The 45451-nt window shown below is 75.0% G+C and carries 36 protein-coding genes; 21 read left to right on the top strand and 15 right to left on the bottom strand.

What is annotated here, in order from left to right; translation table 11 throughout:
• Nucleotides 1-140: 140 nt before the first annotated feature.
• Nucleotides 141-761 (top strand): class I SAM-dependent methyltransferase, encoded by a 621-nt coding sequence (locus tag AB0N04_RS09455; RefSeq protein WP_360220000.1) that lies wholly within the window; start codon nt 141-143, stop codon nt 759-761.
• A gap of 78 nt (nt 762-839) precedes the next feature.
• Here AB0N04_RS09455 and AB0N04_RS09450 read toward each other — a convergent pair whose 3' ends face one another.
• Nucleotides 840-1139: a hypothetical protein gene (locus tag AB0N04_RS09450; RefSeq protein WP_360220003.1), complete on the bottom strand. Its 300-nt coding sequence runs from the start codon at nt 1137-1139 to the stop codon at nt 840-842.
• Between the two features lie 106 nt (nt 1140-1245).
• Nucleotides 1246-1872 (bottom strand): TetR/AcrR family transcriptional regulator, encoded by a 627-nt coding sequence (locus AB0N04_RS09445; RefSeq protein ID WP_360220006.1) that lies wholly within the window; start codon nt 1870-1872, stop codon nt 1246-1248.
• 129 nt (nt 1873-2001) lie between these two features.
• On the opposite strand from AB0N04_RS09445, the gene AB0N04_RS09440 reads away from it, so the two are divergent.
• Nucleotides 2002-4209: an MMPL family transporter gene (locus AB0N04_RS09440; protein WP_360220009.1), complete on the top strand. Its 2208-nt coding sequence runs from the start codon at nt 2002-2004 to the stop codon at nt 4207-4209.
• A 95-nt stretch (nt 4210-4304) separates the two neighbouring features.
• A complete protein-coding gene (locus AB0N04_RS09435) occupies nt 4305-5171 on the top strand; it encodes a hypothetical protein (RefSeq protein WP_360220012.1) in 867 nt (288 codons plus the stop codon).
• 60 nt (nt 5172-5231) lie between these two features.
• Here the strand turns inward: AB0N04_RS09435 and AB0N04_RS09430 are convergent, their stop codons facing one another.
• On the bottom strand, nt 5232-6128 hold the full coding sequence (locus AB0N04_RS09430) for a nuclease (RefSeq protein ID WP_360220015.1): 897 nt from the start codon (nt 6126-6128) through the stop codon (nt 5232-5234).
• Nucleotides 6129-6243: 115 nt separating this feature from the next.
• Nucleotides 6244-7413: an alpha/beta hydrolase-fold protein gene (locus tag AB0N04_RS09425; protein ID WP_360220018.1), complete on the bottom strand. Its 1170-nt coding sequence runs from the start codon at nt 7411-7413 to the stop codon at nt 6244-6246.
• Between the two features lie 230 nt (nt 7414-7643).
• Here AB0N04_RS09425 and AB0N04_RS09420 point away from each other — a divergent pair, with 230 nt between their 5' ends.
• From AB0N04_RS09420 to AB0N04_RS09410, 3 genes are all read left to right on the top strand, one after another.
• Nucleotides 7644-9269, top strand: coding sequence for a sulfatase-like hydrolase/transferase (locus AB0N04_RS09420; protein WP_360220021.1), 1626 nt, complete (start codon nt 7644-7646; stop codon nt 9267-9269).
• 17 nt (nt 9270-9286) lie between these two features.
• Complete coding sequence (locus tag AB0N04_RS09415; RefSeq protein ID WP_360220024.1) at nt 9287-9694, top strand: SHOCT domain-containing protein; 408 nt, start codon at nt 9287-9289, stop codon at nt 9692-9694.
• 226 nt (nt 9695-9920) lie between these two features.
• Complete coding sequence (locus AB0N04_RS09410; protein WP_360220027.1) at nt 9921-11153, top strand: SpoIIE family protein phosphatase; 1233 nt, start codon at nt 9921-9923, stop codon at nt 11151-11153.
• Nucleotides 11154-11232: 79 nt separating this feature from the next.
• Here the strand turns inward: AB0N04_RS09410 and AB0N04_RS09405 are convergent, their stop codons facing one another.
• Both AB0N04_RS09405 and AB0N04_RS09400 read right to left on the bottom strand, forming a co-directional pair.
• On the bottom strand, nt 11233-12051 hold the full coding sequence (locus AB0N04_RS09405) for a universal stress protein (RefSeq protein WP_360220030.1): 819 nt from the start codon (nt 12049-12051) through the stop codon (nt 11233-11235).
• 101 nt (nt 12052-12152) lie between these two features.
• The gene (locus AB0N04_RS09400) at nt 12153-13820 is read right to left on the bottom strand and encodes an FAD-dependent monooxygenase (protein ID WP_360220033.1); all 1668 of its coding nucleotides are present in this window, start codon (nt 13818-13820) and stop codon (nt 12153-12155) included.
• Between the two features lie 328 nt (nt 13821-14148).
• Here AB0N04_RS09400 and AB0N04_RS09395 point away from each other — a divergent pair, with 328 nt between their 5' ends.
• A complete protein-coding gene (locus AB0N04_RS09395) occupies nt 14149-14826 on the top strand; it encodes a Tat pathway signal sequence domain protein (protein WP_360220036.1) in 678 nt (225 codons plus the stop codon).
• A gap of 83 nt (nt 14827-14909) precedes the next feature.
• On the opposite strand, the gene AB0N04_RS09390 is transcribed toward AB0N04_RS09395, so the two are convergent.
• The 3 genes from AB0N04_RS09390 to AB0N04_RS09380 all read right to left on the bottom strand — a co-directional run bounded on the left by AB0N04_RS09390 (nt 14910) and on the right by AB0N04_RS09380 (nt 19142).
• Entirely contained in the window at nt 14910-16142 is a 1233-nt protein-coding gene (locus AB0N04_RS09390) for a hypothetical protein (RefSeq protein WP_360220038.1), read from the bottom strand.
• A 196-nt stretch (nt 16143-16338) separates the two neighbouring features.
• Nucleotides 16339-18903, bottom strand: a complete 2565-nt coding sequence (gene lanL / locus AB0N04_RS09385) for a class IV lanthionine synthetase LanL (protein ID WP_360220041.1) — start codon at nt 18901-18903, stop codon at nt 16339-16341.
• A 71-nt stretch (nt 18904-18974) separates the two neighbouring features.
• Nucleotides 18975-19142: an SflA family class IV lanthipeptide gene (locus tag AB0N04_RS09380; protein ID WP_360220044.1), complete on the bottom strand. Its 168-nt coding sequence runs from the start codon at nt 19140-19142 to the stop codon at nt 18975-18977.
• Nucleotides 19143-19994: 852 nt separating this feature from the next.
• Here AB0N04_RS09380 and AB0N04_RS09375 point away from each other — a divergent pair.
• From AB0N04_RS09375 to AB0N04_RS09325, 11 genes are all read left to right on the top strand, one after another.
• Nucleotides 19995-20981, top strand: coding sequence for a polyprenyl synthetase family protein (locus tag AB0N04_RS09375; protein WP_360220046.1), 987 nt, complete (start codon nt 19995-19997; stop codon nt 20979-20981).
• A gap of 48 nt (nt 20982-21029) precedes the next feature.
• A complete protein-coding gene (locus AB0N04_RS09370) occupies nt 21030-21908 on the top strand; it encodes a methyltransferase domain-containing protein (RefSeq protein ID WP_360220048.1) in 879 nt (292 codons plus the stop codon).
• Between the two features lie 324 nt (nt 21909-22232).
• Nucleotides 22233-23405 (top strand): cytochrome P450, encoded by a 1173-nt coding sequence (locus tag AB0N04_RS09365; protein WP_360220051.1) that lies wholly within the window; start codon nt 22233-22235, stop codon nt 23403-23405.
• Nucleotides 23402-24331 (top strand): UbiA family prenyltransferase, encoded by a 930-nt coding sequence (locus AB0N04_RS09360; protein WP_360220054.1) that lies wholly within the window; start codon nt 23402-23404, stop codon nt 24329-24331. Before AB0N04_RS09365 ends, AB0N04_RS09360 begins: the two co-directional genes overlap by 4 nt.
• Before the next feature lie 14 nt (nt 24332-24345).
• Complete coding sequence (locus tag AB0N04_RS09355) at nt 24346-25188, top strand: arylamine N-acetyltransferase (RefSeq protein ID WP_360220057.1); 843 nt, start codon at nt 24346-24348, stop codon at nt 25186-25188.
• 93 nt (nt 25189-25281) lie between these two features.
• Nucleotides 25282-26292 (top strand): diiron oxygenase, encoded by a 1011-nt coding sequence (locus AB0N04_RS09350; protein WP_360220060.1) that lies wholly within the window; start codon nt 25282-25284, stop codon nt 26290-26292.
• Between the two features lie 62 nt (nt 26293-26354).
• The gene (gene pabB / locus AB0N04_RS09345) at nt 26355-28469 is read left to right on the top strand and encodes an aminodeoxychorismate synthase component I (protein ID WP_363363843.1); all 2115 of its coding nucleotides are present in this window, start codon (nt 26355-26357) and stop codon (nt 28467-28469) included.
• A 554-nt stretch (nt 28470-29023) separates the two neighbouring features.
• Complete coding sequence (locus tag AB0N04_RS09340; RefSeq protein WP_360220066.1) at nt 29024-29689, top strand: response regulator transcription factor; 666 nt, start codon at nt 29024-29026, stop codon at nt 29687-29689.
• Nucleotides 29686-31017 (top strand): HAMP domain-containing sensor histidine kinase, encoded by a 1332-nt coding sequence (locus tag AB0N04_RS09335; protein WP_360220069.1) that lies wholly within the window; start codon nt 29686-29688, stop codon nt 31015-31017. Before AB0N04_RS09340 ends, AB0N04_RS09335 begins: the two co-directional genes overlap by 4 nt.
• Before the next feature lie 149 nt (nt 31018-31166).
• Nucleotides 31167-32843 (top strand): alpha/beta hydrolase, encoded by a 1677-nt coding sequence (locus AB0N04_RS09330; RefSeq protein ID WP_360220072.1) that lies wholly within the window; start codon nt 31167-31169, stop codon nt 32841-32843.
• Between the two features lie 127 nt (nt 32844-32970).
• Nucleotides 32971-33339 (top strand): YciI family protein, encoded by a 369-nt coding sequence (locus AB0N04_RS09325; RefSeq protein ID WP_360220075.1) that lies wholly within the window; start codon nt 32971-32973, stop codon nt 33337-33339.
• A 79-nt stretch (nt 33340-33418) separates the two neighbouring features.
• Here the strand turns inward: AB0N04_RS09325 and AB0N04_RS09320 are convergent, their stop codons facing one another.
• The 4 genes from AB0N04_RS09320 to AB0N04_RS09305 form a co-directional block, all read right to left on the bottom strand.
• Nucleotides 33419-34096: a response regulator transcription factor gene (locus tag AB0N04_RS09320; RefSeq protein ID WP_360220078.1), complete on the bottom strand. Its 678-nt coding sequence runs from the start codon at nt 34094-34096 to the stop codon at nt 33419-33421.
• The gene (locus AB0N04_RS09315) at nt 34093-35376 is read right to left on the bottom strand and encodes a sensor histidine kinase (RefSeq protein WP_360220081.1); all 1284 of its coding nucleotides are present in this window, start codon (nt 35374-35376) and stop codon (nt 34093-34095) included. The genes AB0N04_RS09320 and AB0N04_RS09315 overlap by 4 nt, the downstream gene beginning before the upstream one ends.
• A gap of 151 nt (nt 35377-35527) precedes the next feature.
• A complete protein-coding gene (locus tag AB0N04_RS09310) occupies nt 35528-36376 on the bottom strand; it encodes an ABC transporter permease (protein ID WP_360216229.1) in 849 nt (282 codons plus the stop codon).
• Nucleotides 36373-37353: an ATP-binding cassette domain-containing protein gene (locus AB0N04_RS09305; protein ID WP_360216226.1), complete on the bottom strand. Its 981-nt coding sequence runs from the start codon at nt 37351-37353 to the stop codon at nt 36373-36375. Before AB0N04_RS09305 ends, AB0N04_RS09310 begins: the two co-directional genes overlap by 4 nt.
• A 321-nt stretch (nt 37354-37674) precedes the next feature.
• On the opposite strand from AB0N04_RS09305, the gene AB0N04_RS09300 reads away from it, so the two are divergent.
• On the top strand, nt 37675-39489 hold the full coding sequence (locus AB0N04_RS09300) for an alkaline phosphatase family protein (RefSeq protein ID WP_360216223.1): 1815 nt from the start codon (nt 37675-37677) through the stop codon (nt 39487-39489).
• Nucleotides 39490-39640: 151 nt separating this feature from the next.
• Here the strand turns inward: AB0N04_RS09300 and gap are convergent, their stop codons facing one another.
• Together gap and AB0N04_RS09290 are read right to left on the bottom strand one after the other, a co-directional pair.
• Nucleotides 39641-40639: a type I glyceraldehyde-3-phosphate dehydrogenase gene (gene gap, locus AB0N04_RS09295; protein WP_360216220.1), complete on the bottom strand. Its 999-nt coding sequence runs from the start codon at nt 40637-40639 to the stop codon at nt 39641-39643.
• A 201-nt stretch (nt 40640-40840) separates the two neighbouring features.
• On the bottom strand, nt 40841-41797 hold the full coding sequence (locus AB0N04_RS09290) for a helix-turn-helix domain-containing protein (RefSeq protein ID WP_360216217.1): 957 nt from the start codon (nt 41795-41797) through the stop codon (nt 40841-40843).
• Between the two features lie 320 nt (nt 41798-42117).
• Here AB0N04_RS09290 and AB0N04_RS09285 point away from each other — a divergent pair, with 320 nt between their 5' ends.
• Together AB0N04_RS09285 and AB0N04_RS09280 are read left to right on the top strand one after the other, a co-directional pair.
• Nucleotides 42118-44139: a protein kinase gene (locus tag AB0N04_RS09285; protein ID WP_360216214.1), complete on the top strand. Its 2022-nt coding sequence runs from the start codon at nt 42118-42120 to the stop codon at nt 44137-44139.
• A 59-nt stretch (nt 44140-44198) separates the two neighbouring features.
• On the top strand, nt 44199-45143 hold the full coding sequence (locus AB0N04_RS09280; RefSeq protein WP_360216211.1) for a hypothetical protein: 945 nt from the start codon (nt 44199-44201) through the stop codon (nt 45141-45143).
• The last annotated feature ends 308 nt before the right edge of the window (nt 45144-45451 follow it).

The following is a 45451-nucleotide window of genomic DNA, read 5'->3' as shown; positions in this document are numbered from 1 at the left end:
GGCCGGCGGCGGGCGGGCGCCCCCCCCCCCCCGGGGGGGGGGGGGCCCCCCCGGCGGAACGCGGCGGCCCCCGGCGCGGTCGCACCTGGGCCCCGGCCGCGGTGCGGTGCCAGACTGGTGATGAGCGACGGGAGGTCGCCATGGGGCTCTACAACGACCAGATCGTCCCGCGGATCATCAACGTGGCCTGCGGCATGAAGGAGGCCGACCGGCTCCGGAGCCGGGTCTGTGCGGGGCTGGGAGGCGAGGTCGTCGAGATCGGCTTCGGTTCCGGGCTCAACGTCCCCTTCTATCCCGAGGCCGTCACCAGGGTGGACGCCGTCGAACCCTCCGACGTCGGCTGGAAGCTCGCCGGCAAGCGTCTCGCGCAGACGGACGTCACCGTGCGCCGGGCCGCCCTCGACGGCCAGTCACTGCCCTTCCCGGACGACAGCTACGACGCTGCCGTCTCCACCTGGACCCTGTGCACCATCCCGGACGCCGCCGGCGCCCTGCGCGAGATCCGGCGGGTGCTCCGGCCGGGCGGGACGCTGCACTTCGTCGAGCACGGGCTGGCGCCGGACGCGGACGTGCGCCGGTGGCAGCGCCGCCTCGACCCCCTGCAGCAGCGGCTGTTCGGGGGGTGTCACCTCACCCGGAGGATCGCCGACCTGCTGATCGGCGCGGGCTTCACCATCACCGAACTCGACGTCTTCTACGAGAAGGGCGCGCCGAAGGCCATGGGCGCCGACTCCCTCGGCATTGCGGTCTCCCCGGCCTGAGGCGGCAGGTCGCCGGTCCGAGGCGGACCGCCCCGCCGGGCCGCCCGGGGCCGCCCGGCCTGAGGCGGCCCGACCGGGTCAGGCCGCTCCGCTCACGCCGGGCGCGACGAAGCGCCGGTGGAGGGGGGAGAAGCTGGTCTCGGGCTCGCCCGTGATGCCCGCCTGCCGGACCGCGGCCGCGAGGCGTTCGGCGAAGAAGCGCTCGAAGTCGGCGCGCGAGGTCCACACGTCCACGACGTGCAGCGCGCCCGACTCGAACCAGGCCACGTGCATCAGGGCGCCCTCGGGGGTGCGTTCCTCCCAGCCCACCGCCTCGCGCGTGGCGTCGTACTGCTCGGGTGTGACCCCGGCCCACCGCATCGACATGACCTCGGCCATCGTGGACACCTCGTTCCCGTCGATCCGTGCGTACCTCCAGCACACCGCACACCACCACCGGCTGCATCCGCAGCCCGGTTCGTTCCGCGGGCCCGTCCCTCCCGGGTCAGGACGGGGGATGCGGCCGGTCGGCGACGGTGAGGAGGGCGTGGACGGTGGCGGCCATGGTGTGGCGGGCCCGGTCGGGGGTGAGGCCGGTGCTGCGCCAGTGGTGCCAGGCGCTCCAGGTGGTCACCGCGTCCAGGCCGTTGAGGAGGTCGGTGCGGGCCGGCTCGGGCAGCGGGTCGAGTTCCGTGGCGAAGACCTGGGTGAGCCGCAGGCGGGCGAAGTCCAGCATCTGCTGGACGGCCTCCTGGATCCGCGGGGAGGGGTTCTCCAGGCGCATGATCGCGAGCCGGGCCGGGGTGACGCCCTCCAGGATGCGGGCGCGCTGCTCGGTGAGGGTGGCCACCCGTGGCGCGCGCGGTCCGTCCGTGGGCAGCGGGCCGATCTGGGCGGCGAGTTGTTCCAGGCGCCGGTTGACGGCGACCTCGGCCAGCTCGGCCATGTCGGAGAAGTGGTGGAAGACCAGTCGGCGGGAGACGCCGGCCCGCTCGGCCACCTTGTCGGCGGGGAAGAGCGCCTGGTTCTCGTCGAGCAGTGACAGCACCGCGTCGGCGATCCGCTCGCGGGTCTGCCGCCCGCGTTCCGTGCGTCCGTCGGCCCCGGGTGCGGCGGCTCGGCTCGGCTTCACGCGGCTCCTCCACCCTCGCGTTGACATTTTTGCACCGTGAGTGCAAGTGTACGCGTTGCACGCTGAGTGCAATGAGTTTGGCGGGGGTTCCGCACACCCCGCCGCCGTACGAAGGGCGGTTCGCCGCAGATGTTCACCGGTGTCGGGCGCTGGTGCGCCCGCAGACCCAAGCGCGTGGTCGCCGCCTGGCTGCTCCTCCTCGCCGCCGCCCTCGCGGCGCTCGCCGTCTTCGGCCGCGTCACCAGCGAGGCCGTCAACATCCCCGGCAGCGACAGCCAGACCGCGCGCGACCTCGGTGACCGGGCCTTCCCCGGCTCGGCCTCGGGCAAGCAGCCCGTCCTGCTGCACACCGCACCCGGCGCCGCCCCGCTCACCGCCGCCGACACCACCGCCGCCGTCCGCACCGCCGCCACCGCGATCGCCGCGGTGCCGCACGTCGTCGCCGTCACCACGCCCTACGACCCGGCCGGCACCGGGGCCCTCAGCGCCGACGGCCACACCGGCTACCTCTCGGTCGACCTCGACGTCACCGGCCGCGAGGTCACCCCCGACACCACCCGCGCGGTGCTCGCCGCAGCGGCCCCCGCCACCGCCGCGGGCATCGAGGTCACCCCCGGCGGCTACCTGGCCGCGGCCGTCGACAAGGGGAGCACCGGCCGCAGCGAGGCCATCGGCCTCGGGGCCGCCCTGGTCGTCCTCGCCCTCACCCTCGGCAGCCTGGTCGCCGCCGGACTGCCGCTGATCGCGGGGGTGATCGGCCTCGGCATCGCCCTGCCCGTGCTCGGCCTGGTCGGCCACCTGATGGACGTGCCCGAGGCCGGCGAGACCATCGCCGCCATGATCGGCCTGGGCGTCGGCATCGACTACACCCTCTTCGGCCTCACCCGCTTCCGGGAGCTGCGCGCCGCGGGCGTCGGCATCGAGGAGGCCGCGGTGCGCACCACCGCCGGCTCCGGCAAGTCCGTCGCCTTCGCCGGCAGCGCCGTCGTCGCCGCCCTCGCCGGCCTCGCGCTGGGCGGACTCCCGCTGCTGTACGCCCTGGCCCTCGCCCCCGCGATCGCCGTGGTCACGGCCCTGGGCGTCAACCTCACGCTGCTCCCGGCGCTGCTCGTCCTGCTCGGCGCCCGGCTGACGCCCCGGCCGGCGGCGCCCGCCGAGCCCGGGCGCCCGCGCGGCTGGGGCCGGATCGCGGCCCTGGTCGCGGCCAGGCCGTGGCCGCTGCTGCTGGCCGGTCTCGCCCTGCTCGGAGCCCTCGCAGCCCCGGCGGTCCACCTCCACCTCGGGCAGCTCGACGGCAGCAGCAAGGCGGGCGGCACCATGAGCCGCACCGCGTACGACCGGATGGCCGCGGCCTTCGGCCCGGGCGCCAACGGCGTGCTCCAGGTCGTCGACGTCCTCCCCACCCCGGCGCAGACCGCCGGGGGAGCGGGCGACCCGCGCCTCGCCGCCGTGACGGCCGCGCTGCGCGGCGCGCAGGGCGTCGCCGTCGTCGGTCCGCCCGCGGTGGCCGCCGACGGACGCACCGTCCGCTGGCAGGTCACCCCGACCACCGCCCCGACCGACCCCGACACCACCGCGCTGGTCCACCGGCTGCGCTCCGAGGTGCTCCCCGCGGCCACCGCCGGCAGCGGTCAACAGCTCCACGTCGGCGGCACCCCGGCTGCCCAGGCCGACCTCAACGCGCGGATCTCGCAGCGGATGCCGCTCGTCGTCGGCTTCGTGCTGACCGTTGCGGGCCTGCTCCTGCTGCTCGCCTTCCGCTCGCCGGTCGTCGCGCTGAAGGCCGCCGTGATGAACCTGGTCTCGGTCGCCGCCGCGTACGGGGTGCTCACCGCGGTGTTCCAGGACGGTCGGGGCGCCCGACTGATCGGGCTGGAGGGCGCGGTGCCCGTCCCCGGCTACGTGCCGCTGCTGATGTTCGCGGTGCTCTTCGGGCTCTCCATGGACTACGAGGTCTTCCTGCTCAGCGCCGTGCGCGAGGCGTACCTGCGGCAGGGGGACAACCGCCGCGCCGTGGTGGAGGGCCTCTCCCGGACCGGACGGATCATCAGTTCGGCGGCCCTGATCATGGTCGCGGTGTTCCTCAGCTACCTGCTCTCCGACGACCCGGTGGTCAAGATGTTCGGCATCGGCCTGGCCACCGCCGTCGCCCTGGACGCCACCGTGGTCCGCGGCCTGCTGGTGCCCTCGACCATGGTCCTGCTCGGCGACGGCAACTGGTGGCTGCCCGCCTGGCTCGACCGGCTGCTCCCGCACGTCGACATCGAGGGCGACGGCCACCTCGAGCACCCCGCCCCGGCGGAGGCTCCCGTCGACCCCGCCCCCGCCGTCCGCTGACGCCCGCGGCCCCCCGGCTCCCAACCCCCGACCCCCAACCCCCGACCCCAGTCCCGAACCCGTTCCGGAACCGACCCGATCAGGAGCACCACCCCATGCACGCACGACTCCGCCGCGGCCTGCCCGCACTGATGGCCGCCGGCCTGACTGCCGGAGTGCCCCTCCTCACCGCACCCCCCGCGCACGCCGGGACGGACTGCGGGCGGGGGCCGGTCCAGTACTCCGTCGACGGCGGTGCGCACTGGACGGCCGACGCGTCGATGCCGGCGGCCTCCGGCACCGTCCAGGTCCGGCTGGCGGGCGTGCCGACCGCGGGTTGCGACTACCACGTCTCGCTGGGCTCGTACGCGACCGAGGGCGCGACCTGGGCCACCTCCGGAGCGCACACCCTGCTCGGCTGGGCGACCACCACGCTCACCCGTGACCACTACCGCGCGACGCTCGACATCGGCGACCGACTTCCGCCGTGCTACGGGGAGTTGGCCCTCCATGCGGGAGGCGAGAAGTACGACGGCGCCGACGGCGACCACCCGCTGCCGCACTACCCGGACGAGCCGTACTCCGGCTTGCTGATCGCCTCGTGGAACGGCGGAACGGCCTGCCCGCCCAAGCCCACCGGCGGCCCGACGACCGCTGCCCCGGCGCCGACCGTCACCCCGGCGCCGACCGTACCCACCGCGACCCCGGTACCGACGACCGCGCCGACCGCCGGCCCGACCGCCACACCGACCTCGCCCGCAACCGCCACCGCGACCCCGACCCCGACCGCCACCACGACCCGGGCGGCGCCGTCGGTGACCTCCCCGCACCCGTCCCAGCCCCCGGCCACGCCCGCCGCCGCGCTGGCCTCGACCGGAGCCGACGACGGCTCCCTCGCCGTCACCGCGGTCGCCGCCGCCGCGCTGCTCGCCGCCGGCGGTGCGGCGCTGCACGCCGCCCGCCGCCGCTCCGCCCGCCGCTGACGACACGTCGACGGGCCCGCGAGCCGGGGGGCTCGCGGGCCCGGACGGGGATTCCGGCGGCTACTTCTCGCTGAAGACCAGGTCCTCGATCGGGCGGGTCATCCGGAGCGTTCCGTCGGTGACCTCGACCACGTGCTGGAGACCGATGACGCGCTTCTTCCGGTCCTCGGGGAGGGTGAACTCGTCGCCCCCGCCGGCCAGGAAGGCGGACAGGCCGCCCAGGCCCGGGCCGAAGACGCGGACGTAGTCGGCGAGTCGGCGGAACAGCTTGGGCAGCAGGACGAGGTCCTCGGTGATCGAGTCGAGGTTCTCGATCTTCGCGCCGGTGGTGGTCACGTCGTTCAGCCAGACGCTGTGGGGGGCCTTGGCCGCCCGCGCCTGCTGCGCGGTGGTGGTCAGGTCGGCCCGGAGGTCCTCGGGGAGGTTCGCGTAGAAGGTGGGGTAGACCAGCCCGAGCGAGAGCAGGTGGTGGTTGGCGGTCGCGTGCAGCATGTCGACGGTGACGTCGAGGTGGGAGCCGCTCCGCGCGGGCTTGGCGGCGGCGCCGACCTTCGGCGCGTCGCCCCGGCCGAGCAGGGCGACGCAGCGGCCGAAGAGGTCGGCGCCGCCGGTGAGGAGGTAGCCGGGGGCGGCCGCGGGCGTGGAGGAGGTGACCTTCTCGTCGTCGTCCTGCACGACCTGGCTGAAGCCCAGCCAGCTCAGCAGCTCGTCGCGGGCAGCGTGCGCGCCGAGCCCGAGCGGCTGGTGCACGAAGTCGCCGACGCCCTGGTAGTGGGTCTCCAGGGCGTCGATCCCGTCCAGCCGGATGGAGACGCCGCCGTTCTCGTCGCGCTTGACGCGGTGCAGGCCGGGCAGGTCGCACCAGAACGCCGGGTCGTAGGGCACGAAGTGGACGGTGTCGCCGTCGGGGCGGTCCCCGACGATCCGGTACGAGCCGGTGATGAGCAGCATGGACATGTGTGCCTCCCGAGTCCGATCGGGTGCTCATTGTTCCTCTTTGTCCGAACCATCGGTGGGAGCCCGGGCCGGTGGCCTCGCCGAGGAATCGTCAGGGACCGCGACGGACGGACCGTCAGCGGGGCGGGATGATCCCGGTCAGCCAGGTGAAGGTCGGGACGACCAGCGGCTTCCAGGTCGAGGTCAGGTGCGGGCCGGTGGTCTCGAACGGGGTGACGCTGGTCGGGCTCTTCGCCGCCCGCTGCAGGGCGGTGGCGTCCTCCAGCCCGTCGCCGCGCCGGCCGGTGACGTAGAGCGCGACGTTCGGCGGAGTGGCGGCGTGGGTGAGGATGTGCAGCGGGTTGTCGGCCTCGCGCAGCTTCGGGTCCTTGGCGGTCAGCGAACTCGGCTCGCCGGCCGGGTCGTTGTAGCCGGACATGCTGATCGCGGCCCGGTACCGGTTCGGGTGGGCGAGCGCGAGGCGCAGGGCGCAGTGGGCGCCGGCCGAGTAGCCGGACAGGGCCCAGCGGTCCGCGGTGGTGTCGGCCCGGAAGTTGTCCACGATCATCTGGGGCACGTCCCGCGCGAGCCAGGTCTCGGCGTTCACCTTGCCCGGGACGTCGGCGCAGCCGGTGTCGTTGCCGGCGAGGAGGGAGACCCGCGGTGAGACCAGGATGAACGGCGTCACCTGGCCGGACTTCATGAGCGGTTCGAGCTGCTTGGTGGCGTCCATGGTGTCGCCGAACCAGGCGCTGGAGGAGCCGGGGTAGCCGACGAGCAGTTCGACCACCGGGAAGGTCCGGTCCTTGTAGGCGGGGTCGTCGTACTGCGGCGGGGTCCAGACCAGGACCTCGCCGTCGACTCCGGAGAGCCGGCCCTTGAGGTCGGCCTGCTTCACGCTCCTCGGCACGGCGTCGGAGTCGGGTGCGTGGAAGGCCTGCGGGACCTTCGGGGCGGGGCTGCCGGAGGCCCCGGGGGCCGCGGCGCGGTCGCCGGCCAGGCCCTCGTCCTTGGGGGGTACGGGCACCGCCCGCACGTGGCTGGCGGTGCCCAGCAGGTCGCCCCAGCTGTCGTAGAGCTGGTTCTGGTCGTTGACGACCACGAAGACCATGGCCACGGCGGTGACCTGGCAGAGCAGCACGGTGCCGAGGTAGGAGAGCGCGCGCAGCGGCGTGCGCCGCCCCTGTGCCGTCCGTCCCGGTCCGAGGAGGGCACCTCTGCCCAGCCACTGCGCCATCGCCAGCGCGATCGAGGCCGCGAACAGGGCGATGGTGAGGAGGAGGAAGGGGGTGCCAGTGAGGTTCATGCGTTCGTGCCCGGTTCCTGTGCCGTCCGGGCCCGTGTGCCCGGTCTCGTGGGAGACGGTGGGAACGGCCGTTCGGTTGCCGGTTCCTGTGAGTTTCCTGGGAGGGGGTGACCCCGCGGGACCGGCCCGGAGCAGGCCCGGGGTCGCCCGGACAGCCCACCCCGGGGTGCCGGGCGGCGCGCGGTGCGCAGCAATGGTGCGAGACGCGCTATCCCGAGGGACAGGTGGTCATGACACGTCGCCCGAACATCCTGCTGATCGTGACCGACGAGGAACGGGCCGCGATACCCCGGCCGCCGGGCTTCACGCTGCCCGCGCGGGCCCGGCTCGCCGAGCGGGGCACGACCTTCGAGCGCTACTACACCGCCTCGGCGATGTGCAGCTCCGCCCGGTCCGTGCTCTACACCGGTCAGCACCTGCCGCTCACCGAGATCTACGACAACGACAACATGCCGTACATCCGCCCGCTCGACCCCGGGCTGGGCACCCTCGGCACGATGCTGCGCGGGGCCGGCTACCACTGCACCTACCAGGGCAAGTGGCACCTCTCCAACGCGTACCGGACGCCGGAGCGCCCCGGACCGACCACGGACGCCCTGGAACCCTACGGCTTCAGCGAGTTCAACGACTGGGGGGACATCGACGGCGGCGCCTGGGCCGGGCTCAAGCTCGACCCGGTGATCGCCGGCCAGGCGGTGAAGTGGCTGCGCAACCGGGCCCCGGCGGTGGCGCCGGACCAGCCGTGGTTCATGGCCGTCAACTTCGTCAACCCGCACGACATCATGAGCTTCGACTACGGGGGCCGGCCCGCGATCGACATGCCGCCCGAACTGGCCCGCGCCTGCGTGCTCAAGGCCGCGGCCGACATCCCGCTGTACCGCAAGCGCTGGGAGTTCGACCTGCCGGCCACGCTGCGCGACGACCTGAGCGGCGCGGCGCCCGCGGTGGCCGAGTACGCGCGCATGCTCGACACCGTCTTCGGCCCGGTGGCCGGCGACCGGCACTGGTACGACGGCCTGAACTTCTACCTCAACGCGATCCGCGACGTCGACCGCAGCATCGAGCACGTCCTCGACGCGCTGGACGCCTCCGGGCAGGCCGACCACACCGTCGTCGTCCTCACCGCCGACCACGGCGAGATGGCCGGCTCGCACGGCCTGCGGCAGAAGGGCCCGCTCCTGTACGACGAGAACCTCCACGTCCCGTTCGTCCTGAGCCACCCCGACTCCGCCGGCGGGGCGCGAACCCAGGCGCTCGCCTCCGCGGTCGACCTCGCGCCGACGCTGCTGGACTTCGCCGGCGTCGACCCCGCCGAGGCCGCCACCCGCCACCCCGCGCTCAAGGGGCACTCGCTGGCCCCGGCCCTCGACGGCGGCAGCGTCCGTGAGGGCGTGCTGGCCGCCATCGAATCGGTGCTGGCCCTGGACGCGGACTTCTGGTTCGAGTTCGCCGACCCGCGGGCCCCGCAGCGGATCCAGGCCGGCGAGCTCCGCCCCGACTGGAGCAAGCGCGGCTTCCTGCGCGGCTACGTCGACCACCGGTACACCTTCGGCCGGTACTTCTCCCCGCTCGACCCCAACCGGCCGGCCGACCCGGAGTCCCTGTACGCGCGGAACGACGTGGTGCTCTACGACCGGGCCGCGGACCCCGGCGAGACGCGCAACCTCGCCGCCGACCCGGCGCACCGCGAGCTGGTCGCGCAGTACAGCACCCGGCTGGAGGACCTCATCACCGCCGAGATCGGCACCGACACCCGGGCCTGGGTCACCGAACGGCCGCGGCTGCTCGGCTGGCCCACCTGGCACGGCGACACCGACCAGCCCGCGGCCGCCCCGGCGGCCGCCGCCTCCCACTGAGAAAGCAGGACACCGCCATGCACACCCACGTGAACCTCGCCGCCGACTACCCGGTGCTCGACATCTTCTGGACCACCTGCCTGATCTTCATCTGGATCCTCTGGTTCATGCTGCTCTTCCGGGTCTTCGGGGACCTCTTCCGGGACGACTCGCTGAGCGGCTGGGCCAAGGCCGCCTGGGCGATCTTCGTCCTGATCCTTCCGTTCCTGGGCGTCTTCGTGTACCTGATCGCCCGGGGCAAGAGCATGGGCCAGCGCGAACTCACCGAGGCGAAGGAACGCGAGGAGCAGTTCCGCACCTACGTGCGGGACACCGCGAGCGCCCCCTCCACCACCGACGAGCTGGCCAAGCTCGCCGAGCTGCACAGCAGCGGCAAGCTCACGGAGGAGGAGTACGCGGCGGCCAAGGCCAAGCTCCTCGGGTGAGCGGCCGGCCTCCCCGGGTGAGCGCCTCCGCGCTCCCGCCCCGCGCGGCCGTGGGCCCTCACCTCCCCGGGAGCAGGGACCCCGGATCGCGGCGCGTCGGTCGCCGCCGCAGGATGGAGGGAAGCGGGCCGGGATCGCCGGCCCGCGGACGGCCCCGCGGGGCCGTGGTCCGGCACCCGTCCGTCGACGGCGTGCCGGGCGGCAGGGCAGGCGCAGGGAGCACGGCATGAGCGCGAGCGATCCGGCCATCGACTACCGGGCGGTGTTCCACGCCCTGCCCGGCATGGTGGCGCTGCTGACGCCCGAGCTGGTGTACGCGGACGCCAACGAGGACTTCGTGCGCAACTCCGGCCGCTCGCTCGCCGAGCTGGTCGGCCGCAACGTCTTCGAGGTCTTCCCCGACAACCCGAACGACCCCGCGGCGACGGGGGCCAGGAACCTCGCGGCCTCCCTCGGCCGGGTGCTGGCCGAGGGGGAGCGGGACACCATGGCGCTGCAGCGCTACGACGTGGAGTCCCGGGAGCTTCCCGGGGAGTGGCAGGAACGCTACTGGAGCCCGATCAACGCCCCGGTCCTCGACGCGCAGGGCCGCGTCGTGCTCGTGGTGCACCGGGTGGAGGAGGTCACCGAGCTGATCCGCGCCCGGTCCCGGTCGGCGGGCGACCGCTCCCGGGTCCTGGAGGCGGAGCTGTACACCCGCTCCCGCGAGCTGCAGCAGGTCATCGAGCGGCTGCGGCTGGCACACGCCCGGGAACGGGAGGTCGCCCTCGCCCTGCAGGAGGCGATGCTGCCGGCGCCGCGCCTGGTGGGCGACCACCAAGTCGCGGTGCGCTACCAGCCGGCGGTCGGTGCGCTGAACGTCTGCGGGGACTGGTACGACCTCGTCGAGCTGCCGGGCGACCGGATGGCGGTGGCCGTGGGCGACGTGGTGGGGCACGGCCTGGACGCCGCGGGGGTGATGGGCCAGCTGCGCAGCGCGCTGAGCGCCGCCTCCCGGGTCTCCCAGGGGCCGGGCCAGGCACTGGAGGTGCTCGGGCTGTACGCGCGGTCGGTGGAGGGCGCCGAGTCGACCTCCGCGGTGTCCGTGCACATCGACTGGACCACCCACCGGCTGGCCTACAGCAGCGCCGGGCACCTGCCGCCGGCCCTGGCCCGGGCGGACGGCACGGTGGTCTTCCTGGACGCGGCCACCGACCCGCCGCTCGGCGCGCGCCCCGAGCACCTGCCCCGCCCCCAGGCCGAGCAGGCCTTCGAGGCGGGCGACACCCTGGTGCTCTACACCGACGGCCTGATCGAGCGCCGCCACGAGGACATCGACACCGGTCTCGGGCGCCTCGCCGACTCCCTCACCGGGCACCGGAAGGACGGGCCGGAGGAGCTCGCCGACGCGCTCCTGCTGGACCTGCTGCCCGCGGCCGGTGCCACGGACGACACCGCGCTGGTCGTCATCCGGCTGTAGCGGTCAGTGGCTGTAGCGGGCAGTGGCCCGCCTCTCCGGACGTCCCCCCTCTCCGGACGTCCCCGGGCGGGCGCGGGCCTCACACCGGGACGACCGCCACCGGGCACCGCGCGTACTGGACGACCGCCTGACTGGTGGAGCCGAGCCGGCCGAACGGGCCGCTCGGCTCGCCCCGGCGCCCCACCACGACGAGCGCGTGCCCGGCCGAGGCCGACACCAGCTCCTTCGCCGAGCCGGACCGCACCGCCGTGGCGGTGACGGCGACGTCCGGGAAACGCTCCCGCCACCCCGCCAGGGCCTCGGCGAGCAGCCGCTCGTGCTCCGCCTCGATGTGCCCCTCCTCGTAGACCGGCGGGACCTCGTGGCCCGGGCCGAGCACCAGCGGGTAGCTCCAGGCGTGGACCACGGTCAGCGGCAGCGACTGCCGCCGGGCCGTCTCGAAGGCGTACGCGAGGACCGGGCCCTCCTCGTCCTTGCCCTCGACGCCGACCACCACCCCGCCGTCGCCCCCGGTGGCCGCGTCCTGGTGGACCACGACGACCGGGCAGGCCGCGTGGGCGGCCGCGTGCAGGCTCGTCGAGCCGACGAGCAGCCGGGGGAAGCCGCCCGCGCCCCGGGCGCCGAGCACCAGGAGCGCCGCGTCCGCCGCGGCCGTGAGCAGCGCCTCGCGCGGCGCGCCGTCGACCAGCTCGGCCGCGACGGTGACCTCGGGGTGGTCGGCGGCGACCCGCGTCCACTCCCGGTCGAGCCGCTGGGCCTCGACGGGCCCGGCCGCCCCGGACCGCGCGTGGACCAGTCGCAGGTCCGCCCGGCGGCGCGAGGCCTCGTCCGCCGCCCAGTCCACCGCGGCCCGGTTCGGCTCCGACGGGTCCACGCCCACCACGACAGCTCGGTTCATCGCCGGCACCTCCGTACCGCGTCGTCCGGTCCCGCTCCCAGGCTAAGCCGACGTCCGGCGGAGCACCCGCCCGGTCGCACGGGGACGCCACCCGTCCGGCCTCACCGTGGCCGGAAGACGCGGCCGAGGTGCTCGGCCAGGCCTCCGGCGGTCGGCGGGGTGAGGCGGGCGCCCAGGTAGCCGTCCGGGCGCACCACGAAGGCGGTGGGTCCGCGCAGCCCGTAGGCGCGGGCGAACTCGCCCCGGCCGTCGCGGTAGGCGGGAAGGCGGAGTCCGTCGGTGGGCCGCTCGTCGGGGAGGATCGCCAGGGCCGTGATCTGGTGGCCCGTCAGTTCTCCTGCGGTGTCGGTGAGTTCGTCGAATCCGTCGCTCGGCGCGTCCTCCGTCGTGGCCAGCAGGAGGACGTGGTCGCGGTCGCGCAGGAGGTCGTACAGGCGCTGCGGGTAGCGGGCGATCGGACCGGTCAGGCCCCCGCAGTCCGGGGCGCGGTCGCCGGCCCGCGGGGCGGCTCCGCCACCGTCCCCGTCCCGGTCGCCGTTCCCGTCCGCGGGGCCCACGATCGGGCTCTCCCGGTACCCGACGAGCAGTTGGGCCTCGCGCAGGAGCACGGTCTCCGGGTCCACCGGCTCGGCCGGGAGACCCTCGGTGGCGTGCCGCACGGTGCGGCCGACGACCTCCTCGCCGACCGGGCGGCGTTCGGCGTCGTAGCTCGCGACCAGGTCCGGGTGTGCGCTCCCGTCGACCGCCAGGGCGAGTTTCCAGGCGAGGTTGTAGGCGTCCTGGATGCCGGTGTTCATGCCCTGGGCGCCCGTCGGCGGGTGGATGTGCGCGGCGTCCCCGGCGACGAGGACCCGGCCGTCGCCGTACCGGTCCACCAGCCGGTGGCTGATCCGGAAGACGGAGGACCAGCGCATCGCGGAGGCCGTGGTCGGCCGGGGTGAGAGCCGGTCCAGCACGGCCTGGATGTCGGCCAGGGCCGGGCCGTCGCCGCCCTCCAGCCCGTGCGCCACCGCGGCCCGGCCGGAGCCGGTCCCGGTGGAGCGCCGGGCGGCCGACAGGTCGGGGGGCACCTTCATCGACACCCGGTACCGCTTGTGCCCGGGCAGCGGGATGCAGACCAGGAGGTCGGTGGAGCCGTCGGCCGCGCGGCGGGTCGTGCGCACGCCGTAGCCGGGCGGCAGGTCCCAGTCGACCTCGACGTCGGCGAGCATGTACTCCTCGGGGAAGGCGCCCCCCTCGAAGGAGAGTCCGAGACCCTTGCGGACGGTGCTGTGGGCTCCGTCGCACCCCACCAGGAAGCGCGAACGGACCTCCTGCTCCCGGCCGTCGGCGCCGACCAGCCGGCTGGTCACACCGTCGGCGTCCTGGACGAAGGAGACGAGTTCGGTGCCGCGCTCGATGCGGCCCCCGTGGCGGGCGAGGAACTCCTCGAGGATCCGCTCGGTCTCGTACTGCGGCAGCGCGGCGAAGCCGTACGGCACCTCCGGCGGCAGCGCGAGCTCGATGCGCTGCTGCTCGGCGCCGTCGACGAAGACCAGCTGCCCGCGCATCGGGACGGCGGCGTCGACGGCCGCGCGCACCAGGCCGCTGCGGTCCCAGAGCTCCAGCGTGCGCGGTTGGACGCCCACCGCCTTGGCGTAGGGCATTCGCTCGGGGAGCCGGTCCACGATCCGGCAGTCGACCCCTCGGCGCCGCAGCTCCACGGCGGCGGTGAGTCCGACCGGCCCGGCGCCGGCGATGAGGACGTCCACGACGTCGGTTCCCGCCATCGAAACCTCCCCGGGGGTGCGTCGGGCGCCCCTGGTCGCGTGCTCCTCCCATCGTCGCGGGCCGGGCCGTCCGTGGCCACCGCACGGTGGGTGGCGCGCGGTGGGTGGCGTACCCGGTGCACGGTGCCCGCGGGTCACTCGGCGTGTGCGCCGGGCCCGTCGAGGCGGCCGGTCTCTTGTTGACGAAAAGTCAGCAAGTTCGACCGACTGTCTTGACGGTGCACGTACACGGCCCTACAACGTAGTGAGCGCCCCGGGCCCCCACCGCCCGGAGAGCCGTGAAAGGTCGTCTTCTCGATCCCCCCATCACCGAGAAAGAGGCTTTCCCATGCGCATCCGCACCCGTTTCGCCGCGCCCACCGCCGCCGCCGTCGCCGTCCTCGCCCTGACCGCGCCGGGAGCCGGGGCCGCCGCCGCAGGCGCTCCCGGGCCCGTCGCCGCCTCGTCGGTGCTGACCGCCGGCGGGGCCGCCGTCGCCGCGGGCGACGCGCTCGCCGCGCCGCTCGCCGCCGGCAGCCGTGCCACCTTCTACTCGACCGCGACCAGCACCACCGGCGTCACCTGCGCCACCTCCCAGCTCTCGGCCAGCGTCCAGGGCAACCCGGCCTCGCCCGGCACCGCGACCGCGTCCCTGACCGGGCTGGTCTTCGGCTCCTGTACGAGCAACGTCACCGGCGTCACCTCGGTCCGCAGCCTGACGGTCGGCGGGTTCCCCTTCGGCGTCGCCCTGAGCGACGCACCCGGCCTGCCGGTCACCCTTACCGGGCCGATCCAGGCCACCGCCGTGCTCAACACCTGGTTCGGCACCATCACCTGCAGCTACCAGCTCAGCGGCGCCTTCACCGGGAACGCCGACAACGCGGCCCACAGCCTGGCCTTCCGCACCGAGCACTTCGCCAAGAGCGGCGGATCCTCGCTCTGCCCCGGTGACGGTTACTTCTCCGCCGCCTACGGCCCCGTCACCGACACCAGCCTGCCCGGCAGCCCGGCGATCGACGTCAACTGACCGCGCGCCCGGCCGGCGGACCGCGGAGATCAGGGCTCCCGCGGTGCCCGGCCGGGCCGGCCCCCCTTCGGTGAGCCTGCGGGTCAGGGCCCGTCCGGCAGGCGGTCGAGGAGCCAGTCGCACAGCTCCCCGGTGATCGTGGTGTGCCCGGTGTTCTCCGAGGAGCAGACGAACTCGTCGAAGTCGCTCCCGCCCGGGGCGAGCGCGCCGATGTCGGCGTAGAGGTCCTGGTTGTCGTCGAGGTCGCGGATCGACACGGCGCTGACGGCGGGCACGAAGCAGACGTGCTCGTGGCGCAGGTCCACCGCGGCGCCGAACTTCCGCAGGGCGTCGGCGAGGATCCCGTAGGAGCGCAGGGTGCCGCCGGGGGCGCCGTCCAGCTCCGGGAAGCCGTCGGTGGCGACGGTCCGCTCGGCCCGGGGGAAGCGGCGCCTCAGCTCGGCGACCACGGTGCCCTCGCCCTGCGCCTGGGCGCGGAAGGTGGTGCCGGGGTAGATCCGGTGCAGGGTCATCGCCACCTCGCCGGGGGTGACGTCCAGGCCGGTGCCGTCGCCCCGGCCGTTGGCGAGCGCGATCCTCCGGGGGATCCGCGGCCAGCCGCCGACCCGCTCCGACTCCGCCAGGAAGGCCGTGCGTTCGGGGGCCACCCCGATCCGGCCGGTCCTCGGGTCGTAGTGGCGCCAGAGCATCTGCCGGGCGGCCGGACTGTCCATCTGCCGGGCGAACCTGTTGAACGCGGCGGGCACCGGGATGAAGTGGGCGAAGGCCTGCAGTCCGAGCGGCACGACGGCGCCGCGGTGCGGGCTGTCGTAGGAGAAGTACAGGGCCGTCCGGTGGTCCACGCCCTCGTGCTCCAGGCGGGCGAGCGCGTGGCGGGTGACGAGGCCGCCCATGCTGAAGCCGCCCACCGTCAGCGCGCCGTCGCCGAGCGACTCGGCGCAGGCGCGGCGGATGCAGGCGGCCGCGGCCCGGGCGTTGTCGAGGAGGGAGGCGGAGCGCTCCTCGAATCCGAGCAGGACGACGTCCCGGCCGCTGCGGCGCAGCCGGGAGAGGAGCGGGTAGTCGCGGTCGAGGCCCGCGTAGAGCCACCTGAGGTCGCTGCGGCCGAGGTTGAAGCCGTCCGCCATGATCACGGGCCGGGTCAGGACGCTGCGGCCCTCGGCGTGGAAGACGTGGGCGAAGCCGTCGGGGAGGAGCCACTCGTCGTCGGGCGGGGGCACCGGGTGGGGGACCGGGGCCGGGGCCCCGCCGGTGAGCGGCGCCGCCACGGTGACGTCGCCGACGCCCTGCTCCGCCTGCTCGTCCTGGTCGGACACGGTGCCTCCTGCACGGCCGCGCGGGCCGCGGCAGGCCGCGGGGCGCGGGCTGGGGGCCGCGTCCCACGCGGATGCCAGGAGCATCATTGGGCGGCGGCGCCGTGCGGACCGGCTCCCGCGCGAACCGTTAGCCCCAAAGGCGCAGTCGTGCGCCCGGAGGCCAGGGCCCCGGGCCACACCGGTGAGGGCGGGACCGTCAGCCGATCAGGCCGAGGCGCGGGCCGCCCCGTGCGTGCAGGCGGCGCAGGAACGCGAGCACGCCGGCGGAGCCGCCGGCCCAGGTGGCGCTGGCCCCGGTCAGTCCGGCGTCCGGGAAGACCGGGCGGGACGGCGGGCCGCCGGAGCGGCTCAGGATGATCGCGGTGACGGTCTCGGCGGCGGTCCAGAACTCCTCCGCCGTCCGGTCGTCGCAGGCCAGGGCGACGTCGACCATCAGCTCGCCGACGCCGGCCAGCCCGCAGCACTGGTTGACCAGGGGCATCCGGGGGGCCACGGCCGCACAGGTGCGGGCGGCCTGCCGGGCGAGCGCCAGGTGGCCGGGTTCGCCGAGCCGGTCGGCGGACCGGACGAGCACCGAACCGATCCCGGCCAGGCCGCGGCACCAGGAGCCGTAGCGGCGGGTCGCCCCCGGGGCGGTCGCGGCGGCGATGAGGCCGGGGACGGCGGCCGCGAGGTCCGCGCAGGCCCGGCGGGCCCGGTGGAGGGCGGCGGGGTCGCCGGTCGCGGCGGCGTGTTCCAGCAGGAAGTACGCGACGCCCGCGTCGCCGTGCGCGAGCCCCTGGCGCAGGGCGGCGCTGCCGGGGGTGTCGGCGCCCGCGGGGGTCAGCCGGGCCCGGCCGGACGCCAGCATCCGGTCGCATTCGGTGGCGACGGCGAGGTGCCGTGCGGCGAGCCGGTCGTCGCCGGCGGCACGGGCGTGCCGGGCGAGCAGCAGGCGGCCGGTGCCGATGCCGGCGACGCCCTCGATCTGGTCCGCCTCGGGGAGTCCGCCGTCCGGTCCGTGGGTGGGCAGCGGCGGGTGGGGTTCGGGGTGGCCCGCGGCGCCGGCCCGGCCGGTCGTGCCTGCCGCGCCCGCCTCGGCGAGGAAGAGCGCCACGCCGGTGCGGCCCGAGTAGAAGGCGGGGGACAGGCTCCGGGACTGCCCGGCCGTCCAGCGCGCCAGGGCGTCGACGGCCGCGCGCACGCCGGGCCGGTGCAGGTGCCGGAGGAGTTCCAGGCCGAGGCCGGAGGCTCCGCCGTACACGTCGACCGGGGTGGGGACGGCCGCCCGCGCGGCGAGCTCCGGGTCCGCGATCCGGTGGGCCTCCTCGACGCAGTAGGCCGTCGTGTGCGCGAGGACCTCCTCCAGCAGGCCCGCGTCGAAGGGGAGTCGGCCGGGGCCGCCGGCCGCCCGGGGGGCCGCGGGCGCTGCGCGCCGGAGCCGGTCGGCGCCGGCGGTGCGCACGGCCGGGTCGAGGCTGGTCAACTCACCGATCACCGAGCGGATCCACCGGTGGCCGTCGCCGGGCAGCAGCCAGGCCAGGCCGGCCAGGGTGCGCTCCCGGTTGACGGCGGGGTCCCGGTCGACGACCACCGGGTCCATGCCGGTGGCCGCGAAGCAGAGGGTGGTGCCCAGGGCGTAGTAGTCGTCGGCGGGCTCGGCCGGCCCGGTCCGGCGGCGGACCGGGCCGCTGTAGCCGGGGGTCGCGCCGTCCGGGCCGCTGCCGTGGAGGGCACTGATCCCGAAGTCGACCAGGTGGCAGCGGCCGGCGGCGTCGAGCACGACGTTGTCGGGCTTGAGGTCGCGGAACACCACGCCGCGGGCGTGGACGGCGTCGAGGAGTCGCAACAGCCGCTCGGCCAGGTCGGTGAGCGTGCGCGACGGCCCGGTGCCGGCCACCCGGTAGGGGCCGTGCTCGTTGACCTCCCGGCGCAGGTCCCGGTCGCCGCAGCTGGTCGTCACCAGGAACTCGTCGCTGCGGTGGCGGAAGTAGTCGAGCGCGCGCGGCACCCCGTCGACGGCGTCGAGCGCGGCCAGCACCGCGCGTTCGTTGCGCAGCCGGTCGCGGGTGTCCGCCCCGGACTCGTCCTCGGCGACGAAGGCCCGGGCCTGCTTGACCACCACCGGAAGCCCGGTGGTGCGGTCCTCGGCGCGGTAGACGTTGCCCTGCGGTTTGCGGGAGATGCCGCCGGTGACGCGGTAGCGGCCGCCGGCGAAACCGGCAGCCGGCTTCCCGACCTCGCCGGAGGCTAAGGCGGAGGCGGGGGCCGCGTCGGCGGAGGCGGCCGGGACGGAGGCGGGGGCCGCGGGCCCGGACCGGTCCGCGAAGGGGTCCTCGGCCCAGGGCGGGCACCGGTACGAGCCGCCCGCGAGGCCGTCGTAGGCCCGCCCGTCCGGTCCGACCATGACCGATTCGAGGCGGCCGCTGCGACCGGTCCGGTAGTCGCCGGTGAAGGGCCCGTAGCGGTAGTAGACGGGGGAGTCCGGGTCGACGCGCCGGTCGCTGACGATCTGCGGGCCCTCCCGGCCGCGCAGGACGGCGACGAGCTCGTCGGCGAGCGCGACGACGGTGCCGGGCGCCGGGTAGACCGTGATCGCCTTCCCCACCACGCCCGCGCTCGCGGTACCGGAGTTGATCTCGCGCAGGGTCTCCGGGCTCCGGGCCCACTTCGCGTGGCAGACGTGGCGGGCCAGCACCGGCAGGACGAGGCCGGTCACGGCCTCGAGGTCGCCGGGCCGGGCGGAGACGTGCAGTTTCCAGCCGTGGTCCATCGCCGGCATCCGCGGATCGTTCAGGTACGACCAGGTGTCATCGGACCATCCGCTTCGGCCGGCGATGGACTCGGCCACCGTCAGGAGTTGAAGTCGCAGGCGAAGCGGGTGGTCGCGGTCACCCACGGGTCGGCGAGACACGCCGTGGCGTCGTGGTCGGCGTTGTGGTCGTCCTCGAACACGATGGCCTCGTCGTCGAGGACCAGCGGACCGGCATCGCGGATCTCTTCGATCATGGCTGCGGGCATGTGACGCCTCCAGGTCTTGTCGTGCGTCCTGCGGAGGCGCGGGTTGCGCCTGCCGCGGACCGCCGGGCCCGATGGGGGCCGGAGTCCTGATCCACGAAGGTAGGTAGGAATGATTGGTCTGACAAGGGGTCAGAACCCGTGAACTTCACAGGCCTGCCACATCCGTGGAGGAACGGTGCGTTCGACTCCGGGTCGGCGCGGGCCCGGGGCGGCCGGTAGGGCCGGCGCACCCGCCGGAGGCCCGGGGCGGTGCCCGGACGGTCCGCGCGACACGCCGCGGGCCCGCCGACCGACACGCCGCGGGCCCGCCGACCGGCACGCCGCGGGCGGCCGCCCGGCCGATCCGCAGGTCACGGGCCGTCGCCGGCCTGCTCCCGCCCCGCTCTGAACCCCGCGGCGGCCCCGGCCCGTTGGAATGGGAATTGAATTGCGGCCGCCGAGATTTTCTCCCCGGTATTGAACCGGATGGCGGTCGCAATCCGTTGGAATGGGATCGGAATTGCGCCCTCACGGCCGGGGTGTGCGGCCCCGAACGGCATCGTTGACATGACCGGGCTGATCGCCCAGACTGAATTCCGGAATCGCCGCCGGACCTCCGGATAGCCATCGATTTCGGATCGGGTGAATACGGGGAAAGTGCGCCGATGGCCAATGGTGAGTTTGTGGCTCAGCGGACCAGGGCAGGGGGTGAAAAGGATTGATGGCACACAGGCAGAACGTTCGGCACATTGACGGTCGTCCAGCGGCCCGATTCGCGGACGTCAGGTGCTCTGATCGCGCGACCGGAGGGAAATCGCAATGAGCACGAACGCCACCTCGCCCGCCGGCTTATCGACGATCCCGTCGCCGGCGGTGGTGCGATCCACGGTATTACCCGTCATCCGGCGGCAGGTCTCCACGCTGGAACCGTCCCTGGCCCGCGTCTGCGGCTACCACCTCGGCTTCGTCGACGAACACGGTGAGCCCGGCGGCGGCGGGGGCGGCAAGATGACCCGCGCCGCCCTCATGGCGGCGGTGGCGGGCGGCGTCGGCCTGCGGCCGGAGGACGTGCAGGCCCAGGCCGCCGCGGTGGAGCTGCTGCACAGCGCGACGCTGCTCCACGACGACATCGCCGACGGGGACGAGCTGCGCCGCGGCCGCCCGGCCGCGTGGAAGGCCTTCGGCACCGGCCTGGCCATCCACGCCGGGAACGCCCTGCAGGCGCTCGCCCTGCGGATGGTCGTGGACGACCCCGGCCCCGGCAGCACGGAGATCGCCCGCTCGTTCGCCGAGGCCACCGGGCTGGTCCACGCGGGCCAGGCCCGTGAACTGACCGTCCGGCCCGGCGCGGGCACCGCCGGCCTCGCGGTGTACGAGCAGGTCGTGCTGGAGAAGGCCTCGGCCCTGCTGGAGTGGTCGCTGCGGACGCCCGCAGTGCGGGCGGGACGGCCGGAGCAGAGCCTCGCCGCCCTGCGCGACGCGGGCCGGCACCTGGGCATCGCCCTGCAGGTCGCCAACGACGTCGAGGACGTCTGGGGCGATCCCGCGGTGACCGGCAAGCCCATCCGCGGGGACATCGCGCGGCGCAACCCGACCTTCCCCGTGTTGGCCGCCCTGTCCGAGGCGAGCCCGGCCGGTGACCGGCTGAGTCGCCTGTGGCACACCGACGGCGCCACCGCGGAGCACCTGCAGGCCATGGCCGACCTCATCGAGGAGGCCGGCGGCCGCGGCGCGGCGGAGCAGCTGTCCCGCCACCACCTGGAGTCGGCCCTGGAACACCTCGGGCGGGCCGGGCTCTCCCCGGCCGCGACCGCCGAGCTGACCACCCTGTTCGACCGCATCGTCAATCGCGCAGTCTGACCGGCGCCGCCCTGAAGCGGCGGCACATGCGAAATCGGAGAATTCATCATGACCACTGTCAACGAGAACTCGGCCCCCGCTGTCGTGCGCTCCGAATTCGAGCGCCGGGCACAGGCCCACTACGAGACCAAGACCCAGGACCCGATCAACCTCCTGCTGGGCAAGGACGACGGTCTCTACCACCACCACTACGCCGTCGGCGGATTCGACAAGTCCGTGCTGGAGGTTCCCGAGCCCGAGCGGGAGGCCGCCATTCTCGGGGAAATGGCCCGGATGGAGAACGAGCAGGTCGAACTCGTCCTGCGCGGGCTGGCCCCGCTCTCCTCCGACGCCAGGGTGATGGACGGCGGATCGGGTCGTGGCGGTACGTCCTTCCTCGTCAACCGGCGTTTCGGGTGCGAGGTGGTCGGGGTGAACTTCTGCGCCCACCACATCGAGTTCGCCGAGCGCCTCGCCGTCGAGAAGCACGACTGTGCCGACAAGGTCTCCTTCCGGTACGCCAACATGTGCGACACCGGCCTTCCCGAAAACTCGTTCGACGCGGTCTACACCAACGAGACCACCATGTACGTCGACCCGGCGGAGGCCTTCGCGGAGTTCGCCCGGGTGCTGCGCCCCGGTGGCCGGTACGTCTGCGTCACCTGGTGCGCCAACGACGCGGTGTCGACCGACAGCAAGGCCGTGCGGCTCATCGACGAGCACTACGACTGCCACATCAACACCCGCAGCGCCTACTTCAACGCGCTCGCCGCCAACCACCTGGTGCCCTCGCAGGTCTGGGACCTCACCGAGGAGGCCATCCCGTACTGGGAGCTGCGCTCGCACTCCGGCCTGCGCACCGGTGTGGAGCAGCCGTTCCTCGACGCGCACCGGAGCAACGAGCTCAACTACATCGTCGTCGTCGCCGAGTACGCGCCGCCGGCGTAGCGGCAGCCGTCCCCGGACGCGCGCAGGTGCGGCGGACCCACCGCGCGTGACGGCCCCGCACGGCCCCACCACGCGTGACGGCTCCGCACCGGCCCCGACGCGACCGCGTCGCTCCGCGGGCCCGACACCGGCGCGCGCCCGCCGCGGCCCCGGCCCCTGGTGGCCGGGGCCGCGGCTCCGGTCGCCGGCACCACGGGCCGGCCGCGACCGGCGGCACCCGGTGCCGGCTCCGACTCCGCCCCGGCTCCGACTCCGCCCCGGCCCCGACTCCGCCCCGGCTCCGGCGGGAGCCGTCACGAGGCCACGACGACATGGAGGTTGTCAGTGAACACCCCTGCTCAATTGCCCTTCGAGCAGACCCATCTGCTGCACGTCGCGCCAGGCCTGCGCGCGCTCCAGTCCCGCGGCGCGGTCCACCGGGTCCGCACCGCCGAGGGGGACGAGGCCTGGCTGGTCACCGGTCACGCCCAGGTGCGGCAGCTGCTGGACGACGACCGGCTCGGCCGCTCCCACCCCGACCCGGAGATCGCGGCCCAGGACAGCGGGTCCGTGCTCCTCGCCAACCTGCTGGGCGACTTCGCCACCGACCACACCCGGCTGCGGGCGGTGCTGGAGCCGCCCTTCGCCCCGGAGCGCATGCAGGTGCTGCGGTCCCACGTCGAGACGCTGACCGAGCGCCTGCTCGACGAGCTGGCCGAGCAGGCGCCCTCCGCGGACCTGCGGCTGGCACTGGCCCTGCCGCTGCCGATCCAGGTGATGTGCGCGTGGCTCGGCGTGCCCCACGAGGACAAGGACCGCTTCGGCGCCTGGACCCAGGACGCCGCCAACGTCCAGGACCGGGACCGCTCCCAGCAGGGGCTGGCCCAGCTGTTCGGCTACTGCCGGAACCTGGTGGCGGAGAAGCGGAAGAACCCCGGCGACGACGTGATCTCCGCGCTGTGCGTGGCCGAGGGCCTCGACGACCGCGAGGTCATCGGGCTGTCCGCGCTGCTGCTGTTCGGCGGTTACGAGACCACGGTGGCCCGGATCGGCACCGGCGCACTGCTGCTGCTCACCAACCCCGAGCAGCGGCAGAGGCTGCTGGACGACCCCGGCCTCGTCCCGGGCGCGGTGGACGAGATCCTGCGGATGTCGATGCCCAACCCGCACAACGGCGGCATGCCGCGCTTCGCGCGGACGGACCTGGAGGTCGACGGCACGACCATCCGGGCCGGCGAGCTGGTGCTGCTGAACATCATCGCGGCCAACCACGACCGGACGGTCTTCGCCGACCCGGAGCGGGTCGACGTCGCCCGGCCGACCGCGGCCAGCCTCACCTTCGGCCACGGCATGTACCACTGCGTCGGTGCGCCGCTGGCCCGGATGCAGCTGCAGGTGGCGCTCGCCCGGCTCATCGAGCGGTTCCCGACCATGCGCCTGGCCGTCGACGTGGCGGAGCTGAGGCTGCGTCACGACACGCTGACCGGCGGGCTGGTCTCGCTCCCGGTGACGTGGTGACCAGCGCCCCGGCGGCGGTGCGCCCCGCCAGAGCCCCGGGCCTCTGCGCGCGCCTGGTCGGGAGGAGTCCCGAGCCGCTGCGCGCCTACCTCCTCCTGATGCGTCTGCACGCACCCACCGGTGTCGTGCTGTACCTGCTGCCCGGGCTGTGGAGCCTCTCCCTCGCCTCCGGGCGGCGGCCGGACCTCCTGGCGGTGGCACTCCTCGCGGTCGCGGCCGTCCTGGTGCGCGGTGCGAGCTGCGCGGTCAACGACGTCGTCGACCGGGACATCGACGCCAAGGTCGCCCGCACGGCGTCGCGTCCGGTCGCGGCGGGGACGATCGGCGTCGGCAGGGCGCTGCTGTTCTCCGCCGCGCAGGCCGCGGCCTCGCTGGCCGTCCTGGCGCTGGTGAACGGCGCCACGGCCCTGGTCGTGGCGGCCTCCTACCCGCTGCTCGTCGCGTACCCCTACACGAAGCGCGTGTTCCCGTGGCCCTCGGCCTGGCTGGCGCTGGTGATCAACGCCTACGTGCTGGCCGGGTGGACGGCGGTGACCGGGCGGCTCGACTTCCCGCCGGCCGTGTTCGGCCTCTACGCCTGCGGGTTCTTCTGGACCCTGTTCCACGACACGGTCTACTCCCACCAGGACAAGGAGTACGACCGGAGCATCGGCGTCAGGTCCTCCGCCCTGATGTTCGGCGAGTCCAGCAAGGCCTGGCTGGCCGTCTTCATCGCGCTGAGCGTCGCCGGCGCGCTCTGGGCCGGAGCCGAGGCGGGGACGGGCTGGGCCTACCACGTGCTCGTCGTGCTCGCCGGGCTGCTGCTGGCCCACCAGGTCGTCCGGGTGGACCTGGACGATCCGGCGTCCTGCTGGGACACCTTCGTCACCAACCGCTACTTCGGCTGGATCGTCCTCGCGGCGACGATCGCCGGACAGTTCACCTGACCGGGGGGATACGCATGACGGATTCGATGTGGCAGGGCGCCGGCGTCGACCTGGACGCCTACCTGGCCCGCGTGGGGTACCGGGCCGACGTGGCCCCCGACCTCGCCACGCTGCGCGGCCTGCACGCCGCGCACGTCGAGGCGATCGCCTTCGAGAACCTCGACGTGCTGCTCGGGCGGCCGGTGCCGCTGGACCTGGACAGCGTCCAGGAGAAGATCGTGCGGCGCGGCCGCGGCGGCCTCTGCATGGAACAGGTCGTCCTGGCGGCGGCGGTGCTGGACCGGATCGGGTTCACCTTCTCGGCGCTCGCGACGAGGTCCCGGATCCGCACCGGGCACAAGACCGGCCCCGCCGTCCACGTCGCCCTGTGCGTCGAGCTGGACGGCGAACGCTGGCTCCACGACGTGAGCTTCGGCGGCTACGGGCTGTACGAGCCGATCCGCCTCGTCGACACCTCGACGCTGGACGGCGACTGGCCGTTCGACCTGGTGCGGGAGCCGAACGGCGAGCACGTCCTGCGGTTCCTGCGGCCCGAGGGCCCGTCGGAGCTCTACGGCTTCACCACGGACGCGCGCTACCCGGCGGACTTCGAGGTGCTCAACCACTTCTGTCTCAGCCACCCGCGCTCACCGTTCAACAAGCGGCTGATCCTCCAGCGCACGCGGCCCGCGGTGCGGCACGTCCTCATCGGCAGCACCCTCACGGAGCTGCGGCCCGGCAAGCCGGCGACCTCCCGCGAGCTGGACCAGGACGAGCTGCTCGCCGCTCCCGCGGAGGTCTTCGGACTCACCCTGGACCCGGCCGACGTGCAGTCCCTCAAGGTGCTGGAGGGCCCGGCGGCGGCCGGCCGCCCCTGACCCGGACCGAGCGGAGCCCCCTGACCCGGACCGAGCGTCCCTCCGGCCCGTCCGCGGGCCGGGGGCGCGATCTTAAGGACCACCATGGATGAGATGCCGAACGACGCGGAATCCGGAGCGTTCTCCCTGGCGGAACGGCTGCGGTCGCTCCCGGGGCACGATCCGGAGGACGCGGTGGAGAACGCCGTCCTCAGCAGGCTCGCCGACAACTGGGACCGCCGCGCCACCGTCCGGCGGCGGGGCGAGACCCTGGACGACGTGTTCGAGCCCGACCGGCCGGACTTCCCGGTGGCGCTGCTGCCCTTCCGGGACCACCCCACCTACCTCGGGCTCGACGACGAGCTCAAGTCCCGGATCCTGGCGTGGGGTTGGGTGGCGTTCAACAAGAACGTCATGGACATCGAGCAGTGCGTCGTCAACCCCGGGTTCGCCCTGATCGCCAAGGGCGCCTTCGCGACGGGCCTGGACGACGCCATGGTCCTCGCGGTGACGCAGGCCATGGTCGACGAGCAGTACCACACGCTGATGCACCTGAACGCCAGCGCCGTGACGCGCCGCCGGCGCGGCTGGCGGATGCCCGAGTCCGCGCTCCCGCTCGGCCACAAGACGCGCCGGCACGCCCACCGGCTCGCCACCGCCGGGACACCCCGGAAGCAGGCACTGGTCTCGCTCGCCTTCACCACGGTCGCGGAGATCTCGATCAACGCCCACCTGGACCTGATCGCCGAGGACCACGAGATCCAGCCGGTCAACCGCCTGACGGCCGTCCTGCACAACCGTGACGAGTACTGCCACGCCTCGATCACGGACACCGTCGTCCAGGAGGTGTGGAAGCGCCTGGACGCCGGGGAGCGCGACTACTTCCTGACCGCGATGGCCGACGGGATGGAGGCCTTCGCCGCCCACGACTTCACCACCTGGGCGAGGGTCCTGGACCTGCTCGGGGTGGAGGGACGGGAAGGGATGCTCCGGGACGTCAGGAGCGCCGCCGGCGCCGGCCGGCTGCTCCAGGACTTCAGCGGGCTGCGCACCCTGTGCGAGGAGCTGGACGTCCTCGACTCCGTCCCCTTCGACTTCTCGACGGTGCGGACCGGGGCCCCGTAGGGCCCGTCCGGAACGACCGCGCGCCCCCTCTTCCGCCTCCGACGATCACCTGGTGTCAGCCCATGCGCGTCCTGCTCATCGACAACTACGATTCCTACACCTACAACCTGTACCAGCTCCTCGCGGAGGTGTACGGCATCGCGCCCGTCGTCGTACGGAACGACGCCTCCGCGTGGGACCACCTCGATCCGGACGGCTTCGACGCCGCGGTCATCTCGCCCGGGCCCGGCCACCCGGCCGTCCCCCGTGACTTCGGGCGCTCCCGCGACGTCCTGGAGCACACCCGGCTGCCGGTGCTGGGCGTCTGCCTCGGGCACCAGGGGATGGGACTCCTCTCGGCCGCGCGGGTCGTCCCGGCCCCGCAGCCCCGGCACGGGTACCTGTCCACGATCCGGCACAGCGGCGACGGTCTCTTCGCCGGCATCCCGCAGGACTTCACGGCCGTGCGCTACCACTCGCTGAGCATCGCCGAACCCGCGCCCGACCACCTGCGGATCACCGCGCGCGCCGAGGACGGCGTGGTCATGGGCCTGGCCCACCGGGACCGGCCCTGGTGGGGGGTGCAGTTCCACCCCGAGTCGATCTGCACGGAGTACGGGGCCCGCCTCGTGGCGAACTTCCGCGACCTGGCGCTCGGCCGGGCCGCCGCCACCGCCGTCGGCGCAGCCCCTGCCCCCGCCGTCGGCGCGGCCACCCGCGCCGTCGACCCGCCCGCGCGCGTCGCGCCGACGGCCGCGCCCGCCGCCCGACTCCGGGTGCAGGTCGGCGTCCTGGAACGGGCCGTCGACACCGAGGCCGCCTTCCTGGCCCTGTACGGCGCCGGCGAACGCGCCTTCTGGCTCGACAGCTCGCACGTCGAACCCGGCCTGGCCCGGTTCTCCTTCCTCGGCTCCGCCGACGCGCCCGGGGCCGAGCTGCTCAGCTACCGGGTGGAGGACGGCCACGTCCGGGTGGAACCCGCGGGAGGCGCCCCCCGCACCGAGAGCGGCACCATCTTCGACGCCCTCGACCGGCGCACCGGCCGCGTCGTCGACGGCGCCGAGGAGCTGCCCTTCGACTTCGCCGGTGGCTACGTCGGCTACTTCGGCTACGAGTTGAAGGCCGACCTCGGTGCCGAACGCGCCCACCGGGCGGCCACCCCGGACGCGGTGTGGCTGCAGGCCGACCGCTTCGTCGCCGTGGACCACGCCGAGGACCGGACCTACGTCGTCGCTGTCCACGGCCCGCAGGAGTCGGCCGCCGCCCGGGAGTGGATCGGCACCGCCGCCGCCGCCCTGGGCGCCCTGCCCGCGGCGCAGCCGGACGCGACCCCGCGGCCCCGCGCCGAGGACCACGACGCGTCGAGGCGGCTGGTCCGCCCGCGCACCCGGTACCTGGCCGACATCCGCGAGTGCGACCGGCGGCTGAGGGAGGGCGTGAGCTACGAGATCTGCCTCACCAACAAGCTCCGGCTGCCCGCGCCGGCCAACGACCTCGCCTACTACCGGCGCCTGCGCCGGCTCAACCCCGCGCCGTACGCCGCGTTCCTGCGCCTCGGCGAGGTCACCGTCCTCAGCTCCTCACCCGAGCGGTTCCTCAAGGTGGACGCCGCCCGCACGGTGGAGACCAAGCCGATCAAGGGCACGGCGCCCCGCCACCCGGACCCGCGCACCGACGACGAGCGGCGCCGCTCCCTGCAGATGGACCCCAAGACGCGCGCCGAGAACCTGATGATCGTGGACCTGCTCCGCAACGACCTCGGGCGGATCTGCGAGATCGGCAGCGTCGACGTCCCGGCGCTGATGGTGACGGAGTCGTACGCCACCGTGCACCAGCTGGTCTCCACCGTCACCGGGGAGCTGCGCGGAGGTACCTCCGCCGTGGACGCCGTCCGGGCCTGCTTCCCCGGCGGATCCATGACCGGAGCGCCGAAGCTGCGCACCATGGAGATCATCGACGCCCTGGAGGGGGAGGCCCGCGGGGTCTACTCCGGCGCCCTCGGGTTCCTCGGGTACACCGGGACCACCGACCTCAGCATCACCATCCGCACCGCCGTCAGCCACGACGGCGAGCTGACGATCGGTGCGGGCGGCGCCATCGTGCTCGACTCCGACCCCGTCGCGGAGTACGAGGAGATGCTGCTCAAGGCCGAGGCGACCCTGCGGGCCCTGCCGAAGGCGAGGGTCCCCGGCTCCTGACCGCCGGGCCCGGGACACGGGCGGCCCGGCGGGGACCGGAGCGGGACGCAGCCGCGCCGTCTCAGCAAATCCTCAGGCCCCGACGGCGAGGCTCACGGCATGCAGCAGCAACGGGCGCGACGGCGACGGCGTGGAACGGGCGGCACGGCACGGGGCGCTCCGCCGGCGCTCCGACGGGCGGCCGCCGCCGTCCTGGCGGTGGCCGCGCTGCTGGCGGTGGCGGTCGCGGCCAGGACGGTGGCCGCCGAACCGAGGCCGCGGAAGACCTTCTGCCGGCACCTCGCGGAGTCGGCGCACTGGCGGTCGGCGATGCCCCGGTGCCGCCGCGCCCCCGGGCCGCCGCCCGGGCGGTCTGCGCGGGCCTCATCGAATCCTCAGGATCGGGCTGGGATGCTCGTGGACGTCGACGGCGGCGCCCTCCTGATCCCCCACGGAGAGGGCGCCGCCTCGGCGTTCCCCGTCGGCGCCCCGGCTACCGGCGCGGGGCGGTGGTGAGCGCGGAGCGGGGACGGCCGCCGGCGGCTCCGCCCCAGGTCACGGCTATCCTGACCGGCATGCGAGTGCTGGTGGTGGAGGACGACGAGGACCTGCGGTTCGCCGTGGCCGCAGCCCTGCGCGGCAGCGGCCTGGCCGTCGACGAGGCCGCGGACCTGCCCGCCGCCGACGAGGCGCTGTTCGTCACCGCCTACGACTGCGTCGTCCTCGACCGGATGCTTCCGGCCGGCGACTCCGCGGACTACGTGCGCCGGATGCGGGCCGACGGCCGGACGGTACCGGTGCTCTTCCTGACCGCCCGGGACACCGTCGCCGACCGGGTCGAGGGCTTCGCGACCGGCGGGGACGACTACCTGGTCAAGCCCTTCGCCGTGCCCGAACTGGTGGCGCGGGTACGGAACCTGTGCCGGCGCACCGCCGTCGCCCGCCCGCCCGTGGTCCGCTGCGGGGACCTGGAGATCGACACGGCCCGCCGCACGGTGCACCGCGCCGGCGTGCTGCTCTCGCTCACCACCAAGGAGTTCGCCGTCCTGGAGACCCTCGCCACCCGGCCCGGCCAGGCGGTGCGGCGCACGGACCTCGTCGAGCGGTGCTGGGACGAGCTGACCGAGCCCAACTCCAACGTGGTCGAGGTGCTGATCTCCCAGCTGCGCCGCAAGCTCGGCGACCCGCCCGTGATCCACACCGCGCGGGGCGTCGGGTACCGGCTGGAGGCGGAGGCGTGAGACCGGACCGGGCCGGCGGCGCTCCGGTCCGGCGCCGCCGGCTCCGCCCCGGCCCGGCCGACCGGCCGCCGCCGACCCCGGCCGGCCGGATCCGCCGGCTGCGGCGGCGCATCGCCCTGCTCTTCGCCCTCGTCAGCGCGCTCGGCCTGATCGGGATGACGGTCATCGCCGTGCACGCGGACGACTCCTCCTGGCGCTCGCAGGTCGACGCCGATCTCAAGCTCCGGACCAGCGAGTTCGCCGCCGACCTGCACTACGACGAGCAGGGCGCCGTGGAGTACCCCGACCCCAGGGAGGGCACGTACGACTGCCCGCCGGTGACGGTGTTCACCGGCTCCGGCGGGAACCTGACCCCGGCGGCCTCCCCGCACCGGCCCTGCCTCACGGTGCCCGCCGCCGCCCTCCAGGCGGCCGCCACCGGGGCCGGCCGCGAGGGGGACCTCGTGCTGACCACCGTCACGGCCCCGGACGGTCACCCGCTGCGGCTGTCCGCCCAGCCGTTCGGCGGCCCCGCGGTGGAGGCCGCGGACGTCGTCGTGGTCACCGCCGTCGACGTCGCCAAGAACGTCGAGGACCACGACCGGATGACCCTGCTGCTCACCGCCGTCTGCGCCGTCCTGGTGGCCGTCTCAGCACTCGCCGGGCGCTGGCTCGCCGGGCGGGCCGTTCGGCCGGCGCTGGCCGCGATCGAGCAGCAGGAGGCGTTCTTCGCGGACGCCGCCCACGACCTGCGCACCCCCGTCGCCTCGCTGCGGCTGCTCGCCGAGACCGGCCTGCGCGGCGAGGCAGAGAGCACCGAGATCATGCGCCGCACGCTGCGCCAGTCCACCCGGATGAGCGAGCTGGTCGACGACCTGCTCACCCGGGCCCGGCTGATGGCCGGCGCCGTCCCGCTGGACCGCGAGCCGCTGCGGCTCGACCAGCTCGTCGACGCCGTCGTCGCCGACACCCCGGCGGACGGTCACCGGGTGGCCGTCCGGGCCGAGCCGGTGGTCGTGCTCGCCGACGCCGGACTGCTGCGCCGCGCCGTCGCCAACCTGCTGGGCAACGCGCTCGCCCACGGCCACGCCCCGGGCGAGCCGGCCGACGTCGAGATCACCGTCGGCGCGGGCGGCACCGTCGCCGTCGACGACGCGGGGCCGGGCATCCCGCCCGAGCTGGCGAAGTCGCTGTTCGAACGCTTCCGCAGCGGCGCCGGGTCGAGCGGGCTGGGCCTGTCCATCGCCGCCTGGGTGGCGCATGCCCACGGCGGTTCGCTCACCGTGGCGCGCGGCGCCCGGGGCGGGGCCCGGTTCCTGCTGCACGTCCCCGTCCAGAAGCGGCCCTGAGCCCGGGCACCGTGCGCCGTCGGGCCCGTGCGCCCGGGGGCCGGTCCGTGGTGCGTCCGGGCGGCGGCCGTCCTCACCAGAACCTCAGGTCACCTCGGCCATGCTCCTGTCCCGTACCGAGAACCCGCGACAGGACGGACGACAGAACAGTGCACGGATCCGACCGGCGCCCCCGCACCCCGGAGCCTCCGACGACCGCCGTCCGCCTCGGCGCCCTGGCCGTGGCCCTGACCGCGCTGGCCGCCACCGCGCTCGTCGGCTGCGAACCGGCCCCGCCCGGTGCGCCGGGCGCGGCCGTCGCCGCGGTCCAGCCGCCGCCCGCCGCCGATCCGGCCGACCAGCCCGCGCTCTGGGCCTTCTACCGGCAGAAGCCGACCTGGACGGCCTGCGGCGACCTGCAGTGCGCCACCCTGAGCGTCCCGATGGACTACGCCCGGCCGCAGGACGGCAGGACCTTCACCCTGCCGCTGATCCGCGCCGTCGCCACCGACCCGGCCCGGCGCACCGGCTCACTGGTCTTCAACCCCGGCGGCCCCGGCGGCTCGGGCGTGCAGCACCTGAGCTCGGGCGGGCTGGACTCCTTCGGCACGGCGGCCCGGGCGCACTTCGACATCGTCGGTTTCGACCCCCGCGGCGTCGCCGGCAGCCGGCCCGCCGTGGACTGCACCGGCCCCGACGACGCGCCCGACCAGGGCCAGGGAACCGCGGACGCGCCCGCCGTGCCGCTCTACCCGCGCACCGACGCCGAACGCCGGGCCGCGCTCGCGGACGCCGACCGCAGCACCGCGGCCTGCGCCTCCCGCAGCGGCCCGATCCTGCCGCACGTCGGCACCCTGGACGCCGCCCGGGACCTCGACGTGCTCCGGGCGGCCCTCGGCGACGAGCGGCTGACCTACCTCGGCTGGTCCTACGGCACCTACCTGGGCACCGTCTACGCCGAGCAGTTCCCGCGCCGGGTCCGCGCCCTGGTGCTCGACGGCGCCGTTGACCCGTCCCTGGACTGGCGGCAGCGGATCCTCAGCCAGGGCCGGGGGTTCCGCAAGGCCGTCGACGACTACGCCGAGAACTGCTCGGTGGTCGTGAAGAAGGCCTGCCCCGAGGCGACGCCGGACGGCATCCGCCGACTGGTCGAGGAGCTGTACGCCAAGGCGGCCGGCCACGCCCTGCGCGTCAAGGGCGGCTCCGAACCCCTCGACGAGTCCGTCCTGCTGGCCGCCGTCACCCTGTCGATGTACTCGCCCGAGTCCCAGTGGCAGGAGCTCTCCGAGGCGCTGACCGCCGCCCGCGCGGGCGACGGAGCCAAGCTCGCCGCGATCGCCGGGCAGGACGCCCCGGCGGAGGACGGGGGCACCGACGGCGCCGGGGACGTCGTGGCCGCAGGCGGGGCCGGAGAGCCGGCGGGGGAGCAGCCCCGCGACAACGGCGCCGACGTCCTGAGCGCCGTCAACTGCCTCGACGTGCCCCACCCCACCGACCCCCGGGCGTACTGGGACCTCCTCGACGAGGCCTACCGCGACTCCGGCGTCTACGGTGCCTCCGTGGTGCTCGCCGACCTCGGCTGCCGCACCTGGCCGGCCGGTTCGCAGCAGCCGCACCGGGTCTCGGCCGAGGGACTGCCGCCGGTCCTGGTCGTCGGCACCACCGGCGACGCCCCGACCCCCTACGCGGAGGCGCAGAGCCTCGCCGCCCAACTGCCCGGCGGCATGCTGCTCACCAACCGGGGCCTGGGCCACACCGCCTACGGGCGCGGCAACCAGTGCGTCACCGACGCCGTGGACGGCTACCTCGTGGACCTCAGGCCGGTCCCCGCCGGGACTGCCTGCTGACGGCCCGCCCGGCTCACCCGGCCGGTGCGCCGGCCGGTTCGCCGGGCCCGCCGGAGCGTCACCCGGCCCGACCTCCGCCCGCCCCGACCGCCGGACGCGACGGGCGCCGTGGTGGGACCATCGGGGGATGAAGTACCTGGTCCTGATGTACGCAGACCCGGCGGCGACCGAGGCGATGACCGACCGGCAGCGGGCCGAGGTGTTCCAGCGGCACGGCGACCTCCACCGCGACCTGGAGGGCACCGGCGAGATGCTCAACGGCGCGGGGCTCGCCCATCCGCGGGACACCACCACCCTCCGGTGGCAGCAGGACGGCGCCCCGGTCGCGGCGGACGGCCCGTTCACGGCGGGGCAGCTGCAGCTGACGGCCTACCACGTGCTCGAGTGCGCGAGCCCGGAGCGGGCCCGGGAGATCGCGGAACGCGTCCTGGACTTCCACGTGGTGGCGGTCGAGGTGCGACCCGTGCACGACGCGTTCGGGATGACCGGGGACTGAGCCCGTCGGCGACGCCGGCCCGGGCACGGTGGGCGCGTGGGTCACCTCGACGAGCGGCATTCCCACACCTCGGGCCCGGTCAGAGCGGCGGGTTGGGACGGGTCAGGCCGAGGTCGTAGGCGAAGATCACGGCCTGGACGCGGTCCCGGGCCCCGATCTTGGCGAGCACCCGGCTGACGTGGGTCTTGACCGTGGACTCCGCGAGCACCAGGCGCTCGGCGATCTCGCCGTTGCTCCAGCCCCGGGCGACGGCGACGAGGATCTCCCGTTCGCGGTCGGTCAGGGCGTCCAGCCGGGCGTCGTCGGCCGGGCCGGCCCCCGCCGGGCGGACCGGCAGGTGGTGGGCGTAGGCGTCGAGCAGCCGGCGGGTGACGGCGGGTGCGACGACGGCGTCGCCGCCGGCCACCGCGCGGATGCCCGCGAGCAGTTCCTCGGGGCGGGCGTCCTTGAGGAGGAAGCCGCTGGCACCGGCGCGCAGCGCGGCATGGGCGTACTCGTCGAGGTCGAAGGTGGTGAGGACGAGGATCCGCGAGCGGCCGCCCGCGGCGACGATCTGACGGGTGGCCTCGATGCCGTCCATGCCGGGCATCCGGATGTCCATGAGGACGACGTCGGGCCGCAGGTCGGCGGTCAGCCGGACGGCCTCGGCGCCGTGGGCGGCCTCGCCGACGACCTGGGTGTCCGGCTGGCTCTCCAACAGCATGCGGAAGCCGTACCGCTGCAGCGGCTGGTCGTCCACGATGAGGACGGTGGTCACGTCGGGCCGCCTGTCGGGTCGGGGGTGAGGTCGAGCACGGCCTCCACGGTCCATCCTGCACCAGGGCCGGGCCCGGCGGTGACGGTGCCGCCGTAGAGGGCGGCGCGTTCGCGCATGCCCGCGAGCCCGTGGCCCTCGGTGCCCGGGCGCGTGGGCGGGGCCGCGTCGCCGGGCGGCCCGTCGTCCCGGACCCTGATCCGCAGCCGGCCCGACTCGGCGCTCACCGACACGTGTGCCCTGGTGTCCGGGCCGGCGTGCCGCAGCGTGTTGGTGAGGGCCTCCTGGACGATCCGGTAGGCCATCAACTGGACACCGCGGTCCAGGTGTTCCAGCTCGCCGGCCGCGGTGTACACGATGCGGGGCCCGGCCGCGCGGGTGCGCGCGCACAGCCCGTCGATGTCGGCGATGCCCGGCTGCGGGGTGAACTCGGCGCCCCGCTCGCCCTGGTCGCGGAGCACGCCGAGCATGCGCCGCAGCTCGCCCAGCGCCTGCCGGCTGGTCTCGCCGATCAGCAGCAGCGCCTCGCGGCCCCGCTCCGGGGAGGCCTGGGCCGCGTACGCGCCGCCGTCGGCCAGGGTGACGATCACGGACAGGTTGTGGCCGATGATGTCGTGCATCTCGCGGGCCACCTTGGTGCGCTCGGTGGCCGCGGCGAGTCGGCTGCGCTGGTCGCGTTCGATCTCCAGCCGCGCGGCGCGCTCGCGCAGCCCGGCGAGCTGGGCGCGCCGGATGCGTACGGCGATGCCGAGGGCGACGGCGGCCGTCGCCGCACTGAACAGGAAGAACAGGGCGTCCCCGAGGGAGACGCCGGAGGACAGCTCGACGGCGACGAGGACCAGCGCGCCGGCCGTCGCGCCACAGGCCCAGGCCAGCTTCCGCAGGCTGCCGTGCAGGGCGAGGCTGTAGAGGGCGACGAACAGGGCGGCGTCCGCGCGCAGCGCCGCGCCGAGCGACCACTGCAGCACGAACACGGCCATGATCGCCGCGAAGGAGGCGGCGGGCCGGCGCCGGCGCCACAGCAGCGGCAGGACCAGCCCGATCTGGAGGGCCAGCACGGCCGGCAGGGGCAGGTGGGTGAAGACGATCCGGTGCTCGTGCGGGCCGTCGCCGTCGCCGTGGAACGGGCCCGCGCCGCCGCCGCGGACGAGGTCGGGCACGCAGAACAGGACGAAGGCCACCGCGACCACGGCGGTGTCCAGGACCCACGGATGGTCGCGGTCCGCCAGCCGGACGCGCTGGCCGAACCGGCCCAGCGGGCCGAACAGCGGGTGGGCCGACAGGGGGTCGGCGACCGGCGCCGGGGCGCCGGCGTGGAGGTGGCTCACGGGTGTCACCTGTCCATCGTGGCGTGGGGCCCGCCCTCCGACTGCGGGGGGCGGGCCCTGGGCCGGTGCGGCGGCGGGGGCTCCCGCCGCCGCACCGCGGGGGAGTTCACGCGTCGCTGCGCACCAGGCGGACGGCGGCGCCGGCCAGGGCGAGCACCGTCCAGCCGAGGAAGACGAGCAGTCCGGCGGTCGGCGAGAGGGTGGTCGAGTCGTGGTGCAGGGCGAACATCGCCTCGCCGGCGTGGCTGGGCAGGTAGGGGCTGAGGTGGCTCTGCCAGGAGGTCGGCAGCAGCGAGGTCAGACCCGGGACCAGCATCAGCGAGGCGACCAGGACGGCGATGCCGCCCGCCACCGACCGCAGCAGCGCGCCCAGGGCGACCCCGATCACCCCGACCAGGGCGAGGTAGAACCCCGCGCCGAAGAGGCCGCGGACCACACCCGGGTCGGAGATCGTCATCGCCGCGCGGGTGCTCGCCAGGATGCCGCTGTCGGCGAGGAAGACGGCGAACACGCCCGCGGTGCCGAGCAGCAGGGCGATCACGCCGAACACCGCGGCCTTGGACCACAGCACCGGCAGGCGGCGCGGCACGGCGGCCAGGGTCGAGCGGATCATGCCGGTGGAGTACTCGCCGGCGGCGACCAGCACGCCCAGCACGCCGAGCGCCAGCTGCGCGAAGTTGGTGCCGAACAGCGACAGGCTCAGGGCGCTCGCCGAGGCGAAGTCCCGGTCCATCGGGCGGCCGGAGGTGATCCTCGACTTGAACTGGACGGCGGCGATCAGCCCGAAGCCGACGAGGAACAGCAGGGCCAGGCCGAGGGTGATCCAGGTGGAGCGCAGCGACCACAGCTTCGCCCACTCGGAGCGCAGCACCCGGGCGGCCGTCACCCGGTGGACGGGGCGTGCGGGGCGCGCGCCGGCGGGTGCGGAGGTCTTGCTCGGTGCGATGGTGCTCATGCCGCACTCCTCGCGGTCTCGGCGCCGGCCTCGTCGCCGGCGGTGGTGCCGGTGCCGGCGGTGCGGCCGGTGGTGGAGCCGTGGTACTCCACGGCGTCCCTGGTCAGGTCCATGAAGGCCTCCTCGAGGGAGACCGTGCGGGGCGTCAGTTCGAACAGGGCGATGCCGTGCTCGGCGGCGGTGAGGCCGATCTCGCGGGCCGTGCGGCCGGTGACGAGGAGCTCCTCGGTGCCCGAGCGGCCGGTCACCTCGACGCCGGGCCCGGCCAGGGCCGAGCGCAGCCGGGCCGGGTCGGCGCTGGCGACCTTGACGGCGTCCCCGCCGGCCTGGCGGACCAGCTCCTGCACGGTGGTGTCGGCCAGCAGCCGCCCGCGCCCGACGATGATCAGGTGGTCGGCGACGAGGGCGACCTCGCTCATCAGGTGGGAGGAGACGAAGACGGTGCGGCCCTCGGCGGCGAGGGAGGTGAGGAGGTTGCGGATCCAGAGCACGCCCTCCGGGTCGAGGCCGTTGACCGGCTCGTCCAGCATCACCGTCGCCGGGTCGCCGAGCAGGGCGGAGGCGATGCCGAGCCGCTGGCCCATGCCGAGCGAGAACGCCCCGGCGCGCTTGCGCGCCACCGAGGTGAGGCCGGTCAGCTCGACGACCTCCTCGACCCGGCGGCGGGGGATGCCGTGGGTGTGGGCCTGCGCCATCAGGTGGTTGAACGCCGAGCGCCCGGGGTGGATCGACCGGGCCTCCAGCAGGGCGCCGACCTCCTGCAGCGGCGCGGCGTGCTCGGCGTAGCGGCGGCCGTTGACGCGCACCGAACCGCTGGTCGGCGCGTCCAGTCCGACGATCATCCGCATCGTGGTGGACTTGCCCGCGCCGTTGGGCCCGAGGAAGCCCGTCACCGTGCCCGGCCGGACGGTGAAGTCCAGCCGGTCGACGGCCGTCTTCTCGCCGTACCGCTTCGTCAGCTGGTGCGCCTCGATCATCGCTCACCCCTGTGCTCCGGGGCCGGACCGTCCCGGCCGCCCTCACCGTCCACGCTAGGCGCCGGGGCGGCCCGATCCGTGGTACCCGGGGGCTGATCACCCCCAGGCGGGTAGTACCGCGGTACCACGCATGGTGCGCCCTCCGGGTGGTCGGGCCGGCCCGCGCCGTGCCCCGGCCGGTCGGCGGTACCGAAGTTGTCTGGTCAAGTTCGGCCGGAGTTCGCCCGGGAGCCCTTCCCACGGACGGCCCGGACCGGTAGCTATGTGCAGCCGGTCGCGCACGCCCCGGCACCACCCTCACCCAAGCTACGAGGTATCCCCATGCGACTGCGCCGGAGCGCCCTCGGCGGGCTGCTCGCCACCCTCCCCCTCGTCGGCGCGCTGGTCGTCGCCGCCCCCGTCACCGCCACCGCGGCCGGGAGCAGCGGCAACCTGATCGTCAACGGCGACGCGGAGGCCGGCGGCTACTGCACCAGCGACTGGAGCGCCGCCACCACCGTCCCCGGCTGGACGGTCCAGGCCGGCGGCACCGACGTCATGTGCCACTCGGTGGCCTCCATCGGCCTGCCCACCGACGGCAACACGCCCGGCCGGGCCTTCTTCGGCCCCGGCAACTTCGGGGACGGCGCGATGGCGCAGACCGTCGACGTCTCCTCCGCGGCCGCCGCCGTCGACGGCGGCGGCGTGCACTACAACCTCTCGGGCTGGCTGGGCGGTTGGGCCGCCTACAGCGGCTACGTCGCCGTCAGCCTGCACTTCCACGACGCCGCCGGGCGCCCGCTCGGCGCCGCCGCCACGCTGCCCACGGTCTCCGCGACCGACCGCGGCCTGAGCACCCGGTTCCTCTCCCGCAGCACCACCGGGGCCGTCCCCGCCGGGACGCGCTCGATCCAGGTCGAGGTCCAGTTCCTGTCCAGCTCGAACGAGACCGGCTACCTCGACGACCTCTCGCTCACCCTCGACACCCCGGTCGCCGCACCCGCGCCGCTCACCCCGCCCGCGTCCGCGGTGCCCGGCTACGACCACGTGTTCACCGTCATGATGGAGAACACCGACTACGCCCAGATCATGAACGACCCCGCGGACACGCCGTTCATCCACGGCCTGATGGCCCAGGGCGCCACCCTCACCGACGCCCACGGCGTCTACCACCCCAGCGACGAGAACTACCTCGCCGTCGCCGGCGGCGACACCTACACCAAGGGCGCCACCTACTGGCCCAACATCAACTCCCCGCAGCGCAACCTCGGTGACACCCTGGAGGAGGCCGGCAAGACCTGGAAGGCCTACGAACAGGGCATGGGCACGCCCTGCAACACCACCAAGGCCTACGACAGCTCCTACATGCCGGACGACGCGCCGTTCATCAACTACACCGACATCAGCGGCAACCCGGCCCGCTGCGCGGCGCACCTCTTCGACACCACGCAGCTGACCACCGACCTGCAGTCGGCGGCCACCACGCCGAACTTCTCCTGGATCGCCGCCGACGACTACTACGACGGCGAGGGCTCCGGCAACGGCAGCGCCACCAGCCTCAGGGTGCAGGACGGCTGGCTGAAGCAGACCCTCGCCCCCGTGCTGTCCTCCCCGGCCTGGACCCAGCAGCGCTCCCTGCTCGTCCTCACCTGGGACGAGAGCGAGAGCGAGGGCTACAACCACCTCGCCACCGTCCTCGTCGGCTCGCGGGGCACCGTCCCGGCCGGCACCAGCAGCCCGCTGCACTACGACCACTACGGCATCGGCCGCACCATCGAGGCCGCCCTCGGCCTGCCCGGGCTCACCGGCAACGACACCTACGCCACGCCGCTCAACGCCGCCTTCGCGCCCTCCGGGGCGACCGGGCCGACCCTCACCGGAGACCTGAACGCCGTGGCCAACGGCGGCAACCTCACCCTGCGCTACGCCCTGCCGAACGCCTCCCAGGCCGGCCCGAAGAACTGGGTCGGCGTCTACCCGGCGGGCGTCACCCCGGGCTCGCGCTCCTCGCTGACCTGGTCCTACGCGCCGAACCAGAGCGGTGCCGTCACCCTCTCCACCGGCAAGCTGAGCGGTGCGGGCCGGTACGACGCGTACTACCTGGCCAACGACGGGTACTCGGTGCTGGCGGGGCCCTTCACGGTGACGGTCGGCTGACGCGGGACGGCCGTCGGGGCCGGGGCCACGTGGTGGCACCCGGCCCCGACGGCGGGTTCGGTCGTGCGCTGCTGCGCTCGTGCGGTGCTGGGTTCCGGCGGGCTCGTGGGCGCGTCCGGCCGCGGGCGCAGTTGCGGGTCCAGCCGCGGGTTCAGCTGCGGGCGAGGAGCTCCAGGGTGTCGACGACGCGGTTGGAGAAGCCCCACTCGTTGTCGTACCAGGCGACGACCTTGACGTGGCGTCCGTGCACCCGGGTCAGCGCGGCGTCGAAGATCGAGGACGCCGGCTGGCCGGTGATGTCGGAGGACACCAGCGGCTCGTCCGAGTAGTCCAGGATGCCCTTGAGACGGCCGTCGGCGGCCCCCCGGTAGGCGTCCAGGACCTGCTCCAGCGTCACCTCGCGGGAGACCGTGGTGTTCAGCTCCACCAGGGAGCCGACCGGGACGGGCACCCGGATCGAGTCGCCCGACAGCTTGCCGTCCAGGGTCGGCAGCACCAGGCCGATCGCCTTCGCCGCACCGGTGCTGGTGGGCACGATGTTGACCCCGGCGGCCCGGGCGCGGCGCATGTCGCGGTGCGGGCCGTCCTGGAGGTTCTGCTCCTGGGTGTAGGCGTGGACGGTGGTCATGAAGCCGTGCTCGATGCCGGCCAGGTCGTCCAGCACGGAGGCCAGCGGAGCCAGCGCGTTGGTGGTGCACGACGCGTTGGACACGATCACGTGCTCGGCCGGGTCGTACGCGTCGGTGTTGACGCCGTAGGCCAGCGTGACGTCCGCGCCGTCCGAGGGGGCGCTCACCAGGACGCGCTTGGCACCGGCGGTCAGGTGGGCGCGGGCGGCGTCGGCGGCGGTGAAGCGGCCGGTGGCCTCCAGCACGAGATCCACGCCCAGCTCCGCCCAGGGCAGCGCGGCCGGGTCGCGCTCGGCGAGCACCGCGATGCGGTGGCCGTCCACCACCAGGTCGGTGCCGTCGACGGAGACGGAGCGGCCGAGGCGGCCGAGCGCGCTGTCGAACTTGAGCAGGTGGGCCAGCGCGTCGGGGGCGGTGAGGTCGTTGACGGCAACCACCTCGAGGTCGCTGCCGCGCTCCAGCAGGGCGCGCAGGGTGTTGCGTCCGATGCGGCCGAAACCGTTGATCGCGATGCGGGTCACGGGGGGTTCCCTTCGTTCCGTTCGTGCTGCCACCTCGTCGGTGCACCCCCATCCTCTGCACCGGGCACCGGGCCCGACAGGGGCCGGATCGACACGCTCCGCAAGGATCCCGCCAAGCCGGTGGCGGCCCGCCCGGTCGCGCTGACCTGCGCCGACCCGCAGACGCGCTGACGCCTTGACCCGCCGACCACGCCGTGGCGGTCAGGGCGTCCGGGCGGCGAAGGTGTGCCGGTACTCCGTGGGCGAGGTCCCGAGGATGCGCTGGAAGTGCAGGCGCAGATTGGCCCCCGTCCCCAGCCCGACCCGGTCGGCGACCTGCTCGACCCCGAGGTCGGTGCGCTCCAGCAGCTCGCGCGCCAGGTCCACCCGGGCCCGTAGCACCCACTGCATCGGCGTGTAGCCGGTGTCCTGCACGAACCGCCGGGAGAAGGTCCGCTCCGAGACCCGGGCGATCCGGGCCAGCCCCTCCAGCGTCAGCGGCTCCGACAGGTGCGCCAGCGCCCACTCCCGGGTGCCCGCGAACAGGTCCCCCAGCGGCTCGGGCACGCTGCGCGGCACGTACTGGGCCTGCCCGCCGCTGCGGTACGGGGCCGCCACCAGGCGCCGCGCCGTGTGGTTGGACAGCCCGACGCCGTGGTCGCGCCGCACCAGGTGCAGGCACAGGTCGATCCCGGACGCCGCCCCCGCCGAGGTCAGCACGTCGCCCTCGTCGACGAACAGGACGTTCTCGTCCACCGACACCAGCGGGTGCTGCTCGGCCAGCGCCCTGGTGTAGTGCCAGTGCGTCGTCGCCTTGCGGCCGTCGAGCAGGCCGGTGGCCGCCAGGGCGAACGCCCCCGTCGAGATCGCCGCCAGCCGTGCCCCCCGTTCGTGGGCGGCCACCAGCGCCAGGACGACCTCCTCCGGCGGCCGGGTGCCCGCAGGGTCCCGGTAGCCGGGCACGAACACCGTGTCGGCCCACGCCAGCGCCTCCAGCCCGTCGGCCACGTGGTACGCCAGCCCGTCCCCGCCGGTCACCAGCCCGGGCCGCGCCCCGCACACCCGGACCTCGTAGGGCATGCTCGGCCGGCGGGAGAACACCTGCGCCGGGATGCCGACGTCCAGCGGTTTCGCGCCCTCCAGCACCAGTACGGCCACCCGGTGCCTCGCGTGCCCCATCGGACTCCTCCCGTTCCCGTTCCGTGCCCGGGGTGGCTCGGGTGCCACCCATCGCAAGCATCCTGCCACCGCGGGGCCGGCCGCCACCGCCCGGCCGACCCGCCGCCCGCGGACCGGTCGCACGGACGAACGACTGGCGGGGTGTGCGAATCACCCGCGGCGCGACCACCCGCCCCGGAGGGCCCGGAACGCGGTGTTTGCGGGCCGTGTCGCCACCGGCCGCCGCGGTGTCGTAGGGTGCGGCGCCGCGGGGCCACGCCGGGACGGACGGTGGGCAGCCGAAGGACGGCGAGTGGGCAGGAACGGGGAGAGCACCGACGATGGACGAGCGGACGCAGCAGGACGACAGACCCGACGGCGGGAGCGGTCCCGAGGCCGCCGCGGGCGGGACCTCCGAGGCCCCCGCCGCCACGGGTGGCACGGCCACGGTTCCGGTCGCCGTGAACGACCCGGCCACGGCTCCGGCCCCCGCCGAGAGCGACACCCCGGCCGAGGGCGCGCCGTCGACCGTCCCCACCCCCGCCCCCGTCGAGGACGCCCGCCCCTGGGAGCTCCCGGACTACCTCCACGAGCGCGAGCTCGGCGCCGGGGCCAGCGGACGCGTGGTGCTCGCCCACCACCGGGAGACCGGCACCCCCGTCGCCATCAAGTACCTCCACGACCGGATCGGCACGCCCGCGCTGCGCGCCGAGGCCGAGGTGCTCGCCCAGGTCGACTCCCCGCACGTCACCCGGCTCTACGAGTACGTCGAGGGGGAGCAGGGCTCGGCCATCGTGATGGAGCTGGTCGACGGCATCGCGCTGCGCGACCTGCTGCGTGCCGAGGGCGCCACCACCCCCGAGGCCGCCCTGGTCGTCCTGAAGGGCTCCCTGCTGGGCCTGGCCGCCGCGCACGAGGCCGGCGTGGTGCACCGGGACTACAAGCCCGCCAACGTCCTCGTCGACGCGGCCGGCGTCTCCAAGCTCGTCGACTTCGGCATCGCCGTCCCCAGCGGCGCCGACCGCGACGTCTCCGGCACGCCCGCCTACATGCCGCCCGAGCAGTGGGCGGGCCGGCCCGCCTCCCCGGCCGGGGACGTGTACGCCGCGACCGTCACCTTCTTCGAGTGCCTCACCGGCGCCCGCCCCTACGGCGGCACCACGATCGCCGAACTCGCCGTCCAGCACACCGAGGCGCCGATCCCCGCCGAGCTGGCGCCCGACCCCGTCCGACCGCTCATCCTGGCGGGCCTGGCCAAGGACCCGGAGTCCCGCCCGGACAGCGCGGCCGTGTTCGTCCGCGAGCTGGAGGCGGTCGCCGCGGCCGGCTACGGGGCCGACTGGGAGGAGCGGGGCCGCCTCGACCTGCTGGCACTGCTCGCCCTGCTCGCGGCACTGCTGCCCGCCGGCGGAGCCGCGCCCGGCGGCACCTCGCTCGCCCACACCTCGCTGGGCCCGCAGGCCTCCGCGGGCTCGCAGAGCGGCGCGCTCGGCGCCGACCTCGCCCTCGGGGCGGGGGCGGCCCGGGGCCTGCTGCGCAAGGTCCCGCCGCGCCGGGGCAAGGTCCTCGTCGGGGTCGCGGCCGGAGCCGTCACCCTGGCCACGCTGGCCGGCCTCGCCGTCGCCGGGGCCACCGACGGCGACGCCCGGACGCCCGTCGGCGCGGCCTCCCCGGAGGCGACCACCAGCCTGGGCCCGCAGCAGCCGACGGGTGCCGCCGCCCCGACACCGAGCGGCGACGGCGCCACGGCGAGCCCGACGCCCTCCGCCCCGACGACCGCGCCCACCTCGCCCACGGCCACCCCGAGCGGCCCCGGCGGCAGCCCGGTCGCCGCACCGACGGCCAAGGCGCCCACGGCCCCCGCGGCACCGGCTCCCTCCGGGCCCGGCCTGCCGCCGGCGCCGTCCACCCCCGCCGGGGCTCCCACCCCGCCGCCCGCCGGGCCGGCGCCGACCCCGGCCGCGCCCACCGCGACCACGGCCGCGCCGTCGCCCGTCGTCGTCCCGCCCAGCCCCAGCCCGACCGTCGCCCCCGTGCTGAAGGTCACTTCGGTCAACCTCAACTCCCTGACCTGCAGCGGCCGGTGGAGCCTCACCGCGAACGTCACGGTGACGGCCCAGGGCGGCGGCAGCGGGACGCTGACGCTCAGCTGGTACCACAGCTCGGGCGGCCGCGCCGTCACCGTCGCGACGGACACCGTGACGGTCCAGAACGGCACCGCCACCATCACCCGGGCGCACGACTTCGGCTCGGCCGACACCTTCCCGACCTGGGGCGTGCGCGTCGCGACCAGCCCGGCGGCGGCCAAGGCGGGCACCACCTCCAACGAGACGGCCGCCTTCCTCTGCGACCCGCCCCGCTGACCCGCCCGCCCGTCCCCTCGCCGACTGCCCCATCCCGTTCGTCCTGTTCTGGAGAAGCCATGCCCACGCCCCGCCCCGACTCCGCCCCCGACCCGGGCGCCGAGCAGACCGTCGCCCTCGGTCCGGGCGCCGGCGAGGCCACCGTCCGGCTCTCCCCGGACGCGGAGGCCACCGTGCGCCTCGCGGACAAGGCGCCCGCCGAGGTGCGGTCCGGGGCGGAGGCCGCCAGCGCGACCTTCCTGGACCCCCGCGCCTGGGGTGGCGACGAGGAGGCCGTGGAGACCGTCACCCTCCCCGGGGCCGCGGCCGAGACGGCATCCGAGCCCGAGAGCGCGACCTTCCTCGACCCCCGCTCCTGGGGCGGCGCCGAACGGACGGGGGAGACCGCCACCCTGGCGGAGGCCGACCCGAAGGCGGGGGAGACCGCCACCCTCCCCGACCCCCACGACCCCGCCGACGAGCCCGGCCGCACCGTCGAGGCCGCCACCCCGGCGGAGGAGATCCCCTTCGCTCCAGGTGAGTTGCGCCGCTTCGGCCCCGGCGTCCCGCCGCGCGCCGCCGCGGTGTGGCACGGCCAGACGACCCCGGAGGCCGAGCAGCCGCGGCGCCGCCGGGTGTGGCGCTGGCTGGCCCCGCTGCTCGTCCTCCTCCTGGTGCTCGCGGCCTTCCTCTTCTGGCGGCAGCTGCGCACCCCGGCCCTGGCCGTCACCGGAGTCTCCGTCACCACCGACCCGGCCGGGCCCGGCTGCGGCGGCACCGCGGTGGTCACGGCCTCGGTGGCGACCAATGGCGGCACCGGCACCCTCCGCTACCGCTGGGTGCGCAGCGACGGCACCACCTCGGACGAGATCGCCCAGGACGTCCGATCCGGCGCGCACCACACCGACCTGGTCCTGCGCTGGACCTTCGACGGCCAGGGCTCCCTCCAGGCCACCGCCACCCTGGAGCTCCTCGCCCCGGAGACCCGGACCGCCACGGCGTCCTTCCCCTACCACTGCGCCTGACCGCCCGTAGGCGCCCACCGCACACGTGGACGCACCGAGCCGCCCGGTCCACACGGACCGGGCGGCTCGGGCCGCGCTCCGCCCCTCCCCCGAGAGGGCGGAACGCGTGCCGGACACGGCCAGGAGTCCGGCGACACCTGACCGGTCCGGAGGTCACCCCCCGTTCAGGAGGTGACGGCTGAGGGGCCGCCGGTGAACCCGGCCCGGTCCGTTCGCCGTGTCAGTGGGCGGCGATGGCGCCGCCGGGGATTTCGGCCCAGGCGTTGCTCCAGCGGCCGGCGGTGTAGTCGGCGTCCATGGTGTAGACG

The sequence above is a fragment of the Kitasatospora sp. NPDC051702 genome (genome assembly GCF_040681575.1).
Classification (GTDB): Bacteria; Actinomycetota; Actinomycetes; order Streptomycetales; family Streptomycetaceae; genus Kitasatospora.
The sequence above is the reverse complement of the archived record's forward strand: the minus strand, read 5'-3'. Positions and strand labels throughout refer to the sequence as shown.

Bases quoted from the DNA above. Each gene is read 5' to 3' on its own strand.
- AB0N04_RS09455 (WP_360220000.1), top strand. From the start codon at position 141: ATGGGGCTCTACAACGACCAGATCGTCCCGCGGATCATCAACGTGGCC.
- AB0N04_RS09450 (WP_360220003.1), bottom strand. From the start codon at position 1,139: ATGGCCGAGGTCATGTCGATGCGGTGGGCCGGGGTCACACCCGAGCAG.
- AB0N04_RS09440 (WP_360220009.1), top strand. From the start codon at position 2,002: ATGTTCACCGGTGTCGGGCGCTGGTGCGCCCGCAGACCCAAGCGCGTG.
- AB0N04_RS09435 (WP_360220012.1), top strand. From the start codon at position 4,305: ATGCACGCACGACTCCGCCGCGGCCTGCCCGCACTGATGGCCGCCGGC.
- AB0N04_RS09430 (WP_360220015.1), bottom strand. From the start codon at position 6,128: ATGTCCATGCTGCTCATCACCGGCTCGTACCGGATCGTCGGGGACCGC.
- AB0N04_RS09425 (WP_360220018.1), bottom strand. From the start codon at position 7,413: ATGAACCTCACTGGCACCCCCTTCCTCCTCCTCACCATCGCCCTGTTC.
- AB0N04_RS09420 (WP_360220021.1), top strand. From the start codon at position 7,644: ATGACACGTCGCCCGAACATCCTGCTGATCGTGACCGACGAGGAACGG.
- AB0N04_RS09415 (WP_360220024.1), top strand. From the start codon at position 9,287: ATGCACACCCACGTGAACCTCGCCGCCGACTACCCGGTGCTCGACATC.
- AB0N04_RS09410 (WP_360220027.1), top strand. From the start codon at position 9,921: ATGAGCGCGAGCGATCCGGCCATCGACTACCGGGCGGTGTTCCACGCC.
- AB0N04_RS09405 (WP_360220030.1), bottom strand. From the start codon at position 12,051: ATGAACCGAGCTGTCGTGGTGGGCGTGGACCCGTCGGAGCCGAACCGG.
- AB0N04_RS09400 (WP_360220033.1), bottom strand. From the start codon at position 13,820: ATGGCGGGAACCGACGTCGTGGACGTCCTCATCGCCGGCGCCGGGCCG.
- AB0N04_RS09395 (WP_360220036.1), top strand. From the start codon at position 14,149: ATGCGCATCCGCACCCGTTTCGCCGCGCCCACCGCCGCCGCCGTCGCC.
- lanL (WP_360220041.1), bottom strand. From the start codon at position 18,903: ATGCCGGCGATGGACCACGGCTGGAAACTGCACGTCTCCGCCCGGCCC.
- AB0N04_RS09380 (WP_360220044.1), bottom strand. From the start codon at position 19,142: ATGCCCGCAGCCATGATCGAAGAGATCCGCGATGCCGGTCCGCTGGTC.
- AB0N04_RS09370 (WP_360220048.1), top strand. From the start codon at position 21,030: ATGACCACTGTCAACGAGAACTCGGCCCCCGCTGTCGTGCGCTCCGAA.
- AB0N04_RS09355 (WP_360220057.1), top strand. From the start codon at position 24,346: ATGACGGATTCGATGTGGCAGGGCGCCGGCGTCGACCTGGACGCCTAC.
- AB0N04_RS09350 (WP_360220060.1), top strand. From the start codon at position 25,282: ATGCCGAACGACGCGGAATCCGGAGCGTTCTCCCTGGCGGAACGGCTG.
- pabB (WP_363363843.1), top strand. From the start codon at position 26,355: ATGCGCGTCCTGCTCATCGACAACTACGATTCCTACACCTACAACCTG.
- AB0N04_RS09340 (WP_360220066.1), top strand. From the start codon at position 29,024: ATGCGAGTGCTGGTGGTGGAGGACGACGAGGACCTGCGGTTCGCCGTG.
- AB0N04_RS09325 (WP_360220075.1), top strand. From the start codon at position 32,971: ATGAAGTACCTGGTCCTGATGTACGCAGACCCGGCGGCGACCGAGGCG.
- AB0N04_RS09310 (WP_360216229.1), bottom strand. From the start codon at position 36,376: ATGAGCACCATCGCACCGAGCAAGACCTCCGCACCCGCCGGCGCGCGC.
- AB0N04_RS09305 (WP_360216226.1), bottom strand. From the start codon at position 37,353: ATGATCGAGGCGCACCAGCTGACGAAGCGGTACGGCGAGAAGACGGCC.
- AB0N04_RS09300 (WP_360216223.1), top strand. From the start codon at position 37,675: ATGCGACTGCGCCGGAGCGCCCTCGGCGGGCTGCTCGCCACCCTCCCC.
- AB0N04_RS09290 (WP_360216217.1), bottom strand. From the start codon at position 41,797: ATGGGGCACGCGAGGCACCGGGTGGCCGTACTGGTGCTGGAGGGCGCG.
- AB0N04_RS09285 (WP_360216214.1), top strand. From the start codon at position 42,118: ATGGACGAGCGGACGCAGCAGGACGACAGACCCGACGGCGGGAGCGGT.
- AB0N04_RS09280 (WP_360216211.1), top strand. From the start codon at position 44,199: ATGCCCACGCCCCGCCCCGACTCCGCCCCCGACCCGGGCGCCGAGCAG.